The organism is Kitasatospora sp. CM 4170, from assembly GCF_032110285.1.
GTDB lineage: Bacteria > Actinomycetota > Actinomycetes > Streptomycetales > Streptomycetaceae > Kitasatospora > Kitasatospora aburaviensis.
In genome coordinates this window covers 7,412,216-7,465,000 of sequence record NZ_CP134877.1, presented here as the reverse complement: position 1 = coordinate 7,465,000, position 52,785 = coordinate 7,412,216, and the positions used below count along the sequence as shown (strand labels likewise).

General features: G+C 75.0%; 46 protein-coding genes (1 of these 46 running past the window's edge). 23 read left to right on the top strand and 23 right to left on the bottom strand.

The window, feature by feature from the left end; genetic code table 11:
• On the top strand, positions 1–1,545 hold the 3' portion of the coding sequence (ptsP, locus tag RMN57_RS31475) for a phosphoenolpyruvate--protein phosphotransferase (protein WP_313766684.1). The gene continues 126 nt to the left of window position 1, outside the view; only the last 1,545 of its 1,671 coding nucleotides appear in the window; the start codon falls outside the window, past its left edge; it ends in the stop codon at positions 1,543–1,545.
• A 101-nt stretch (positions 1,546–1,646) separates the two neighbouring features.
• Here ptsP and RMN57_RS31470 read toward each other — a convergent pair whose 3' ends face one another.
• The 3 genes from RMN57_RS31470 to RMN57_RS31460 all read right to left on the bottom strand — a co-directional run bounded on the left by RMN57_RS31470 (position 1,647) and on the right by RMN57_RS31460 (position 5,377).
• A complete protein-coding gene (locus RMN57_RS31470) occupies positions 1,647–3,674 on the bottom strand; it encodes an acetoacetate--CoA ligase (protein WP_313766683.1) in 2,028 nt (675 codons plus the stop codon).
• 153 nt (positions 3,675–3,827) lie between these two features.
• Positions 3,828–4,376, bottom strand: a complete 549-nt coding sequence (locus tag RMN57_RS31465) for an NUDIX domain-containing protein (RefSeq protein WP_313766682.1) — start codon at positions 4,374–4,376, stop codon at positions 3,828–3,830.
• Positions 4,377–4,417: 41 nt separating this feature from the next.
• Positions 4,418–5,377, bottom strand: coding sequence for an NUDIX domain-containing protein (locus RMN57_RS31460; RefSeq protein ID WP_313766681.1), 960 nt, complete (start codon positions 5,375–5,377; stop codon positions 4,418–4,420).
• Between the two features lie 152 nt (positions 5,378–5,529).
• Between RMN57_RS31460 and mmuM the strand changes: the two genes are divergently transcribed.
• The 5 genes from mmuM (at position 5,530) to RMN57_RS31435 (ending at position 11,773) form a co-directional block, all read left to right on the top strand.
• The gene (gene mmuM, locus RMN57_RS31455; protein ID WP_313766680.1) at positions 5,530–6,444 is read left to right on the top strand and encodes a homocysteine S-methyltransferase; all 915 of its coding nucleotides are present in this window, start codon (positions 5,530–5,532) and stop codon (positions 6,442–6,444) included.
• A gap of 123 nt (positions 6,445–6,567) precedes the next feature.
• Positions 6,568–7,332 (top strand): IclR family transcriptional regulator, encoded by a 765-nt coding sequence (locus RMN57_RS31450; protein WP_313766679.1) that lies wholly within the window; start codon positions 6,568–6,570, stop codon positions 7,330–7,332.
• Between the two features lie 323 nt (positions 7,333–7,655).
• Positions 7,656–8,393, top strand: coding sequence for an MIP/aquaporin family protein (locus RMN57_RS31445; RefSeq protein WP_380237897.1), 738 nt, complete (start codon positions 7,656–7,658; stop codon positions 8,391–8,393).
• 105 nt (positions 8,394–8,498) lie between these two features.
• Positions 8,499–10,025: a glycerol kinase GlpK gene (glpK, locus tag RMN57_RS31440; RefSeq protein ID WP_313766677.1), complete on the top strand. Its 1,527-nt coding sequence runs from the start codon at positions 8,499–8,501 to the stop codon at positions 10,023–10,025.
• Positions 10,026–10,177: 152 nt separating this feature from the next.
• A complete protein-coding gene (locus RMN57_RS31435) occupies positions 10,178–11,773 on the top strand; it encodes a glycerol-3-phosphate dehydrogenase/oxidase (protein WP_313766676.1) in 1,596 nt (531 codons plus the stop codon).
• 243 nt (positions 11,774–12,016) lie between these two features.
• Here the strand turns inward: RMN57_RS31435 and RMN57_RS31430 are convergent, their stop codons facing one another.
• Complete coding sequence (locus RMN57_RS31430; RefSeq protein ID WP_313766675.1) at positions 12,017–13,237, bottom strand: amidohydrolase family protein; 1,221 nt, start codon at positions 13,235–13,237, stop codon at positions 12,017–12,019.
• 107 nt (positions 13,238–13,344) lie between these two features.
• Here RMN57_RS31430 and RMN57_RS31425 point away from each other — a divergent pair, with 107 nt between their 5' ends.
• Positions 13,345–13,965, top strand: a complete 621-nt coding sequence (locus RMN57_RS31425) for a helix-turn-helix domain-containing protein (RefSeq protein ID WP_313766674.1) — start codon at positions 13,345–13,347, stop codon at positions 13,963–13,965.
• A gap of 219 nt (positions 13,966–14,184) precedes the next feature.
• Complete coding sequence (locus RMN57_RS31420; protein ID WP_313766171.1) at positions 14,185–15,138, top strand: IS481 family transposase; 954 nt, start codon at positions 14,185–14,187, stop codon at positions 15,136–15,138.
• Here RMN57_RS31420 and RMN57_RS31415 read toward each other — a convergent pair.
• The gene (locus RMN57_RS31415; RefSeq protein ID WP_313768035.1) at positions 15,135–16,520 is read right to left on the bottom strand and encodes a gluconate:H+ symporter; all 1,386 of its coding nucleotides are present in this window, start codon (positions 16,518–16,520) and stop codon (positions 15,135–15,137) included. The genes RMN57_RS31420 and RMN57_RS31415 overlap by 4 nt on opposite strands.
• 2 nt (positions 16,521–16,522) lie before the next feature.
• The gene (locus RMN57_RS31410) at positions 16,523–17,077 is read right to left on the bottom strand and encodes a gluconokinase (protein ID WP_313766673.1); all 555 of its coding nucleotides are present in this window, start codon (positions 17,075–17,077) and stop codon (positions 16,523–16,525) included.
• A gap of 158 nt (positions 17,078–17,235) precedes the next feature.
• Here RMN57_RS31410 and RMN57_RS31405 point away from each other — a divergent pair, with 158 nt between their 5' ends.
• Together RMN57_RS31405 and RMN57_RS31400 are read left to right on the top strand one after the other, a co-directional pair.
• On the top strand, positions 17,236–17,931 hold the full coding sequence (locus RMN57_RS31405) for an FCD domain-containing protein (protein ID WP_313766672.1): 696 nt from the start codon (positions 17,236–17,238) through the stop codon (positions 17,929–17,931).
• Positions 17,932–18,226: 295 nt separating this feature from the next.
• Positions 18,227–18,733 (top strand): hypothetical protein, encoded by a 507-nt coding sequence (locus RMN57_RS31400; RefSeq protein WP_313766671.1) that lies wholly within the window; start codon positions 18,227–18,229, stop codon positions 18,731–18,733.
• A 111-nt stretch (positions 18,734–18,844) separates the two neighbouring features.
• Here RMN57_RS31400 and RMN57_RS31395 read toward each other — a convergent pair whose 3' ends face one another.
• The 4 genes from RMN57_RS31395 to RMN57_RS31380 form a co-directional block, all read right to left on the bottom strand.
• Positions 18,845–23,404, bottom strand: a complete 4,560-nt coding sequence (locus tag RMN57_RS31395; RefSeq protein ID WP_313766670.1) for a hypothetical protein — start codon at positions 23,402–23,404, stop codon at positions 18,845–18,847.
• A 255-nt stretch (positions 23,405–23,659) separates the two neighbouring features.
• On the bottom strand, positions 23,660–24,535 hold the full coding sequence (locus tag RMN57_RS31390) for a hypothetical protein (protein ID WP_313766669.1): 876 nt from the start codon (positions 24,533–24,535) through the stop codon (positions 23,660–23,662).
• Positions 24,532–24,741: a hypothetical protein gene (locus RMN57_RS31385; protein WP_313766668.1), complete on the bottom strand. Its 210-nt coding sequence runs from the start codon at positions 24,739–24,741 to the stop codon at positions 24,532–24,534. The genes RMN57_RS31390 and RMN57_RS31385 overlap by 4 nt, the downstream gene beginning before the upstream one ends.
• Positions 24,738–26,282, bottom strand: a complete 1,545-nt coding sequence (locus tag RMN57_RS31380) for a hypothetical protein (protein WP_380237014.1) — start codon at positions 26,280–26,282, stop codon at positions 24,738–24,740. The genes RMN57_RS31385 and RMN57_RS31380 overlap by 4 nt, the downstream gene beginning before the upstream one ends.
• A 159-nt stretch (positions 26,283–26,441) precedes the next feature.
• On the opposite strand from RMN57_RS31380, the gene RMN57_RS31375 reads away from it, so the two are divergent.
• The 5 genes from RMN57_RS31375 to RMN57_RS31355 all read left to right on the top strand — a co-directional run bounded on the left by RMN57_RS31375 (position 26,442) and on the right by RMN57_RS31355 (position 30,943).
• Positions 26,442–27,488, top strand: a complete 1,047-nt coding sequence (locus tag RMN57_RS31375) for an IPT/TIG domain-containing protein (RefSeq protein ID WP_313766667.1) — start codon at positions 26,442–26,444, stop codon at positions 27,486–27,488.
• Between the two features lie 162 nt (positions 27,489–27,650).
• A complete protein-coding gene (locus RMN57_RS31370) occupies positions 27,651–28,352 on the top strand; it encodes a hypothetical protein (RefSeq protein WP_313766666.1) in 702 nt (233 codons plus the stop codon).
• 161 nt (positions 28,353–28,513) lie between these two features.
• Positions 28,514–29,290: a 5-oxoprolinase subunit PxpA gene (locus tag RMN57_RS31365; protein ID WP_313766665.1), complete on the top strand. Its 777-nt coding sequence runs from the start codon at positions 28,514–28,516 to the stop codon at positions 29,288–29,290.
• Positions 29,291–29,463: 173 nt separating this feature from the next.
• Positions 29,464–30,087, top strand: coding sequence for a 5-oxoprolinase subunit PxpB (gene pxpB, locus RMN57_RS31360; protein WP_313768033.1), 624 nt, complete (start codon positions 29,464–29,466; stop codon positions 30,085–30,087).
• Positions 30,074–30,943 (top strand): biotin-dependent carboxyltransferase family protein, encoded by an 870-nt coding sequence (locus RMN57_RS31355; RefSeq protein WP_313766664.1) that lies wholly within the window; start codon positions 30,074–30,076, stop codon positions 30,941–30,943. Before pxpB ends, RMN57_RS31355 begins: the two co-directional genes overlap by 14 nt.
• A gap of 141 nt (positions 30,944–31,084) precedes the next feature.
• Here RMN57_RS31355 and RMN57_RS31350 read toward each other — a convergent pair whose 3' ends face one another.
• Positions 31,085–31,864 (bottom strand): alpha/beta hydrolase, encoded by a 780-nt coding sequence (locus RMN57_RS31350; RefSeq protein WP_313766663.1) that lies wholly within the window; start codon positions 31,862–31,864, stop codon positions 31,085–31,087.
• A 147-nt stretch (positions 31,865–32,011) separates the two neighbouring features.
• Between RMN57_RS31350 and RMN57_RS31345 the strand changes: the two genes are divergently transcribed.
• Positions 32,012–32,548, top strand: coding sequence for a PadR family transcriptional regulator (locus RMN57_RS31345; protein WP_313766662.1), 537 nt, complete (start codon positions 32,012–32,014; stop codon positions 32,546–32,548).
• A gap of 175 nt (positions 32,549–32,723) precedes the next feature.
• On the opposite strand, the gene RMN57_RS31340 is transcribed toward RMN57_RS31345, so the two are convergent.
• Complete coding sequence (locus RMN57_RS31340; RefSeq protein ID WP_313766661.1) at positions 32,724–33,326, bottom strand: DUF4396 domain-containing protein; 603 nt, start codon at positions 33,324–33,326, stop codon at positions 32,724–32,726.
• 169 nt (positions 33,327–33,495) lie between these two features.
• Between RMN57_RS31340 and RMN57_RS31335 the strand changes: the two genes are divergently transcribed.
• Both RMN57_RS31335 and RMN57_RS31330 read left to right on the top strand, forming a co-directional pair.
• A complete protein-coding gene (locus RMN57_RS31335) occupies positions 33,496–34,191 on the top strand; it encodes a class I SAM-dependent methyltransferase (RefSeq protein ID WP_313766660.1) in 696 nt (231 codons plus the stop codon).
• A 299-nt stretch (positions 34,192–34,490) separates the two neighbouring features.
• Positions 34,491–35,333, top strand: coding sequence for an undecaprenyl-diphosphate phosphatase (locus RMN57_RS31330; protein WP_380237023.1), 843 nt, complete (start codon positions 34,491–34,493; stop codon positions 35,331–35,333).
• A gap of 220 nt (positions 35,334–35,553) precedes the next feature.
• Here the strand turns inward: RMN57_RS31330 and RMN57_RS31325 are convergent, their stop codons facing one another.
• Positions 35,554–37,059 (bottom strand): HEAT repeat domain-containing protein, encoded by a 1,506-nt coding sequence (locus tag RMN57_RS31325; protein ID WP_313766658.1) that lies wholly within the window; start codon positions 37,057–37,059, stop codon positions 35,554–35,556.
• A 288-nt stretch (positions 37,060–37,347) separates the two neighbouring features.
• Here RMN57_RS31325 and RMN57_RS31320 point away from each other — a divergent pair, with 288 nt between their 5' ends.
• Positions 37,348–37,857, top strand: a complete 510-nt coding sequence (locus RMN57_RS31320) for a hypothetical protein (protein ID WP_313766657.1) — start codon at positions 37,348–37,350, stop codon at positions 37,855–37,857.
• A 124-nt stretch (positions 37,858–37,981) separates the two neighbouring features.
• Here RMN57_RS31320 and RMN57_RS31315 read toward each other — a convergent pair whose 3' ends face one another.
• Positions 37,982–39,466, bottom strand: a complete 1,485-nt coding sequence (locus RMN57_RS31315; protein WP_313766656.1) for a hypothetical protein — start codon at positions 39,464–39,466, stop codon at positions 37,982–37,984.
• Between the two features lie 469 nt (positions 39,467–39,935).
• Here RMN57_RS31315 and RMN57_RS31310 point away from each other — a divergent pair, with 469 nt between their 5' ends.
• Positions 39,936–41,177 carry a phosphotransferase gene (locus RMN57_RS31310; RefSeq protein ID WP_313766655.1) on the top strand — a complete coding sequence of 414 codons (1,242 nt, stop codon included), beginning with the start codon at positions 39,936–39,938 and terminating at the stop codon, positions 41,175–41,177.
• A gap of 140 nt (positions 41,178–41,317) precedes the next feature.
• Here RMN57_RS31310 and RMN57_RS31305 read toward each other — a convergent pair whose 3' ends face one another.
• From RMN57_RS31305 to RMN57_RS31295, 3 genes are all read right to left on the bottom strand, one after another.
• Positions 41,318–42,532: an acyl-CoA dehydrogenase family protein gene (locus RMN57_RS31305; protein WP_313766654.1), complete on the bottom strand. Its 1,215-nt coding sequence runs from the start codon at positions 42,530–42,532 to the stop codon at positions 41,318–41,320.
• Between the two features lie 364 nt (positions 42,533–42,896).
• On the bottom strand, positions 42,897–43,391 hold the full coding sequence (locus RMN57_RS31300) for a hypothetical protein (RefSeq protein WP_313766653.1): 495 nt from the start codon (positions 43,389–43,391) through the stop codon (positions 42,897–42,899).
• 693 nt (positions 43,392–44,084) lie between these two features.
• Positions 44,085–44,315, bottom strand: coding sequence for a DUF397 domain-containing protein (locus tag RMN57_RS31295; RefSeq protein ID WP_313768032.1), 231 nt, complete (start codon positions 44,313–44,315; stop codon positions 44,085–44,087).
• Between the two features lie 284 nt (positions 44,316–44,599).
• Here RMN57_RS31295 and RMN57_RS31290 point away from each other — a divergent pair, with 284 nt between their 5' ends.
• Complete coding sequence (locus RMN57_RS31290) at positions 44,600–45,139, top strand: PTS fructose transporter subunit IIA (RefSeq protein ID WP_313766652.1); 540 nt, start codon at positions 44,600–44,602, stop codon at positions 45,137–45,139.
• Between the two features lie 207 nt (positions 45,140–45,346).
• Positions 45,347–46,276 carry an NAD-dependent epimerase/dehydratase family protein gene (locus tag RMN57_RS31285; RefSeq protein ID WP_313766651.1) on the top strand — a complete coding sequence of 310 codons (930 nt, stop codon included), beginning with the start codon at positions 45,347–45,349 and terminating at the stop codon, positions 46,274–46,276.
• A 26-nt stretch (positions 46,277–46,302) separates the two neighbouring features.
• Here the strand turns inward: RMN57_RS31285 and RMN57_RS31280 are convergent, their stop codons facing one another.
• From RMN57_RS31280 to RMN57_RS31255, 6 genes are all read right to left on the bottom strand, one after another.
• Positions 46,303–46,791 carry an NUDIX domain-containing protein gene (locus RMN57_RS31280; protein WP_313766650.1) on the bottom strand — a complete coding sequence of 163 codons (489 nt, stop codon included), beginning with the start codon at positions 46,789–46,791 and terminating at the stop codon, positions 46,303–46,305.
• A gap of 91 nt (positions 46,792–46,882) precedes the next feature.
• Positions 46,883–47,557 (bottom strand): NeuD/PglB/VioB family sugar acetyltransferase, encoded by a 675-nt coding sequence (locus RMN57_RS31275; RefSeq protein ID WP_313766649.1) that lies wholly within the window; start codon positions 47,555–47,557, stop codon positions 46,883–46,885.
• 26 nt (positions 47,558–47,583) lie between these two features.
• Positions 47,584–48,381: a sugar transferase gene (locus tag RMN57_RS31270; RefSeq protein ID WP_313766648.1), complete on the bottom strand. Its 798-nt coding sequence runs from the start codon at positions 48,379–48,381 to the stop codon at positions 47,584–47,586.
• 38 nt (positions 48,382–48,419) lie between these two features.
• On the bottom strand, positions 48,420–49,679 hold the full coding sequence (locus RMN57_RS31265; RefSeq protein WP_313766647.1) for a glycosyltransferase: 1,260 nt from the start codon (positions 49,677–49,679) through the stop codon (positions 48,420–48,422).
• Positions 49,672–50,523 (bottom strand): polysaccharide deacetylase family protein, encoded by an 852-nt coding sequence (locus tag RMN57_RS31260; protein WP_313766646.1) that lies wholly within the window; start codon positions 50,521–50,523, stop codon positions 49,672–49,674. Before RMN57_RS31260 ends, RMN57_RS31265 begins: the two co-directional genes overlap by 8 nt.
• A 379-nt stretch (positions 50,524–50,902) precedes the next feature.
• Entirely contained in the window at positions 50,903–51,175 is a 273-nt protein-coding gene (locus RMN57_RS31255) for a hypothetical protein (RefSeq protein WP_313766645.1), read from the bottom strand.
• A gap of 601 nt (positions 51,176–51,776) precedes the next feature.
• Here RMN57_RS31255 and RMN57_RS31250 point away from each other — a divergent pair.
• Positions 51,777–52,760: a polysaccharide deacetylase family protein gene (locus tag RMN57_RS31250; RefSeq protein ID WP_313766644.1), complete on the top strand. Its 984-nt coding sequence runs from the start codon at positions 51,777–51,779 to the stop codon at positions 52,758–52,760.
• Positions 52,761–52,785: the final 25 nt, after the last annotated feature.

Sequence of the window (52,785 nt, the reverse complement as noted above, 5' to 3'; positions counted from 1 at the left end):
CAGGCCCGCGCCGAGGCCGCCGTCGAGGCGGTCGCCGCGGACCTGACCGCGCGCGGCAACCTGGCCGGCGGCGAGGCCCAGGCGGTGCTGGAGGCCCAGGCGCTCATGGCGCAGGACCCGGAGCTGATGGCCGACGTCGCGCGGCGGATCGCCGTCGGCAGCAGCGCCGAGCGCGGGATCTACGACGCCTTCGCCGCCTACCGCGCGCTGCTCGCCTCGGCCGGGGACTACCTGGCGGGCCGGGTCGCCGACCTCGACGACGTGCGCAACCGGATCGTGGCCCGGCTGCTGGGCGTGCCGATGCCGGGTGTACCGGACAGCGACGAGCCGTACGTCCTGTTCGCCCGCGATCTCGCGCCGGCGGACACCGCGCTGCTCGACCCGACGCTGGTGCTGGGTTTCGTGACCGAGGAGGGCGGGCCGACCAGCCACAGCGCGATCCTGGCCCGGGCCATGGGCGTGCCGGCCGTGGTCGCGCTCCCGGCGGCCACCGACGTCGCCGAGGGCACGGTGGTCGCGGTGGACGGCAGCTCCGGTGACGTGCTGGTGGAGCCGTCCGCGGAGAAGCAGGACGAGCTGCGGCGGATCGCCGCCGAGCGCAGGGCCGCCCTGGCCTCCTCCTCCGGCCCGGGGCAGACCTCGGACGGGCACAGGGTTCCGCTGCTGGCCAACGTGGGCGGCCCGGCCGACCTGCCGGCCGCGCTGGAGGCCGGTGCGGAGGGCGTCGGCCTGTTCCGGACGGAGTTCCTCTTCCTGGACGACTCGGCGAAGGCGCCCGGTGAGGCGAAGCAGGTCGAGGCCTACCGGAAGGTGCTGGAGGCCTTCCCGGAGGGCCGGGTCGTGGTGCGGGTGCTGGACGCCGGCGCGGACAAGCCGCTGGACTTCCTGACCCCGGCGGACGAGCCGAACCCCGCTCTGGGCGTGCGCGGTCTGCGGACGCTGCTGGAGCACCCCGACGTCCTGCAGACCCAGCTGCGCGCACTGGCGAAGGCCGCCGAGGGGCTGCCGGTGCACCTTGAGGTGATGGCCCCGATGGTGGCCGACCGCAAGGACGCCCGGGACTTCGCGGACGCGTGCCGCGAGGCGGGCCTGGACGCCAAGTTCGGCGCCATGGTGGAGATCCCCTCCGCTGCTCTGCGGGCCCGCTCGATCCTGCAGGAGGTCGAGTTCCTCTCGCTGGGAACCAACGATCTCGCGCAGTACACCTTCGCCGCCGACCGGCAGGTGGGCGCGCTGGCCCGGCTGCAGGACCCGTGGCAGCCGGCCCTGCTGGACCTGGTCGCGAGCTCCGCCGAGGCGGCGCAGGCCGTCGGCAAGAGCTGCGGCGTCTGCGGCGAGGCGGCCTCCGACCCGCTGCTGGCCGTCGTCCTGACCGGTCTCGGTGTCACCAGCCTCTCCATGGGCGCGGCGTCGATCCCGTACGTGCGGACCACGCTGGCCAAGTACACGCTGGCGCAGTGCCGTCGGGCGGCCGAGGCGGCCCGGGCGGCGGACGGCGCGGAGGCGGCGCGGGCCGCGGCGCAGCAGGTGCTGTCGGGCGAGTAGCCCTCGATCGCAGGTGCCGAGGGGCGCCCCCACCGTCATGGGGGCGCCCCTTCGCCGTGGCCGGGGGCCGACGGGGCCCCGGAGCGGGAGCGGGAACCGGGTCAGCCCTGGGCTGCCCGGCGGTCGAGCCGGAGCTGCTCGAAGAACCGCAGGTGGTCCAGGTTGTCGACGGAGCCGGGGTTGACGGCCTGCTCCAGCGGGGTGCCGGAGAGCAGTCGCTTGACCGGCACCTCGATGCGCTTGCCGGTGAGGGTGTGCGGGAGGCCGCGGACGGCGATGACCTCGTCGGGGACGTGCCGCGGGGAGAGCTCGGTGCGCAGCGAGGTGCGGATGCGGCCGGTGAGGTCGTCGTCGAGGGCGGCGCCGGGGGCGAGGACGACGAAGAGCGGCATCCAGTAGCCGCCGTCGGGCTCCTCCAGGCCGATGACCAGCGACTCGGCGATCTCGGGGAGCCGCTCGACGACCTCGTAGATGTCGGAGGAGCCCATCCGGACGCCCTGGCGGTTGAGGGTGGAGTCGGAGCGGCCGTGGATGACGACGGTGCCCCGGGAGGTGACGGTGATCCAGTCGCCGTGGCGCCAGATGCCGGGGTACGTGTCGAAGTAGCTGTCGTGGTAGCGGGTGCCGTCGGGGTCGTTCCAGAAGCCGGTGGGCATCGACGGGATGGGCTTGGTGACGACCAGTTCGCCGACGGCGTCGGTGAGCGGGCGGCCCTGGACGTCCCAGGACTCGACGGCCGCGCCGAGGCACGGGGCCTGGATCTCGCCGAGGTACACCGGCAGGGTGGGGACGCCGCCGACGAAGCAGGAGCAGACGTCGGTGCCGCCGCTGACGGAGGCGAGCCAGACGTCTTCCTTGACCTCGTCGTAGATCCAGCGGAAGCCGTCCGGCGGGAGCGGGGAGCCGGTGGTGCCGATGCAGCGGACGGCGGAGAGGTCGAGGTCGCGGCCGGGGTGGAGGTCGGCCTTGCGGCTGGCGATCACGTACGCGGCGGAGGTGCCGAGGACGGTGGCGCGGGTGCGGGCGGCGACGGACCAGAGGGCGCCGGTGTCGGGGTGTCCGGGGCTGCCGTCGTAGGTGACGATCGTGGATCCGGTGAGCAGGCCGGCGAGGAGGAAGTTCCACATCATCCAGCCGGTGGAGGTGTACCAGAGGAAGCGGTCGGCCGGGCCGAGGTCGAGGTGGAGGCCGGCCTGCTTGAGGTGTTCGAGCAGGATGCCGCCCTGGCTTTGGACGATGGCCTTGGGCAGGCCGGTGGTGCCGGAGGAGTAGAGGACCCAGAGCGGGTGGTCGAACGGGACGGGCTCGAAGACCGGCGCGGTGTCGCCGGCGACGAGGTCGTCCCAGTGCAGGGCGCCTTCGGGGGCGGGGGCGCCGAGCAGAGGGACGTGCACGACGGTGCGCAGGGTGGGGAGTTCGCGGCGGAGCTCGGCGACCACCTCGGTGCGGTCGTGGTCCTTGCCGCCGTAGTGGTAGCCGTCGACGGCGAAGAGGACGGCGGGCTCGATCTGCTGGAGGCGGTCGAGGACGCTGCGGGCGCCGAAGTCGGGGGCGCAGCTGGTCCAGACGGCGCCGACGGCGGCGGTGGCGAGGAGGGCGACGGCGGCCTGCGGGATGTTGGGCAGGTAGGCGCTGACGCGGTCGCCGGGGCCGATGCCCCGGGCGCGCAGGGCGGCGGCGAGGGAGCCGACCTGGCGGCGGAGTTCGGACCAGGTGAGAGCGGTCGGCTGCTCGGTGGTCTCGTCGAGGTGGAGGATGGCCGGCTTGTCGGCGTTGGCCTCGTCCTCGGCGGCGCGCAGGGCGTGCTCGGCGTAGTTGAGGCGGGCGCCGGGGAACCAGCGGGCGCCGGGCATGGCCGGGTCGGCGAGGACGGCCTCCGGGGCCTGGGTGAAGCGGACGTCGAACCACTGGGTGACGGCGGTCCAGAAGCGGTTGAGGTCCTCGGTGGACCAGGCGTGCAGGTCGGCGTAGCGCCGGGCGGCCTGCTGGTCGTCGTCGACGGGGGCGAGCGGTGCGGCCGGGGCGCCGTGGTGCCGGGCCGCCCAGGCCTGGAAGGCGACGATCCCGGTGCTGGCGGCGCGGGCGGGGTGCGGGCGCCAGAGCGGCTGGTCCTGGGGTGGGGTGCTCACGGTGGTGGTCTCCCGGCCGGTGGAGGGACGGGCGCGCTTGTGGCAGGGTCCGTCCGGTTGGGGCTGTCGGTGCAGACCCTGCCACGTGATCGCCTGGTGCGCCAGGGTCTGCTCGGGGGGCGCGCCCCTGGTCAGCCCGGTGGCCGGGGGCGGTCAGCGGGGGGTGTACTCGCCGTTGAACCAGGCCTGGGAGACACGGGTGTGGAAGGCGAAGGCCAGTGGGGTCTCCGGGGTGGCGAGCTGCCAGCCGTCGGTCTCCTCGGTGGGCTTGGAGGGCGGGAGATCGGCCAGCGGGCGGGCGGGGAGCAGGCCGAAGAGGCAGAGGAAGCCGCCGCGGGTGTCGGAGTCGGTGGCGACCAGGGTGATGTCGGCGGCGTCGGCCAGGATGCCGGTCTCCTCGCGGAGTTCGCGCACGCACGCCTGCTGCCAGCTCTCGCCGTAGTCGATGTAGCCGCCGGGCATGGCGAGTTGGCCGTAGCCGGGTTCGATGGTGCGGCGGATGACGACGAGGGTGGGCTCGGCGTCCTCCTGGATGACCGGGAGGAGGGTGACGACGACGGGCAGCGGGTTGCGGTAGCTGATCTCGGAGCAGCCCGGGCAGGTGCGGGGCCAGGCCTCGGTGCCGGGCGGGTAGGGCGCGCCGCACCAGTGGCAGTGGGAGTTGGGCCGGTTGCTCGTCCTGCTCACCTCTTGAGTGGTCATGGCCGGATGGTAGTGCGCCGGTGGGCGGCCGATGGGGCCGGTCAGCGGATCTCGTCCTCGCGGGTGGGGCGCAGCAGTGCGGGGTGGAGGAGGTGGGCGTCGCCGGCGCGGTAGGTGCGGGCGCGCGGGCCGCCGCGGGCGCCGCCGCGTTCGGTGGTGGTGCCGGTGCTGTCGACGAAGCCGGGGACGGAGAGCACCTTGCGGTGGAAGTTGCCGGGGTGGAGCTTCTCGTCCCAGACGGCCTCGTAGACGGCGCGCAGCTCGGGGATGGTGAAGTCGTACTGGAGGAAGGCGGTGGCCAGCGGGCTGTACTCGATCTTGGCGCGGGCGCGGTCGAGGCCGTCGGCGAGGATGCGGGCGTGGTCGAAGGCCAGCGTGATCGGTGCGGGGCCGGCCTCCGCGGTGTGCGGGGCGGCCGCGGTGGGCTCGGAGGCGGGACCGGTGGGCTCCGTGGCGGGACCGGTGTGCCCCCCGACGCCACCCCCGTGGGTGTCGGCGGGCACACCGGTGGCTGGTGACCGGCCGCTGGGGGGCCGGAGGTCGAGGGCGGTGACGGGGTGCCAGGCGGCGGTGGCCGCGTCGGAGCCGGCCTCGGGGTCGGGCAGGTCGGGGGCGAAGGCCAGGTAGGCGACCGAGACGACGTGCATCCGCGGGTCGCGGTTCGGCTCCCCGTAGGTGCCGAGCTGTTCGAGGTGGATGCGGCTGAGGGCGGCCTCGGCGTCGGCGGCGCCGAGCAGGCCGGTCTCCTCGGCGAGCTCGCGGGCGGCGGCCTCGTCGAGGTTCTCCTCCCCCGCCCGCAGGAATCCGCCGGGCAGCGCCCAGGCGCCCTGGTGCGGCGGGGCGGCGCGCTCGACGAGCAGGACGTGCAGGCTGCCGTGGCGCAGGGTGAGGGCGACGACGTCGACGGTGACGGCGACGGGCGTGTAGGCGCGCGGGTCGTAGGCGGCGAGCCACGCGCTCTCGTCGGTGCCGGTGTCGGCGGGGGGCTGCTCCGCGGCCATGGCCGGCTCCTCTCCGTGCGGTGGTCGTCGTTCTCGGACTGAGCACAACGTAGCGATCCCCGGGGGCCGCGGCAAATGATTTTGGAGGGGCCGGCGCCGGGGCGGTCCTAGGCTGTCGGAGCAGGGGGTTTCGGTTCGGGAAGGGGTCTGCGATGGCCTGGGGCGACTTCGCCGCGGCGCTGGCCGCCGGTCCGCTGGTGCTGGACGGCGGGATGTCCAACCAGTTGGCGGCGGCCGGGCACGACCTGTCCGACGCGCTCTGGTCGGCGCGGCTGCTGGCGGACGATCCGGCGGCGGTCGTGGCCGTGCACCGGGCGTACTTCGACGCCGGGGCGGAGGTGGCGATCACCGCGAGCTACCAGGCGAGCTTCGAGGGGTTCGCCCGGCACGGGGTGGGCCGGGCGGAGGCGGCGCGGCTGCTGGCGAGCGCGGTGGAGCTGGCGCGGGAGGCGGCCGGGCGGCCGGCGGCGGGCCGGCGGCTCTGGGTGGCCGCGTCGGTGGGGCCGTACGGCGCGGTGCGGGCCGACGGGTCGGAGTACCGGGGGCGGTACGGGCTGACGGTGGCCGAGCTGGAGGCGTTCCACCGGCCGCGGCTGGAGGTGCTGGCGGCGGCCGGGCCGGACGTGCTGGCGCTGGAGACGGTGCCGGACGCGGACGAGGCGCGGGCGCTGCTGCGGGCGGTGCGCGGGCTGGGGGTCCCGGCGTGGCTGTCCTACAGCGTCGACGGCGGGCGGACCCGGGCGGGCCAGCCGCTGGCGGAGGCGTTCGCGCTCGCGGCGGAGGCCGAGGAGGTGGTGGCGGTCGGGGTGAACTGCTGCACGCCGGCGGACGCGGACCGGGCGGTGGCGCTGGCGACGCGGGTTACGGGCAAGCCGGTGGTGGTGTACCCCAACAGCGGGGAGGCCTGGGACGCCGTGGCGCGGGACTGGCGCGGTGCGCCGACCTTCCGCCCGGGGCAGGTGGCCGGGTGGCTGGGCGACGGCGCCCGACTGGTGGGCGGCTGCTGCCGGGTGGGGCCGCGGGAGATCGCCGCGGTGGCCGCCGAGGTGGCGCGCGACCGGCGCTGAGGTGAACGCCGGGCGGGCGATTTACCGAGGGGGAAGGTGCACGGACGGGGGGCGGCCTGGCAGACTCGTCCCGTTACCAATGCGGTCGACAATGTCGACCGCCTGTCAGCCCGGAGGTATCGAATGCCCGGCCCGATCCAGTCGCTCTCCCGGGCCGCCGCGATCATGCGCCTGTTGGCCGGCGGTGAGCGCCGCCTGGGCCTGTCCGAGGTCGCGACGGCGCTGGACCTCGCCAAGGGCACGGCGCACGGCATCCTGCGCACCCTCCAGCAGGAGGGGTTCGTCGAGCAGGACCCGGAGAGCGGCAAGTACCAGTTGGGCGCAGAGCTGCTGCGGCTCGGCCAGAGCTACCTGGACGTGCACGAGCTGCGCGCCCGGGCGCTGGTCTGGGCGGACGACCTGGCCCGGGCGGCCGGCGAGACCGTCTACCTCGGGGTACTGCACCAGCAGGGCGTGCTGATCGTGCATCACGTGTTCCGGCCGGACGACACCCGGCAGGTGCTGGAGGTCGGCTCGATGCAGCCGCTGCACTCCACCGCACTGGGCAAGGTGCTGCTGGCCTACGACCCGGTGGCCCGGGGCGAGCTCGGCGAGGGCCCGTTCGAGCAGTACACCGCGCGGACGCTGATCGAGGCCGCGGACGTGGACGCGGAGGCGGCGCTGACCCGCGAGCGCGGCTGGACGGACTCGATCGAGGAGACCTGGGAGGGCGTGGCCTCGATCGGCGCGCTGATCCAGGACCGGCGGCGCAACCCGGTGGGCGCGGTCTGCATCAGCGGCCCGGTCGAGCGGGTCTGCGAGGACGGCTTCGTCAAGCCGTCGCTGGTCGCCTCGGTGCGCAGCGCCGCGCGGGCGATCTCCCGCGACCTCGGGGCCGGGCGGTTCTGAGCCCCCACCCCTCCGGCCGGCCCGCCGGCCGGCCCCCGGGCGCGCGGACGCGCCGGTAACCCCGTGTTCACACTGAGGCGCGGACGGGCGTGACGCCTGTCCGCGCCTTGGCGTTTTGTCCGCATTCGGCCATATCCGCTCGGTAACTTCGAGTGAAGGGTCACAGCTGCGTAACCCGGCCTTGACGCGAAGGTGGCGCGGGGAGGAAGCTTCCGCATGACGGTCGACATTGTCGAACGATGGCCGAGCAGACCACTCCCACAAAGCGCTCACCCGCACAGCGGTCGCTCGGCCACCTGCCCCCACCCGCACCTCCGGGCCAAATGGACAAGGGAGTCTTTGTGTCCGCGTTCTCCAACGGCGACATCTTCGTCGGCGAAACCCTCGGCACCGCCGCCCTCATACTCCTCGGCGGCGGCGTGTGCGCCGCTGTGACCCTCAAGAAGTCGAAGGCCATCAACGCCGGCTGGCTGGCGATCACCTTCGGCTGGGGCTTCGCGGTGATGATCGCCGCCTACATGTCGGCCTCCAAGTCCGGCGCCCACCTCAACCCGGCCGTCACCCTCGCCCTCGCCGTCAAGAGCGGCGAATGGGGCGACGTTCCGCTCTACCTCGGCTCGCAGATGCTCGGCGCGATGATCGGCGCCGTCCTCGTCTGGGCCACCTACCTCGGCCAGTTCCAGGAGAACAAGGAGCCGACCCTGGGCATCTTCTCGACCGGTCCCGAGATCCGGAACCCGATCCAGAACATGCTCACCGAGATCATCGGCACCTTCGTGCTCTGCTTCGCGATCCTCACCCAGGCGGGCAACGAGGGCCTCGGCAAGTCCGGCCTCGGCATCCTGATCGTGGCGTTCACCGTCGTCGGCATCGGCCTCTCGCTCGGCGGCCCGACCGGCTACGCCATCAACCCGGTCCGCGACCTGGGCCCGCGCATCGTCCACTCGCTGCTGCCGATCCCGAACAAGGGCGGCTCCGACTGGTCCTACGCCTGGATCCCGGTGGCCGGCCCGCTCGTCGGCGGACTGCTGGCCGGTGGCCTCTACAACGTCATCTTCTAAAGCCGGCCATCTTTCCGGAACAGGCTTCACCCAGCCCGAGCACGGGGACTGACCCGACAGTCAGACCCACCCACCCCCGAACCCCCGACTGAGCCGAGGACCCTCATGACCTCCACTGGCACCGGCAACTACATCGCCGCGATCGACCAGGGCACCACCTCCAGCCGCTGCATCATCTTCGGCGCGGACGGCCGGATCGTCGCGGTCGACCAGCAGGAGCACCGCCAGATCTTCCCCCAGCCCGGCTACGTCGAGCACGACGCCGCCGAGATCTGGACCCGGGTGCAGTCCGTCATCCGCGGCGCCCTGGAGAAGGCCGGCCTGACCAGGGACGACATCCGCGCGATCGGTATCACCAACCAGCGCGAGACCACCGTCCTGTGGGACCGGAACACCGGTGAGCCGGTGCACAACGCCCTGGTGTGGCAGGACACCCGCACCGAGGGCCTCTGCCGCGAGCTGGGCCGCAACGTCGGCCAGGACCGCTTCCGCCGCGAGACCGGCCTCCCGCTGGCCAGCTACTTCGCCGGCCCGAAGATCCGCTGGCTGCTGGACAACGTCGAGGGCCTGCGGGAGCGCGCCGAGGCCGGCGACATCCTGTTCGGCACCATGGACACCTGGGTGATCTGGAACCTCACCGGCGGTGTGAACGGCGGCAAGCACGTCACCGACGTGACCAACGCCAGCCGCACCATGCTGATGAACCTCAAGACCCTGGCCTGGGACGAGAGCATCGCCGAGTCGATGGGCGTGCCGATGGCCGTCCTGCCGGAGATCCGCTCCTCCGCCGAGGTGTACGGCGAGGCCGTCGGCGACCTGGCCGGCGTCCCGGTCGCCTCCGCGCTCGGCGACCAGCAGGCCGCGCTGTTCGGCCAGACCTGCTTCAACGAGGGCGAGGCCAAGTCCACCTACGGCACCGGCACCTTCCTGCTGCTCAACACCGGCGAGAAGATCGTCAACTCGTACCACGGCCTGCTGACCACCGTCGGCTACCGGATCGGCGACCAGGCCCCGGTGTACGCCCTGGAAGGCTCGATCGCCGTCACCGGCTCGCTGGTCCAGTGGCTGCGCGACCAGCTCGGCATCATCTCCACCGCCGCCGAGATCGAGACCCTCGCCAACACCGTCGAGGACAACGGCGGCGCCTACTTCGTCCCGGCCTTCTCCGGCCTGTTCGCCCCGTACTGGCGCTCCGACGCCCGCGGCGTGATCGCCGGCCTCACCCGGTACGTCACCAAGGGCCACCTGGCCCGGGCCGTGCTGGAGGCCACCGCCTGGCAGACCCGCGAGGTCGTCGACGCCATGCAGAAGGACTCCGGCGTCGAGCTCACCGCGCTCAAGGTCGACGGCGGCATGACCAGCAACAACCTGCTCATGCAGAACATCGCCGACGTCCTGGACGCCCCGGTCGAGCGCCCGTACGTGGCCGAGACCACCGCGCTGGGCGCCGCCTACGCGGCCGGCCTGGCCGTCGGCTTCTGGAACGACCTCGACACCCTGCGGGCCAACTGGCACCGCGCCGCCGAGTGGACCCCGCGCATGGACGAGGCCACCCGGGAGCGCGAGTACAAGAAGTGGCTCAAGGCCGTGGAGCGCACCATGGGCTGGGTGGAGGAGGACGAGCAGAACTGACCGCAGAGCCGGTCGGGGCCCGCGGGCCCCGACCGGCTCGCCCCCGTTTCACCGGCCCGCCGCACCGGGCCGACCGGCCTCTCAGCAGGGGCCGCACCGCACACCGAGAGGAGTAACGGCGCCGCCCGACCCGCGTCGCCGTAACACACACCATGGCAACCATCCCGACCCTGGGCGCCGAGCGCACCGCCGGCCGCACCGCCTCCCGCGCCGAGACCCGCGAGCTGCTGGGCAAGGCCACCTACGACCTGCTGGTGATCGGGGGCGGCATCCTCGGCACGGCCGTCGCCTGGACCGCCTCCCAGGCCGGCCTCAAGGTCGCCATGGTGGACGCCGGCGACTTCGCTGGAGCCACCTCCAGCGCCTCCTCCAAGCTCGTCCACGGCGGCCTGCGCTACCTGCAGACCGGTGCGGTCAAGCTCGTCGCCGAGAACCACAAGGAGCGCCGCGCGCTCTCCACCGACGTCGCCCCGCACCTGGTCAACCCGCTGACCTTCTTCGTGCCGGTCTACAAGGGCGGCCCGCACAGCGCCCCCAAGCTCGGCGCCGGCGTCTTCCTCTACTCCGCGCTCTCCGCCTTCCGCGACGGCATGGGCCGCGTCTCCACCGCCGCGCACGCCGCCCAGCAGGTGCCCGCGCTGCGCACCGAGGGCCTGCGCTCGGTGGCCGTCTACGGCGACCACCAGATGAACGACTCGCGCGTCGCCGTGATGACCGTGCGCGCCGCCGTCGACGCCGGCGCCGTGGTGCTCAACCACGCCGAGGTCACCGGCCTGCGCTTCACCGGCGGCCGGGTCACCGGCGCCGAGCTGAAGGACCGTCTGGACGGCACCGAGTTCGGCGTCGACGCCCGCCTGGTCCTCAACGCCACCGGCCCCTGGGTCGACCACCTGCGCCGGATGGAGGACGCGGGCGCCGCGCCGTCGATCCGCCTCTCCAAGGGTGCGCACGTGGTGGTCAAGCGCCGCGCCCCGTGGCGCGCCGCCCTCACCATCCCGATCGACAAGTACCGCGTCTCCTTCGCCATCCCGTGGGAGGACCACGTCCTGCTCGGCACCACCGACGAGGAGTACACCGGCGACCCGCAGGACGTCCGGGCCACCGAGGCCGACATCGACCAGATCATGGGCGAGGCCGCGCACGCCATCCGCGACGAGCACCTCGACCGCGACCTGATCACCTACTCCTTCGCCGGCCTGCGCGTCCTCCCCGGCGGCCCCGGCGACACCGCCGCCGCCAAGCGCGAGACCGTCGTGACCGAGGGCAAGGGCGGCATGCTGTCGGTCGCCGGCGGCAAGTGGACCACCTACCGGCACATCGGCCGGACCGTGCTGGAGAAGCTGGCCCACGTGCCCGGCACCAGCCTCGGCGAGGACATGTCCCCGATCGCCCCGACCGTCCCGCTGCCCGGCGTCGGTGCCCCGAACGCCGTCGCGCACCGGCTGCTGATCGACCGCGAGCCGGGCTCCCGCATGGAGCCGCTGGTCGCCAAGCACCTGGCCAGCCACTACGGCACGCTCTCCTTCGAGATCGCCCGCCTGATCGACGAGAACCCGGAGCTGGGCCGGCCGATCCACGAGGACGGTCCGGACGTCTGGGCGCAGGTCGCCTACGCCGCCGACAACGAGTGGGCGTACACCACGGACGACGTGCTGCGCCGCCGCACCACGATGACCGTGCGCGGCCTGGACACGCCGGAGATCCGCGCGGAGGTCGACACCTTCCTCGCGAAGCGCGGAAGCAAGTAAGCACAGCCTCGCGAAGCGCGGAAGCAAGTAAGCACAGCCCCGCGAAGCGCGGAAGCAAGTAAGCACAGCCTCGCGAAGCGCGGAAGCAAGTAAGCACAGCCCCGCGAAGCGCGGGACCAAATAAGCACGACCTCGCGCAGCGCACCGGTGCTCATCGGTGTGGAACGGGCGGGCGTCCGGGTGTTCCGGGCGCCCGCCCGTTCGTGTTGTGGCCGTCGTCGCGCCGTCACACCGGGCGCGCCGTCACACCGGCACGCCGGCCTTGATCACCTGGCGCAGGTGGCGCTCCGGCCGGGTGAGCACGGCGACGTCCGCCAGCGGGTCGCCGTCGACCACCAGCAGGTCCGCGTGGGCGCCCGGGGCGAGGGTCCCGATCTCCCCCGCCATGCCGAGCAGCCGCGCCGCCGTCACGGTGGCCGAGCGGATCACGTCCGCGGCCGGCTGCACCTCGGCGCGGAGCCGGAACTCCTCCAGCTGGGCCGGGTGCAGCGGGCCGAGCAGGTCGCTGCCGTAGACCAGGTTGACGCCCGCCCGGTGGGCCCGCTCCAGCGCGGCCAGCCCCTGGTCGCGGACCTCGGCGAGCTTGCCGAGCGCGGCGGGCGGCAGGCCCGAGGCGGCGCCGAGCTTCGCGGTCTGCTCGTAGGCGACCAGGGTGGGGACCAGGAAGGCGTCCCGCTCGCGCAGCAGCGCGGCGCTGGCGTCGTCCAGCAGGTTGCCGTGCTCGACGCAGCGCACCCCGGCCCGCAGCGCCCGGTCGATGGCGCGCGGGTGGTAGGCGTGAACGGTGACGTAGCGGTTGTGGTTCTCCGCCTCCTCGACGGCCGCGCGGATCTCCTCCTCGCTGTACTGGACGGCCGCGATCTCGTCGTTCGGCGAGGCGACGCCACCGGAGAGCAGCACCTTGAGGTGCGCGGCGCCCTTGCGGAACTCGTCCCGGGCGGCGGCCCGGACGGCGTCGACGCCGTCGGCGATCCGGCCGAAGTGCGGGCGGGCCTCGCAGCAGGGCAGCGCGTCGTCGCCGAGGGGGCGCAGGTCGCCGTGTCCGCCGGTCTGGGAGAGCGCCTTGCCCCCGTGGACGAGCCGGGGGCCGGGCGCGAGGCCCTCGGCCAGGGCGCGGGCCATGCCGTGGTCGGCCCCCCCGACGTCCCGGACGGTGGTGAAGCCCCGGCGCAGCATGCGCCCGGCTTCGGCGAGGGCGCGGACGGTCGCGTAGCCGGGGGTCCAGTCGGCGACGTCCCGCAGATCGAGGCTGGTGACCAGCAGGTGGACGTGCGCGTCGATCAGGCCGGGCAGCACGGTGGCGCCGCGGGCGTCGATCACCCGCACGTCCTCGCCGGCCGCGGGCGGGCGCCCGGTGCCGGTGGCGGCGATCCGGCCGTCGGCGGCCTCCAGCCAGGCGGGCTCGGTGCGGGTGCCGTCCTCGGGGTGCAGCAGGTGGGCGTGGGTGATCAGCAGTCGGCTCATGGCGCGGTCCCCTCCGGTTCGACGCGACCCGTGCTCGGCACGGCCCGCGTTCAGTACGGCTCGTATTCAATACGACCTGTATTGAATACACCATGTATCGTTCTCGTGTGAACCCTCCCCCCGCCCGACCCGCCGGTCCCCGACCGCCGCGCCGGCGCACCCACACCAGGGCCCGGCTGCTCGCCGCGGCGAGCGAGCTCTTCCTCACCGTCGGCTTCGCCCGGACGAGCATCGAGGACGTCTGCGCCGCCGCCGGGTACACCCGCGGCGCCTTCTACTCGAACTTCGGCAGCAAGGAGGACCTGCTGCTGGCGCTCTTCGACGAGCAGGCCGCGGGCCGGATGGCCGAGTTGGAGCGGCTGGCCGCCGCCTGCGAGGCGCTCGCGCCGCAGGAGCGGGCCCGCCGTCTGGTCGAGGCGCTGCTGCGGGTCGAACCGGAGGAGGCCGGCTGGATCCTGCTCTTCCTGGAGTTCCGGCTGCTCGCCGCCCGCACCGCAGGGCTGGCCGACCGGGTCGCCGCGCACGACCGCACGGTGTCCGGGGCACTCGCCGCGGTGCTGGAGCGGGCACTGCCGGAACTGGTGCCGCCGGGCGCCTCGGCGGCGCAGGCCGCCGCGGTGATCCTGGCCGCGCGGGAGGGGCTGCTGGCCCGGACCGCGGCCGGCGGCGAGGTGGCGGAGGAGTTGCTGGCCGCGACCGCCGCCGTCCTGGGCGGAATGCTCGGCTGAGCACCCGGGAAGGCGCCGAGGGGCGGCACCCGGTCGATCCGGGTGCCGCCCCTCGGGGGTGACGTGCGATGTGGTGCGGTGCAGGCCCTGACGAGAGGACTAGATGTACTGACCACGGAGGTTGGTGACAGGGCTCACGGCGTGGTGATCTTGAAATGAGTGAGGGCCTTCTGGCTCGGTGTGGATTGCGACATCTGCACCTCAGCCAGAAAGGCCCTCATGCCACACCGTAACGCACCGCTGACCGAGACCGGACGCCTGCGCCTGGCCCGCTGCGTGGTCGACGACGGCTGGCCGTTGCGGCGGGCCGCCGAGCGCTTCCAGGTCTCGCCCACCACGGCCAAGCGCTGGGCGGACCGCTACCGGGCGCTGGGCGAGGCCGGTATGAGCGACCTCTCCAGCCGCCCGCACCGCAGCCCCCGGCGGACCCCGTCGCGCACCGAGCGGCGGATCATCAAGGTCCGCGTCCTGCGCCGCTGGGGCCCGGCCCGCATCGCCTACCTGCTGCGGCTCAACCCAGCGACCGTGCACCGCGTGCTGACCCGCTACCGGCTCGCCCGCCTGGCCCACCTGGACCGCGCGACCGCTCGCCCGGTGCGGCGCTACGAACGCGCCGCACCGGGCGAGTTGGTCCACGTCGACATCAAGAAGCTCGGCAACATCCCCGACGGCGGCGGCCACAAGATCCTGGGCCGTGAGGCCGGCCGCAAGACCCGTTCCGGCGCGGGCTACAGCTACCTCCACAACGCCGTGGACGACCACTCCCGCCTGGCCTACAGCGAGATCCTGCCCGACGAGCGCAAGGAGACCGCCACCGCCTTCTGGGCCCGGGCAAGCGAGTTCTTCGCCCGGGCCGGGATCGCCGTCCAGCGCGTGCTGACCGACAACGGCTCCTGCTATCGCTCCCGGACCTGGCGCGATGCCCTCGCGGCCGAAGGCATCACGCACAAGCGAACCCGGCCCTACCGGCCCCAGACCAACGGCAAGGTCGAACGCTTCAACCGCACCCTGCTCGACGAATGGGCCTACGCCAGGCCCTACCGCACCGAACAGGAACGCCGCGACGCCTACCCCGCCTGGCTCCACACCTACAATCACCACCGCGGACACACAGCACTCGCAGGCAAGCCACCCGCCAGCCGCGTCCCCAACCTCACGAGTCAGAACAACTAGATGACCAGGCTGAGCGGCAGGATGAGGGCGATCGCGACGACGGATATCACCGTCTCCATCACCGACCAGGACTTCAGCGTCTGACCGACGCTCATCCCGAAGTACTCCTTCACCAGCCAGAAGCCCGCGTCGTTCACGTGCGAGAAGAAGAGCGATCCGGCACCGATCGCCAGCACCAGCAGGGCCGCGTGGGTGGAGGACATGCCGGCCGCGAGCGGCGCCACGATGCCGGCCGCGGTGATGGTGGCGACCGTGGCCGAGCCGGTGGCCAGCCGGATCAGGACGGCGATCAGCCAGCCGAGCAGCAGCGCCGAGATGTGCCACTTGCTCGACCACGTGCTGACCGCGTTGCCCACGCCGACGTCGATCAGCGTCTGCTTGAAGCCGCCGCCCGCGCCGACGATGAAGACGATGCCCGCGATCGGGCCGAGCGACGAGCCGACGGTGGCGGAGATCCGCTCCTTGGAGAACCCGGCCGCCCGGCCGAGCGTCACCATGCCGAGCAGGGTCGCGGCGAGCAGCGCGATCAGCGGCGAGCCGATGAAGTCGAACACGCGCTGGACCATGGCGTTCGGGTCGTCGACGACCACGTCGGCGAGCGCCTTGCCGAGCATCAGGACCACCGGCAGCAGGATGGTCGCGAGCACCGCGCCGAAGGACGGGGTGCGCTCGTGCTTCACGGTCTCCACCGGGGTGGTGGTCGGGATCTCCAGCGGGCCCACCCAGCGCTCGGCCAGGCGGGCGAACAGCGGGCCGGCGACGATCAGCGTCGGGACGGCGATGAGCAGGCCGAGGGCCAGGGTGATGCCGAGGTCGGCCTTGAGCGCGTCGACGGCGACCAGCGGGCCCGGGTGCGGCGGGACGAGTCCGTGCAGCACCGAGAGTCCGGCCAGGGCGGGGACGCCGATCCGCATCAGCGGGACGCCGCCCCGGCGGGCGACCAGCAGCACGATCGGGATCAGCAGCACCACGCCGACCTCGAAGAACAGCGGCAGGCCCAGCACGGCCGCGATCAGCGCCATCGCCCAGGGCAGTGCGCGGGTGCCGGAGCGCGCCAGCACGGTGTCCGCGATGATGTTGGCCCCGCCGGAGTCGGCGAGCAGCTTGCCGAGCATGGCGCCGAGCCCGATCAGCAGGCCGACGCCCGCGACGGTGGCGCCGAAGCCGGTGGAGAAGCTCGCGAGCAGCTTGTCGAACGGGGCGCCGGCGACGACGGCCAGCAGCCCGGAGCCGAGCGTGAGAGCGAGGAACGGGTGCAGCTTCAGCTTGGTGATCAGCACGACGATCGCGCCGATGCTGAGCAGCACCGCGACCAGCAGGCGGGTGTCGCTGCTGGTGTGCGGCAGGGCCGGTGGGGCGGCCGCCAGCAAGGTGAGGGGCAGGCTCACGCGAGGTCTCCATTGACGGGCCGCAGCAGCGCCACGGCCAGCTCGACGAGTTCTTCGGGGGACGGGCCGACGTCCAGGACGGCGCCGTGCTCGTCCGCCCCGAGGGGTTCCAGGGCGGCGTACTGCGAGGCGAGCAGCGACGGCGGCATGAAGTGGCCGGTGCGGTGGGCGAGCCGGTCCTCGACCAGCTCGGTACCGCCGCTGAGGTGCAGGAAGAAGGCGCCCGGGCAGGCCGCGCGCAGGGTGTCGCGGTAGCGGTGCTTCAGCGCCGAGCAGGTGACCACCCCGCCGGTGCCGGCCTCCGTCCGCTCCCGCAGCCAGCCGCCGAGGGCGCGCAGCCAGGGGGCGCGGTCCTCGTCGTCGAGCGGGATGCCGGCCGACATCCTGGCGATGTTGGCCGGCGGGTGGAAGTCGTCCGCCTCGGCGTAGGGGAGGTCGAGGCGGTCGGCCAGGAGGCGGGCCACGGTGGTCTTGCCGACACCGGAGACGCCCATCACCACGACGGTGAGGGGCGTTTCGGGGGTGCCGTGGTTCTCGACGCTGAGAGCCATAGAGGGTGCTCCTTCGTTGCTGGCCGCCACTATCGCTCCAAAGGTATGACGTATTCAAGCCCCGGAAACCAAATCGTCATACTTTTGGGGCGTCATCGGCGGGCGGGCGGGGCGAACCCGCGGGGAGCGGACCGGGACGGGGCGTCTAGGCTGGGCGGATGGAGATCCAGGGGCTGCCCGGCCGACTGCTTGCGGAGCTCGGGCCGGCGATCGCGTCCGGGGAGATTCCCGAGGGCGCGGTGCTCCGCGGCGAGGAGCTGGAGGAGCGGTTCGGGGTGTCGCGGACGGTGGTCCGCGAGGCGGTGCGAATCCTGGAGGGGATGCGCATGGTGGCCCCCCGCCGACGGGTCGGCATCACCGTGCAGCCGAAGTCCGACTGGGACGTCTTCGACCCGCTGGTGATCCGCTGGCGCCTGGCCGGCGCCGACCGCCCGGCCCAGCTGCGGTCGCTCGGCTCGCTGCGGGTCGCCGTGGAGCCGGCCGCCGCCGCGCTCGCCGCCCGGCACGCCAGCGACGACGAGCGGCGTGAACTCAGCGCACTGGCGGTGGAATTGACGATGACTGCGCGGGCCGCCGACCTGGAGACCTTCCTCCGGCACGACATCGCCTTCCACGCCACCGTACTGAAGGCCTCCGGCAACGAGATGTTCGCCCACCTCGGTGACACCGTCGGGGCGGTGCTCACGGGCCGCACCGAGTACCATCTGATGCCCCATCAGCCGGAGCCGTACGCGATCCGGTTGCACCGCGAGGTGGCGGAGGCGATCTGCGCGGGGGACGCCGAGCACGCGGAGCAGGCGATGCGCACGATCGTGGTGGGCGCCCTGGAGGAGCTCAACCAGCAGCTCGGCTGAGGCCGGCCGCGCCGGCCGGCCCGCGGGTGTCGGCCCGACGGTCGGCCCGGCGGCGGCGCTGTGGCCGACCGCCGGCCCGCGGGTGTCGGCCCGACGGTCGGCCCGGCGGCGGCGCTGTGGCCGCGCCGCGACGGCCGGCCGGCGGGGCTTTCCGGTGCAGATCACACGATTTGACGGAAGTTCGGCCGATTGGCGCGCATAGTCCGGTTGGTGCCGGGCAGAGTGGTGCGCAGGGGCGCGTTCCGTGCTCCCGTGCCACCCGTCCTGCCACCGTGACCGCGCTGGGGGTCGCCCGATGTCCGTCGCACGCCGTCGCCGCCGTCTGCCCGACGAGGTACGGGTCGCCGTCGTCCGGGCGGTGCTCTGCCTGGCGTTCACCCTGGTCGGCCTGCTGGTCGCGGCACTGGCCTCGTACGCGGACAGCTGGCTGCTGACGCCCGCGCTGATGGCGATGGGGCTCGGGGTCTTCGGCACGATGTGGTGCCTGCTGGAGATCCTGATCTCGCGCCAGGTGGCGGCCCAGCGGGTGCGCGGGCCGAACCCGGCCTCGCCGATGGCGGGCAGCCGGGCGGCGGCACCCGCACCGCAACCGCGTCCGGTCCCCCGCCCCCAGCCGCACCCGCACCCGCACCCGCACCCGCACCCGCACCCGGCGACGCCGCCCGCGCGTCAGCCCCAGGAGCGGCAGCAGGGACGGCAGATCCAGGGGTGGCAGCCGCAGGAGCGACCGTCGCCGGGGTGGCAGCCCCGGCAGAACCGGCCGCCGCAGGGCGGTCGGCAGTCGCGCGTGCCGATGCCGTAGCCACTGCGGGTGCCATGGCCGTTCCGGTACCCGCAACGGCTGCGCCCCGGCCCCGGCCGGGACACGGGCGCCCCGCTCCCCGGCGGAGGAGCGGGGCGTCCGGCGCGCGCGTCAGGAGGCCGGGGCGTCCGCGGGGCGCTTGAACATCCGGGTGGCGGTGATCTCGCCGTGGATGGTCGGGCCGTCCGGGTCCGGTGCGGCCGGCAGGCCGGGCCGCAGGTGCTCCTCCACCGAGATGTACTTCAGCCCGGCCCGCAGGTCGGCGTCGTTGCGCAGCCGGATGACCAGCGGGAACTCGGCGAGCGCGGTGGTGTCGAACAGGCCGGTGGTGTAGATCAGCTGGACGCCGAGCGCGTCCGCGACCGCCCGCTGGAGCTCCAGCAGGTAGGTGGCGTTGGCCCGGCCGATCGGGTTGTCCAGGAAGAGCGTGCCGGCGTGCCGCAGCTGGGACTGACCGCGGTCGTTGGCGCGCAGCGCGGCCATGGTGCAGTAGAGCGCGATGGCCGCGGTGAGCAGCTGGCCGCCGGAGAAGACGTCGGACATCTGGCCGACGCCCACCCGCTCGGCGCGCAGCACCGCGTCGGGCTTGAGGATCTCGACGCTCACGCCGCGCGGGCCGATCGCGGCCGCGACGCCGCGCAGCAGCAGGGACATGCCGTCGCGGCGGAGGTCGCTGTTCTTCTTGACGGCGGCCCGGGTCGCCTCGTCGATGACCTCGCCGAGCCGCTCGACCAGGGTGGCGTGGTCCGGGTCCTCGAAGCGGATCCGCAGGAACTCCTGGCCGGACCACTCCCCCAGGCCCTCGGGCAGGCGGGAGAGCCGCTGCGCCGCGCGCAGGGTGGCGAGCGAGGACTCGACCAGGCCGCGCAGCCGGTCGACGATCGAGCCGCGGTTCCTCTCCAGCTGGGCGAGCTCGTCGGTGAGCACGCGCAGTCGGGGGGCGAAGGCGGTGGCCCAGGCGGCCGCGTGGTCCGGCAGCGCGGAGGCGGGCAGTTCGCGGATCTGCTGACGGGCGGGGGTCCGGACGGCCTCGTAGCGGGCCGCGTTGGCGTGCCGGACGAGGGCGTCGGAGGCGTCGCGGACGGCGAGCTCGGCCGAGGAGAGCTCGCCGGCCGCGGTGCGCAGGGCCCGGCGGGCCTCGGCGGCGGCGGTGCGGGCGTCGGTGAGCGAGCCGAGGTACGGCTCGACCGGCTGGCCCTCGTCGTCCTGGTGCTCGCGCAGGCCGTCGCGGAGCTGACCGGCGTGCTCGTCGAAGTCCGCGGCCGCGGCCTGGGCGGCGTCGAAGGTGCGCTGCAGGTCGGCGTAGGCGAGGCGGGCGGCGTCGACCGTCTCGCGGCGCTCGGCCAGCCGGCTGGTGGCGGTGCGCAGCAGGACCTGGGCGTGCTCGGGGTCGGTGGGGACGAGGTCCTCGGGCAGCTCCGTGTGGGCGTCGCCGTCCGCCGGGGCGGAGCGCTCGGCCTCGCCGCGCAGGCGGCCGAGCTGCTCGCTGGCGGCGGCCGCACGGGCCTCGATGGTGGCGACCAGCTCCTCGGCGCGGGCGGCGGCGGCCTGGCGGGCCGGGCCGTCGGCGCCGTCGGGGCTGCCCAGCAGCTCCTCGGCGCGGGTGCGGACCTTGTTGGTGAGGCGGTCGAGCTCGGCCGCGGCGGTGGCCTCGTCGCCCTCGGCGCGGGCCTGCTCGGCGCGCAGGTCGGCGCCGACGCCGACCTTCTCGTAGAGCTGGGAGGCGGCCCGGTAGGCCTCGCGCAGGGCGGGCAGCGCGGCGGGCGCGGTGGTGTCGGGCTCGTCGGACTGCTCGCCGGCCGGGATCTCGGCGCGCTCGGCGCGCAGGGTGCGGGCGGTGCGGCGGGCGTCGTCGGCGGCGCGCTGGGCGGCTCGGCGGTCCTCGTCGCAGGTGCGGGCGCGCTCGGCGCACACCGTCTGGCGGCGGTCGCACTCGGCGGCGTCCTCGGCGAGTTCGCGCTGGCGGCGCGTCCAGCCCGCGCGCTCGCGCAGGCGGAAGGCGAGGCCGGAGAGCGCGTCGGCGCGACGGCGGGCCCGCTGGGCGCTCTCGCGGTGCTCCTCGTGGGTGACGGCGGCGGCGGCGTGGTCGGTCTCGGCCTCGTCGTGGTCCGCGCGCAGGGTGCCGAGCGCGGCGGTGGCCTGCTCGGCGTGCTCGCGGGCGGCCTCGGCCGCGGCGGCCAGCTCGGCGAGGGTGCCGGGCGGGCAGCTGGCGTGCCAGGAGGCGAGGCGCGCGGCGAGGGCGCGGTCGCCGCCTAGGCGGGCGGCCAGCTCGCGGATGTGCTCCTCGCGGGCGGTGGCGCGGGCGCGCAGCTCGCGGCGCTCGCCGTCGGCCGCGGACTCGTCGTGCATGGCCGGGTTCGGCGGGACGAGGAAGAACGCCGGTTCGTCGGTGATCGGGGCGATCAGCGATGCGGCGGCGCCGACGGCGACGGTGGAGCGCGGCAGCAGGGCGGCGGCCTGCAGCGCCTCGCGGGCGCGCTCCAGCGAGTTGGGGTCGGTGATGACCACGCCGTCGACCAGTTCGGGCCGGGCGGCGAGGATCGCCTCGTGGTCGGCCGGGTCGACGGACTGGGCCAGGTAGCGCCAGCCGGGCAGCGCCGGGATGCCGTGCTCGGCCAGGTACTCGACGGTGGCGAGGACGTCCGGGCCGGGCGGCAGCAGGCCGCCGTCGCCGAGGGCGGCCAGGATGCGGGCGTCGTCGGCGGCGGCGGTGCGCAGGTCGAACAGGGTGCGCTCGGCGGTGGCGATGGCCTCGTCGAGCAGCTCGCGCAGGTACTCGGCGGAGCGGTCGAGGACGGCGGGGGTGAGGAAGCCGGCGTCCTCCTCGGCGCTGTCCTGGTAGGGCGTCAGGGAGAGCAGGTCGGCCAGGCGCGGCTCGGTGGCGAGCAGGGCGGCGGTGCGCTGCTCGGCGGCGAGGGCCTGGGCGGCGGCCTTGCGGGCGTCGTTGGCGCGTGCGGCGGCGAGCTCGGCGCGGCCGGTGGCGGCGGCGGCCTCGCGGAGCCGGGTGGCGGCCGACTCGGCGGCGGTGCGGGCCTGGGCCAGGGCGGCGCTGGCGCTCTTCTCGACGTCGGCGGCGTGCAGCGCGGCGCGGGCCGGGTCGACGTCCCCGTCGGCGTCGATGAATCCGGCCTCGACGGCGGCCGCGGTCTCCTGCTCGACCTCGGCGAGGCGCTGACGCAGGTGTTCGGCCTCGCTGCGCGCCTTCTGGGCGGCGGTGGCGGCCTCGGTGGCGTCCGACTGGGCCTTGGCGCCGTCGGCCTGCAGCTCGCCGGCGCGCTCCTCCTCGGTGTCGGCGCGGGACTCGGCGGCCGCGGCGGCGGCTTCGAGGGCGCGGGCGAGGGCGGTGGCGGCCCGGGCGCGGGCGGCCAGGGCCGGCGCGGCGTCGAGCTCGGCCTCGCGGATGGCGGCGCCGACCCGGGCCACCCGGTCGGCGGCGGCGCGGTGGCGCAGCACCGCCTCGGCGGCCTGCCAGGCGGAGTGCAGGGTGCGGGCGTCGGTGAGCTCCCGGCGCAGGGCGGCGGCCTCGGTGGTGGCGGCGGCCAGGCCGAGGGTGGCGTGCCGGTGGGTGAGCTCGGCGGTGATCAGGGTGTGCCGGGTGCGGTCGGCCTCGGCGGCGGTGACGGCGCTCGCCGCGGCGGCGACCTCGATGGCGAGGTCCTGGCCGCGGTCGCGCTCGGCGGCGGCACGGGAGGCCAGGGCGTGGGCGAGGCGGCGGGTGCGGCGCTCGGCGGTGCGGTGTGCCTCGCGCACGGTCTCGCGGGCGGTGGTCGCCTCGGCGATCCGCTCCAGCAGGTCGAGCGAGCCGGCGGTGAAGTCGCGTTCGGCGGTGAGTTCGGCGCGGCGGCCGAGCTTGGCGGCGAAGCCGTGGACGAGGTCGGCCAGACCGTCGGTGTCGCGGGTGTCGGTGACGGCGCGCAGCAGCAGGTCGGTGAAGTCGCTGTCGTGCTTGACCGCGAAGAGACCGGCCGCCTCGCCCTCGTCGGCGTTCATCTCGCGCTGGTAGCGGAAGAGCTCGGGGTCGAGGCCGAGGTCGCCGAGGTGCTCGGTCCAGCGGTCGTGGCCGTCCTCGAAGACCAGGTCGAGGTGGGGGTGCGCCTTGCCGGCCTCGGTGAGGGCGTCGCGGAAGCCCTTCATGGTGCGGCGGCGGCCGCGGGCCTTCTGGTCGCCGGCCAGGCTGACCCGCTCGGCGACCGGGAGGGAGTCCAGGGTCAGTCCCGGGCCGGGGCGGAAGGAGTACCAGGTCTCGGCGAACTTGCGCGGGTCGGAGGAGACCTGGCGGCCGCGCCACTCGCTGACCTTGCCGACCACGATCAGCTCACCGGTGACGGTGTGCTGCCACTCCAGGGCGACGTGGCCGCAGTCGTCGGCGAGCAGGAACTTTCGCAGCACGCCGGAGCTGGCGCCGCCGAGGGTGTTGCGGTGGCCGGGGAGCATGACCGAGAAGATCAGCTTGAGCAGGACGGACTTGCCGCCGCCGTTCTCCAGGAAGAGCACGCCGGCCGGGGCGGGGCGGCGGACCGGGCCGTCGGTGTCCTCGCCGAACAGGCCGATCTGCTGGGGCGCCGGATCGGCGACCGGCTCGCCGACGCCGCGCAGGTCGAGCACCGTGTCGGCGTAGCGGGCGCCGGCCGGTCCGATCGAGTACAGGCGGACCCGGTTGAGCTCGTACATGTGCGGCGGTTCTCCAGGAAGCGGGTGGGGTGGTCGGACGGTCGGGGGGTGGTGGCGCCTCGGGGCCGGTGCCCGGTGCCGGCGCCGTTGGGGGCGGCGCGGTGGCGGGTGCTGCGGCGGGTACGGCGGCGGGGCGGGCACCGTGGGCGGGTGCGCGGTCCGGGTGCCGAGGCTCCGGGTGCCGAGGCTCCGGGCGGCGCCGTTGCGGGGGCCGCCGTCGCCGGCGGTCCTACGGCGGTGCCGCCGCGCGGAGCGTCAGAGCGAGTGGAACGGCAGGCCGGCGTCGGCGACCAGCTCGTCACCGGTGTCCGGCGGCAGCAGGCTGGCGCTGCCGTCGGAGACCGGGACGACACCGAGGTCGAGCAGCTCGGCCATCGCCGCGCTCCCGGCCAGGTCGCGGACCTGGAGCTGGTAGCGGGCGGTGGTGCGGTAGGTGCCGCCGGCGTCGTCCGCGACCTTCTGGAGGAACCCGGAATCGACCAGGAACATCACCGCCTTGGCCACGATGCCGATGGTGGAGCCCGAGAGCCGGCGGGCGTCCTTGGTGGCGCCGGTGGCGGTCCGCCGGGCCCAGACCCGCCAGGCGGCCTCCAGACCGGGGGCGTCGCTCTGCGGGTCGGTGTTGGTGCCCGCGGCGTCGGCCTGCTCCTCCAGCCGGCGGCAGGCCTGACGGACGAAGGCGTCGACGCCGTTGACGGTGATCCGGCCGAGGTAGCCGTCGTCGGCGAGGTCCTCGGGGCGCGGGAAGGCCATCGCGGCGACGGCGAGGTGGGCCAGGCCGTGCAGGAAGCGGTCGGTGGACTCGGAGGCGGCGCGGCGCGAGTAGTCGCCCATCCGGACGGCGAAGACGGAGTCCTCGGCGGCGGCGACGGCCATGCCGGCGCGCGGCGAGACCTCCAGGACGACCAGGCCCATGCCGGTGGCGACGGCGTCCGCGAGCCGGGCGAACGGGGGGTCCTCGCGGTGGCGGCGGACCAGCTCCGCGTACTCGGCGTCGCGGGCGGGGAGCAGCTTGGCCTGGAGGCCGAACGAGACCAGCCGGGCGGCGTCCGCGACGTCGGCCGGGGTGATCGCGGCGGGGGCGGCGGGCTCGGTCTCGGGCGCCCAAGACGTGTCGTGGTGGGTCGTCACGGGCGGTGCTCCTCGCGGGTGTTGCTACTGGTACGGGTGGTCCGGGCGGCGCCGGGGACGGCGGTGGTTCTGCGGGCGGCGGCGGTTCTGGGAGTGGCGGCGGTACTGCGGGTGGCGGTGGTACTGCGGGTGGCGGTGGCGCGGGACGCCCCGGTGGTCCGGCCCGGTGCGGACGGCCGGCGGTGCGTCGGCGGCCCGGCCGTCAACTGGCGTCCTTGCGGTCGGCGGCCATACCGGCCGCGTCCAGCAGGGCACTGCCCACGATGAGGTCGGCGCCGCCGAACTCCATGTCGCGCAGCGGGGTGCCGTCGTCCACCGCGAAGAGCAGCCGCTCCTCGCCCTGGCGGTAGGCGGTGCCGACCGGCGGGCTCGCCGCGTGCACGGCCAGCAGGGCGACCAGGTACGGAAGCTCCGGGTCCTGCTTGCGGGCGTCGGCGAGCAGGCCGGAGAGCCGGCGGGGGGCGTCGGCGGGCAGGTCGAGCAGCTCCAGCGCGGCCTCCAGCTGCGCCTCGGAGAACCGGCTGTCGTCCGGGGTGGCGACGAGGTCCGGGTCGGGCAGTTCGGCGCCCAGGTGCTCGCGCTCCACCGGCGGGGTGAGCAGCAGGTCCACCAGGTCGGCGACCCGGACGGAGACCGGCGTGCGCAGACCGGTGCCCCGGGCGAAGAACGCTCCGGTGGGCCGGACGGCCTGCTCCACCGGCAGCCGCAGCACGGGCGCGAGCAGCTGGCCGTAGAGGTCCATGCCGCTCCGGGCACCCGGCGTGGCGAAGGCCTGCCGGTCCTGCTCGGCACGGAACAGCGGACCGGCCTCCAGCAGGCGGGTCTGCAGCTGGGTGTGGCGGCGGATGCAGTCCTTGACGATGTCGACCAGCTCGGCGGCGCGGCGCTTGTGCTCGGGCTCCTCGGCCTCGTCGCGGGCCTTGCGGATGTTGGTGAGAATCGCATTCTCGTGCCGGTAGCGGTCGGCGATGTGGTCGAGCGCCTCGTCGATGAGATCGGGGATCGCCTGCATCCAGTCCACGGCGCGGACGTTGCGCCGGGTGGCGTCGAGGGCGCGGCGCAGCGTCTCCGCGTACTGGACGGTCCGGTAGCGGGCCTGCTCGGCGGCGAGCTGGGCGTCGGCCAGGCGGCCGCGGCGGATCAGCACCTCCAGCTTGACCTCGGCGGCGATCTGGGCCGAGGTGACGTCGGTGTCGAGCGCGCCGACCAGGACGTTGACCGCCTCGTCGGTGGTGCGCAGGTAGACGCCGCCGTCGGGGCCGGGCACCTCCTCGATCAGCTTGAAGTCGTAGTCGCGGCGGACGTACTCGCCGTCCGGGCCGAAGGTGCCGTAGACGGCGCGGAAGCCGCGGTCGACGCTGCCGACGTTGATCAGCGACTCCAGCACCCAGCGGGCCACCCGCTCGTGCTCGGCGGTGGGACGGCCGGTGGCCTGGGCGGCGACCCGCGGCAGCAGGCGGGCCAGCACCGCCTCCCGGTCCGCCCCGGTGTCGAAGTCCATGTTCAGGGTGACCAGGTCGATCGCGGCCAGGCCGACCTCGGCCATGGCGTAGCCGCCGTACTCGCCGGCCAGCATGACCTTGCGGCTGTCCAGGTCGTGCAGCGGGGCGGTGCAGGCCAGCGCCTTGAGCCGACGGGCGAGGCCCTCGTCGGCGGCGGGGCCGGGCGCGGGCCGCACGGCGGCGGAGGCGGGCCCGGCGGGCGGCCGGAGCCCGTGCCCGGTGGGCTGGTCAGCGATGGCGGTCACGGTGGACAAGGTTAGAGGTAGATACCGACATCGACCGAAACGGACCTTACGGGTGGGCCGGACACGGACGGTCGGGCCCGGCCGGCCCGACCCCGCCGATAGAACTGGATTTCGACGAAACCCGGCGGCGAGGCGCCCGGCCCGGCCATCATGCGTCCTATGATCACCAGACTGGTACGCGGCGGCCTCGCCGCCGCACTGGCCGCAACCGCCCTCGCCGCGGGCGCCGTCACCTCCGCCACCGCCTCCGCCGCGACGCCCGCCCGGGCCGCGGCGGCCGGCCCCAACGTCAGCGTCACGCAGGCGGGCAACTACCCGATCTTCCCGGTCGACAACACCAACTTCGCGGTGACCTGGACGTCCAACGGCACCGCCGACCTGACCGGGCCGACCCGGCTCACGGTCGACCTGCCGCCGGGGCTGACCACCAGCGGCGCCGCCTTCACGGCCGTGCCCGCCGACTACACCTTCACCCAGACCGTGTCCGCCGACGGGAGGCGGCTGGAAGCGGTCTTCACGGGTACCCGCGCGCCGGGGCGCAGCGACTTCATGAAGGTGTACGTCGCCTCGCACGGCACCAGGCCGGCCGGCGCGATCACCGTCACGGTGGCCAACGCGGGCGACGCCGACCCCTCCGACAACGTCTCCACCTACCTGCTCGGCAGCGGCCTGCAGCCGCGGACCACCGCGCCCGCACCCGCCGTCACCGGCCTCGGCACCACCACCGGTCCGGGCGCCGGCGGCACCGCCGTCACGGTGGCGGGCACCCACCTGACCAACGGCTTCGTGCTGTTCGGCGGCGTCCCGGCGAGCGGCACCTGCACCGACACCGCCTGCACGGTGACCACTCCGGGCGGCTCCGGCAGCGTCCCGGTCACCGTGGTGACCCCGGGCGGCCCGGCCGCGGCGCCGACCGCCTTCGACTACACCGGTGCGCCGCCCGCGCCGCCGGCGGCTCCGGTCGTCACCAACCTGACCACGAAGAGCGGCCCGGCCGCGGGCGGCACCCAGCTGTACGTCCAGGGTTCGAACCTGACCTACGGCACGGTCGCCTTCGGCGGCGTCCCCGCCGCGCACGTCTCCTGCGGCCCGACCTTCTGCTCGGCCACCGCGCCGGCCGGGACGGGCACGGTGGACGTGACGGTCACGACGGCGGGCGGGACCAGCGCGCCCGGTGCCGCCGACCGGTTCACGTACGCCGCGTAGCGACACCGCTTCCAGACCGGTGGCCGGGCCCGTTCCGGGTCCGGCCACCGGCGTCTCCGGGCAGCAGGGGCCGAGTTGAACGCGTTCAATTCCCCGGTCTAGAGTCGGTGCCGCACGGGTGGGACCAGTCCCCACCCGGACTTCGGCATGGAGGTTTGCGCTGTGACCACCGATGCTTCGCACACAGGCGGTTCGAGCGGCAGTGGACGTACGGGCGCCGACGGAGGCCCCGGCGGGAGGGGCGCCCACCGCTCCGGCGCCGACGCGTCGGGCGCCGACACCGGGGCGGTCCTGCGGCGGGTGCGCCGCTGGCTCTGGCTGTTCGTCGTCTGCCTGGTCCTGAGCGGACTGACCGCCTTCCCGCTGGAGACCGAGACCAGGTGGGTGACCGAGCTCGTCACCGGCCCGGCCGCCCCGCTGGCCGATCACGTCCCGGCCCTGGTCCGGTGGCTCGAACACGCCCGCGACGCCATCGCCGACACCAACGCGCGCTACCCCTTCCTCGCCTACGGGACGGACTGGCTGGCCTTCGCCCACCTGGTCATCGCCGCCGCGTTCTGGAGGCCGGTCAAGGACCCGCTGCGCAACATCTGGGTGATCCGGTGGGCCGTGCTCGCCTGCGCCGGCGTCATCCCCCTGGCCCTGGTCTGCGGCCCGCTCCGGGGCATCCCGCTCTACTGGCGATTCATCGACATGTCGTTCGGCATCGTCGGCGTCGTCCCGCTGCTGATCGTGCTGCGCGCCCTGCGGCCGCTGGAACGGCACGCCGCCGCGGGTGGCGCGGGTGGGGTCGGGGCCGGCCCGGGAAGCGGTGGCGCGAACCCGGGCCGGGATGGTGCGGGCACCCTCCGAGCGGCCGGCTGAACCGGTCGCCGAACCGCCCGCGGACCACGGGCTGATCCGTCCGGGGGAACGGCCTGGTGCCGGGTGCGGCGGTGCGCACGGGCCCGGCATGGACGGGCGGCAACGGCGGTGACACGCAGGCCCTACCATCTGGCTCAAGAGCTGCTGGGAGGCGGACGGGCGTGGCCGATGCGGTGATCGATCTCAATGCGGACCTGGGCGAGGGGTTCGGGCGCTGGACGCTGACCGACGACGAGGCGCTGCTGTCCGTGGTGACCAGCGCCAACGTCGCCTGCGGCTTCCACGCCGGCGATCCCTCGACGATGCGCCGGGTCTGCGCGCTGGCCGCCGAGCGCGGCGTACGGATCGGCGCCCAGGTCTCCTACCGCGACCTGGCCGGCTTCGGGCGGCGGGCGATGGACGTCCCGCCCGAGGAGCTGGCCGACGAGATCGCCTACCAGATCGGCGCCCTCCAGGTCTTCGCCCGCGCTGCCGGATCCCGGGTCTCCTACGTCAAACCGCACGGCGCCCTCTACAACCGGGTGGTGGGCGACTCCGAGCAGGCCGAGGCGGTGGTCGCGGGCGTCCTGCGGGCGGGGGCGGTCTGCGACGGCCCGCTGCCGGTGCTCGGCCTCCCCGGCTCCCGGCTGCTCGCCGTCGCCGAGGGCGTCGGGCTCCCGGTGGTCACCGAGGCCTTCGCGGACCGGGCGTACACCTGGGCCGGCACCCTCGTCCCGCGCCGCGAGCCGAACGCCGTCGTGCACGACCCCGAGACGGTGATCACCCGCGCGGTCGGGATGGCCCGGGACGGTCTGGTGGAGGCCGTCGGCGGCGAGCCGATCGCGGTGCAGGCGCGCTCGCTCTGCGTCCACGGGGACACGCCCGGCGCCGCGCAGCTCGCCTGGCGGATCCGCGGGGCGCTCGCCTCGGCCGGGGTGCGGGTGGAGGCCTTCGCGTGACGCCCGCAGGGCGGGGCGCAGGGCAGGACGGGGGACGGACGCCGGGCGGCGGGTCCACCGGTGCGGGCAGCCCGGCGGAGGGAGCGGGCAGCCCGGCGGAGCGTTCGGGCGGCGCAGGCGCGGGTACCGCCGCCGGCCGGGCCGGCACGCCGGACGATGCCGGCCGCGCGCCGGTGATCCGGACCGTCGGGGAGAACGCCCTCCTGGTCGAGCCGGCCGACCCGGCCGAGGTCGGCGCCCTCTACCGCTGGCTGCGCGAGCGGCAGGCGGAGGGCGGGCTGCCCGCCGTCGAGGAGATCGTCCCCGCGGCCCGGACCGTCCTGCTGGACGGCGCCGCCGATCTCCCGGCGCTCACCGCCCTGCTGCGCTCCGCCCGGCCGACCGCCGCGGACACCGCACCCGGACCGCTGCTCGACGTCCCGACCGTCTACGACGGCGCCGACCTCGCCGAGGTGGCCGCGCTCTGGGACGTCTCCCCCGAGGCCGCGGTGCGGATCCACAGCGAGCCCGAGTACGTCGTCGCCTTCTGCGGCTTCGCGCCCGGCTTCGGCTACCTCACCGGCCTGCCGCAGCGCTACGAGGTCCCGCGCCGCGCCACCCCGCGCGGTTCCGTCCCGGCCGGGTCGGTCGCCCTGGCCGGCCCCTACACCGGCGTCTACCCGCGCTCCTCCCCCGGCGGCTGGCAACTGCTCGGCCGCACCGGTCTGGTGCTCTGGGACGCCGACCGGGAACCGGCTGCGCTGCTCGCGCCGGGCGTACGGGTCCGGTTCACCGCGGTGCGGGGTGACCGTGGCTGAGCTCCAGGTCGTCCGGCCCGGCCCGCTGACCACCGTCCAGGACCTCGGGCGGCGGGGCGTCGCCCATCTCGGCGTGCCGCGGGCCGGCGCGCTGGACGAGCCCGCGCTGCGGGCGGCGAACCGGCTGGTCGGCAACGAGCCGGACGCGGCCGGACTGGAGACCACGCTCGGCGGTTGCGCGGTACGCGCCCTCGGCCCGGTGGTCGTCGCCGTGACCGGCGCGCCGTCGGCCGTGCGGGTGGACGACCGGACCGCCGCGTGGGGCGCGCCCGTGACCGTGCCGGACGGCGCGGTGATCGAGGTCGGCGCCGCCACCCACGGCGTCCGCGGCTACCTGGCGGTGGCGGGCGGGATCGCCGTTCCGCCGGTGCTCGGCAGCCGCTCGGCCGATCTGCTCTCGGGGCTCGGACCGGCCCCGCTGGCCGCCGGGGACCGGCTGCCGGTCGGTGTGCCGAAGCCCGGCCGGCCGCTGCCCGATCTGGTGCCGCTGCCCGCACCGCCGACCGAACTGGTGCTGCGACTGCGGCTCGGGCCGCACGCGGACTGGTTCGAACCGCAGTCGGTCGCCTGGCTGGCCCGCGACCACTACACGGTGGCCTCGGCCGGCAACCGGATCGCGCTGCGGACCGAGGGGCCGGCGGTCACCCGCGCGCGCCACGTCGAGCTGGCGAGCGAGGGCATGGTGCTGGGCGCCGTCCAGATCCCGCCGGACGGCCGGCCGGTGGTCTTCCTGGCCGACCACCCCACCACGGGCGGCTACCCGGTGGTCGGCGTCGTGCCGCGCGCCGACCTCGCCGCAGCCGCCCAGGCCCGCCCGGGGACACCCCTGCGATTCGTCCTCCTCCGGGGGCGGTGACCAGCGCGTTCGGTCCGCCGCAGCGCACCGTGGCCGTGGCGCGCCGTGCCCGTGGCGCGCGGTGCCCCCGTGGCACGGCGAGCTGCTCAGGCACGGCGCGCCGCCGCGTCGGGGCGGTCGACGCGGTCGGCCGTCGGCACGTCACGCGGCCGTGGCGCGGCGGGCCAGTGCGCGGGCCGTGGACCGGGCGAAGTCCTCGGGGTTGTCGAACATGATGTTGTGACCGGAGTCCGGGACGGCCACCAGCTCCGCGCCCGACTCCCGCAGCCGGTCCGCGCCGTCCGGCTCGCCGTCGGCCTCCGGGTAGAGGAGCGTGCGCGGGATCTCCAGGTCGAGCAGCATCTCGCGCATGGTGGGGACGGTGCCCCGCATGCGGTGGACGACGCTGCGGTAGAGGGCCTCGGGGCCGGCCAGCCGCATCGTGGACCACCAGAACCGGCCGACCCACTCCTCCACCTGGGCCCTCCCGCCGGCCAGGAACTCCTCCTCCGTGAAGGTCGCGATGCCGCTGCCGCCCGGGGTGCGGGTGGGCTCGACCGGGTCCAGCGTGGCGTCGACCAGGACCAGGTCGGTGACCAGCTCCGGGTGCCGGTGGGCCAGCACGATCGCCACTCCGCCACCCATGCTGTGCCCGATCACCTCGACCCGCTCCAGCCCGGCCGCCCGGACCGCCGCCGCCACCGCGTCGGCGTGGGACTCCAGCGTGTACGGGAAGTCCACCGGACGGTCGCTGATGCCGAAGCCCAGCAGGTCCATCAGCAGCGAGCGCCGCCCGGCGAGCAACGGGTGGGCCGCGGCCGCGGCGAAGTAGACCGGCGACGTGGCGCCGAGGCCGTGGAGGTAGAGCCGGGCGGGCTCGGCGCCGGGCAGCTCCACCCAGCGGATCAGGTCGCCGTTCGGGGTGACCGGGGCGTGACGCATGTGCGAACTCCTCCTCGGGGCAGGGGCGACGGATCCGGCCCGCGGGCATCGCGGCCGGGGCGTCCGCCGCAGCACCAAGAACATACCTCGAACCCGAGGTATAGCGATAGCGAGATAGGTGGATCCGATCTCTGAGAGAGTGGCCCTATGCTGAAGCTCGCGATCCTCGGGTTCCTCCACGACCGCCCCCTGCACGGCTACGAGCTGCGCCGCCATCTCGCCGCGCTCACCGGGCACGTCCGGCCGATCAGCGACGGCACGCTCTACCCCGCGATCAAGCGCCTGGAGACCGACGGCCTGCTGGTGCGCGAGACGGAGCCCGGCACGACGGCCGCCCCCCGCCACACCCTCCACCTCACCGAGGCCGGGCGGGCCGCCCTGCTCGGCCGGCTCCGCGAGCCCGAGCAACTGGACATCAGCGACGAGAACCGCTGGTTCACCGTGCTCGCCTTCCTCCGGCACCTGGACGCCGAGCCCGCCGCCCAGGCCGCCGTGCTCCGCCGCCGGCTGGACTTCCTCAGCGAGCCGGCCAGCTTCTTCTACGACGGCACGCGCCCGATCGGCGCCGAAGAGGTCGGCGACCCGTTCCGCCGAGGCCTCCTGCTGATCGCCCGCGCGACCTCCGAGGCGGAGCTGACCTGGCTGCGCGGGACGCTGGCCGAACTGGAGCGCACCGCCCCCTGAGGCCGCGGCGGCCACGCGCCGCCACCCCCGGCCACCCCACCCCCGCAGCGCGAACGCCCGCGGCCCGCATCGACCGTTCGACGGTCGGTGCGGGCCGCTGCGGTGTCCGGTGCACCCCGGGGCGCTCGGCGCCGGAAGCGGCGCCGCGGTGCCGGTCGACCGGGGGCCGGGGGCGTCAGTGCTGGTGGTGGGCGTGGACGACCGCGTGGCCGCGGCCGCGACCGATCATCCACTTGTTCACCGGCACGGTCAGCGCGAAGGCGAGGACGAGCGAGCCCGCCAGCGCGAACCAGAACAGCAGGTCACCGAGGCCGGCGTCCATCGCCCCCGGGACGGTCATCATCACGCTGTTGTCGATCAGCTCCATGACCAGGATCGACACGGTGTCGGCGGCCAGCGCGACCTTGACGGCGGCGCCCACGTCCAGGCCGGCCTTCTGCACGCCGCGCATGGTGAGCGCGTAGCCGAAGACGAAGGCGAGCAGCACCGAGAGCACCACGGTCGCTCCGTTGTGCAGCCCGAACGCGGTACCCAGCACCATGCCGAGGACCTCGCCGATGGCGCAGCCGGTCAGGCAGTGCAGGGTCGCCTGTGCGGCGGTCCGCCAGCTCGCCCCGCCGACGCCGTGGGCAGCCCCGTGACCGGCGTGCCCGGCGCGGCTGTGGCCGTGGTGACCGGCATGCCCGGCGTGCTCGTGACCGCCGTGACCCGCGTGGTGCTCGTGGCCCTCGTGACCGGTGTGCTGCTGGTGCTGCTCGTGCTGAGCCGGGTGTGCCATGTCGTCCTCCGCGTGTTCCGCCGCTGCGCCCGCCGGCGCCGCGCCCCTCGTTCCGACGCCATGAAACATATACCCCTAGGGGGTATGCCGCAACCCTGTCGCGCCCCTGCCGCAGCCCTCCCGTCGACGCGCCCTTCCCCACCCCGCCCCCGCGTGGTCCGATGGGTCCATGGCCGACGAACGACGCAAGGGATACGACGGAACCGGACCGGGCGCGATCACCCCCGACGGCTGCGCCGTCGAGATGTACGCACGACTGCCCCTGCACGGCGAGCCGGAGGTGATCGCACAGGCACTGCCCGCGGGCGCGCGCATCCTCGAACTCGGCTGCGGCGTGGGCCGGATGACGCACCCGTTGATCGAGCACGGCTTCACGGTCACGGCCGTCGACGAGTCCGCCGAGATGCTGGCCCGGGTGCGCGGCGCCCGCACGGTCCGCAGCCCGATCGAACACCTCGACCTCGGCGAGCGCTTCGACGCCGTCCTGCTGGCGTCCTTCCTGGTCCACGCCGGCGACCCGGCCGTCCGACGCGGCCTGCTGGAGGCCTGCCGACGGCACGTGGCGGACGACGGCTGCGTGCTGCTGCAGCGCGAGGGCGAGGACTGGCAGGACAACGTGCCGCGCGAGCGGCCGCTGGGGCCGGACGGGCTGGTCCGGATCGCCTCGGCCACGCCGGTTGGGGACGGGGTCAACTCGGTGTTCGTCGAGTACGAGTTCCCCGACGCCCGCTGGACCCAGACCTTCCTGTCCCGGCCGCTCACCACCGCCGAGTTCGAGCGGGCACTAGCCGACGCCAGACTGACCGTGGACACCTACCTCACGGACGACCGGGTCTGGGTGCGGGCCCGGCCGACCTCCGCCTGAGCGGACCGGGCGGCCCCGCCCGGTCGGGGCCGCCCGGTCGGCATCCGTCGTACACCGAGCACCCTTTCCGTAGCGGGCGAACCGGTCCGGAACGGGGGCGCGCGAATACCCGTCATCTCCACCGCGTAGCATCAGGCGCGCGCCGGGCCTGCGCACGGCCCGAGCGTCGGGCGGGACCGGCCCTTCGCATGCCGTCGGCATGTGCCCCGCGCATGCCGCTGAGCATGCTCCCGCACCGACCACCAACAAGGACCGCTGATGCGCATCGAGCGACGGATACCCCGGGCGGGTGTCCGGTGATCGAATGGTTCCACGGGGCCGTCCTCGGCCTGATCCAGGGGCTCACCGAGTTCCTGCCGATCTCCTCCAGCGCCCACCTGCGGGTCTTCCCGGCCCTGCTGGGTTGGAAGGACCCGGGCGCGGCGTTCACCGCCGTGACCCAGCTCGGCACCGAGACCGCGGTGCTGATCTACTTCCGGCGCGACATCGCCTCGATCGTGAAGACCTGGACGCTCTCGCTGTTCCGGCCCGCACTGCGCTCGCACCAGGACGCCCGGATGGGCTGGTTCGTGATCATGGGCACCCTGCCGATCGGCATCCTGGGCAAGCTGTTCCAGGACACCATCGAGACCAACCTCCGCGACCTGCGGATCATCGGGTCCACGCTGATCGTCTTCGGCGTGATCCTGGCCGTGGCCGACCGCACCCGCGCCGTCCGGTACGCCCGGCCGATCACCGACCTCACCCTGCCGCACGCCGCCTGCTACGGCATGGCCCAGGCGCTGGCGCTCATCCCGGGCGTCTCCCGCTCCGGCGGCACCATCAGCGCCGGCCTGCTGCTCGGCTACAGCCGCGAGGCGGCGGCCCGCTACTCGTTCCTGCTGGCGATCCCCGCGGTGCTCGCCTCCGGCGTGCTGGAGCTGTTCAAGATCGGCGAGGGACCGGCGCCCGCGTGGGGCCCGACCGTCCTGGCCACGCTGATCGCCTTCGCGGTCGGCTACGCGGCCATCTCCTGGTTCCTGAAGTACATCTCGAACAACAGCTTCATGCCGTTCGTGATCTACCGGGTGGCGCTCGGCATCCTGATCATCACCCTCGTGAGCATCGGCACCCTCGCGCCCGACGCCGGCGTCGTCAAGTAGCGTCGGGCAGGACCCGAACCGGGGCGCGAAAGTAGAACCCGGTTCCACCACAGCGGGCCGCCGGGACCACGGCAGGACCCTGAAAGCCGCAGCGGGCCGGGCACCTCTCCCAGGTGCCCGGCCCGCTTCGTCGTACCCACGTCGTCGCACCGGATCCGCCGGCGCCGTTCGTCGTACCGGATCCGTCGTACCGCATCCGTCGTGCCGAATCGGCTGCCGGCTACCGGCTCCGCTCCCGGGCGGCGGTCAGCCGGCCGCGCACGGCGGCGTGCACCTCGGCCTCCTCGGCCGGGTCTGCGGCGAGCCGGCGCAGGCGCTCCAGCACGCGGGCGTCGCCGGTGGTGGCGACGTGTCTCGCGGCGAGCTCCCGGGTGGACTCCTCGCAGTCCCAGAGGCACTCGACGGCCGGCCCCTCGGGGAAGTGCACGTCGGTCACGGCCAGCGCCCGGGCGGCGCGTCCGCGCAGTTCGGAGGAGGCGGCCTCGCCGTAGACGTGGCGCAGGACCGGGACGGCTTCGGCGGCGGCCAGCCGCCCCGCACCGTCGACCAGTGCCCCGAGCCCGGTGCCGGTCACGCCGCGCACCGAGATCCAGCGGCGCAGCCCGGCGACCACCAGCGGCGCGTCACAGGGCTCACCCGCGTCGGCGAGCAGCTGGACGGCGGCCTCGCCGAGGGCGCTGTCGGCGCCGCCGGTGTCCGGGGCGGCCCAGCGGCGGGCGTGGGCCAGGGCCTCGGGGCCGCGCATCCGGCCGAGGAGTTCCAGGGCCGCCCGGACGATCCGGTCGTCGACGTCCGCGGCCGCGGCCTCGATCAGGCCGGCGGCGGCGGGGTCGCGCCGGTCGACGAGGTAGCGCAGGGCGGCTCGGCGGGCACCGGGCAGGCCGTTGCGGGCCGCCTCCAGCACCTCGGGCCGGTCCTCGGGCCGGACCACGGCGGCCAGGCAGCGGGCGGCGGCGGCCGCTCTGCGGTCCACGGCGTCCGGGGCGTCCGGATCGGCGTCGCGGCCGGGCTCGGGCCGGTCGGGGCGGCCGGTGAAGGCGCCGACCCCGGCGCCGCCGAGTTCGCCCTGGTCGGCCCAGGCCAGCACGTCGGCGGTGGACCAGCCCGGGGTGACGCCGCTGCGGTTCAGCTGGCGCTGCCAGACGTCGAAGGGGGACTGCTCGCTGGCCGCCGCGACCCGCGGGTGGTAGGCCGCCCAGAGCCGCCAGGGCCGGGGTTCGTAGGCGCCGCGGATGAACTCGCGCAGCTCGGCGTCGCCCTCGGGGCCCGGCGCGAACCGGTCCAGCACGGCGGTGCCGAGCAGGAGCAGGCCGCGGTCGTCGTCCCGCAGGGCGAGCTCGTCCAGCGCCCAGGCCCAGTTGGTGCCGGTCGCGGCGTACTCGCGGAGCATCAGCAGCGCGTCGCGGCGGCCGTAGGCGGCGAGGTGGCCCAGCACGGAGAGCGCGAGGCCGGTGCGGGTCTCGTCGTCGTCGAGCAGGTCCTCCGAGGAGTGGAGGTGGTCCTCGATGCCGTCGAGCGGAGCCTCCAGCTCCATGTAGAGGCGTGCGTAGTAGAGGGAGCGGTTCTCGACCTGCCAGTCGGCTCGCGGATCCCTGGTGACGCACTCCTCCAGTGCGGCGATGGCCTCGGTGCGGTCGGCGGCCAGCGCATGGAGCTGCCCGTCACCGCGACCTCGCTGAAGGAGGCCGAGGAGGCTGGCACTGGGTGCTATCACTGGCTCGAACATGAGGTCAGCATCCGTTGCGGCGGTCGTAGTGGCAACGGGATTTCCGTCGCCGGGGTCTCTGGTCGGTACTGCGGTGGGCGCCCGGGCGCCGGAATCACCGAAGGTTACCGCCTCGGGCACCCCGCCGCACACAGGGCAACCGACCGTTCTTCCGCAGTGGCATATGCCGGAGGAATTTTGCCAAGGATCTGCCCCAAATCCCCCACAGGGGTGACTGCGCTGTGCGACAGTCTTCTCACCCACCCGGCAGGCCCTCACCGCCCGCCACAGCCGAGCGATGGAAGCGTCATGATCATGCCGAATGCCGCCGCCCGCCCCGCGGGCACCGCTCCGGCGGCCGGACGTGCCGACGGGCGGACGGGCGGCGCCACCGGCGGTTCCGGGGCCGGCCGGGACGGCGCCGGGGCGGGCGACACTGCGGGGGACGGCAGAGTGGACGGCACGGCGCAGGCGCCGTCCGGCCCCGGGGTCGGCTCGGCCGAGTGGGACCTGCTCACCGACGACATCCGGTGGTCCGCCGAGACCTTCCGGCTGCTCGGCTGCGACCCCGGGCACGGCCCGCTCAGCCTGGACCGCCTGCCCGACCGCCTCGACGAGTGCGACCGGCCGCAGCTGCGCCGGATGATGACCGACGCCCTCGTGCACGGACGCCACGCCGGCGGGACGCTCCTCGTCCGCCGGCCCGACGGCGGGCACGACACGATCGAGTACGCGGGCGAGCCCGTCCTCGGCAACGACGGGACCGTCACCGCCCTGCGGATGCGGCTGCGCGCCGCCGCCCCGGCCGACCCGCTCTGACGGCACCCGCGCCGCCGGCCCTCCACGGCACCCGCCCACGGCACCCGTCCGCGGCCGCCCCGGACCGCACACCGACGGCCCGGCCGCCGCGGCCCCGACCGCCACCCACCACCGGCCGCCCCGCTCAGGCGAGCCTGGGCCGGTTCTTCTCGTCCACCCGCCGCAGCTCCCGCCCCATCTCCGCACGGAGCTCGTCGACCTCCGGCACGCCGCGGTACTGGGCGGTCAGCCGGTACATCTCGCGCAGCCGGTCCCAGGTGCGGTGCGAGGAGTTCTGGCCGATCAGGTTCATCACCATCTTGGCCTGGAACTCCGCCGCGTCCGGTTCTCCGGTGAGCCAGTGCAGCGAGGCCAGCGTGATCCGGTCGAACAGCGCCGACCGCAGCTGCCCGGTGCCCTCGCGCAGGCCGATCACCCGCTCGGCGTGCCGGCGGGCCTGCGGGGCCGCGCCCGGGTCGTGCTCGGCCAGGGTGCGCAGCACCAGCGCCTGCATCCCGCGCAGCTCGGCCTCGTCGAACACCTGCATCCAGGACGGCGGCGGCTCCGGCGCGTCCTCGGCGAACAGGTCCTCCGCCTCGCCGAGCAGGCGCCAGGTGTCCTGGGAGTGCCCGATCGAGGCGTGCGCCCAGGCCTCCACGGTGTTGAACATCGCTCTGGTCCTGGGCAGCAGCCGGCCGCCGTTCGCCTTCGCGGCCGCCATCAGGTCGAGCGCGTCGTCCGCCCGGCCGAGGTGGACCATCTGCCGGGCGGCCCGCGAGATCGCCTCGCCGGCCCGCGGGCGGTCGCCCGCCTCCTTGGCCGCCTGGGCGGCGATCACGAAGTACTTCTGCGCCGTCGGCTCCAGGCCGACGTCGTGCGACATCCAGCCCGCCAGCACCGCCAGGTTGGCCGCGACCAGCCACAACCGCTGCTCCACCACGGGGTTGTGGCGACTCGTCAGCAGACCGCCCACCTCGTTGAGTTGGCCGACCACCGCCTTGCGCTGCAGTCCGCCGCCGCGCGCCGCGTCCCACGCCCGGAACACCTGCACCGAGCGCTCCAGCGCCTCCACCTCGTCGAGCCCGACCGGGCCCGCGTCGTACACGTCCACCACCGGCCGGGCTCCACCCTGGCCGGTGACCACCGGTCGGGGGCCGGGTGCCGAGGCCGCGTAGGCGACGGCGTCCCCGCCCAACCAGCCCCTGAGCGAGTCGGCGACGACCGCCCCGGCCGTGAGCGCGGCTCCCGCGCCCACCAATCCACGTCGGTTCAGCATGAGGTCCATTCCCGTGAACTCGGTGAGGACCGCGGCCGTACGATCCGGCTCCCATGGATGTGCTGCGGGCTCCGCCGCTCCGGTCCTGGTGGGCCGGTGTCGCTCCAGACCGAGGTCCTCAGTGGTGACGACACGGCCGAGCCGCTCCGTGAACACGGCAGCCAGTACCCTGGGCACCGGATCGCGCGGGATCTCACCCTGCTCGATCCACCGCCTCACCCGCGAGGTGTCCGTGGACAGTTGCTGCTGTCCCATCGACGCACCACGCCGGTTGACCAGCCGCGCGAGCTCGCCCTTCGACCATCCGGTCATGACGAACAGGTCGGCGAGTCGGGTGTTGGGTCCCCTGCTCAAGTGAAGCCCCCAGGTTCCTCGGCTGGTTCGAGGCTAGAGGCTCCGTCATGTGCCAGGCGAGCATTCGCCAGGCTTCGCCAGGGTCCGCCACATTACGAACCAGTGCCGTCCGGGTGTGATGTAGAGGTGCGCCACCTCGCCCCTCGGTTCGGGCGGCGCCCCAGGCCGGCGGCGGGTTCACCCCCGCCCGGGTCACGGGGCGTCCCCGGTCCTCACCCGAGGGGGTGGCGCGGCCGGGTGGCGCGGGGGCGCCGGGCACGGCCGCGGCAGTCCGGCCGACCGCATTCCCCAGGGTGCGGACGGCCGGTCCACCGCGCCAGGGGCTCCGGCCCCGTCCGTGCCCGGCGCCCGCGCTCCACCCACTGCACCGAACCAGGGCCGCCGTCACGCCAGGAAGCACACGGCACCGGCCCTCCCCCGCACCGCGGGGCTCACCCGCCGACGGACAGGAAGGGACCACCCTCACCCCATGTACTCCTCAGCGACCTCCCCCACGCCGACCGCGACCCGCACCGCGCTGCGCCCCCCCACCGCAGCCACCGGCCGTCCCGGCCCGAAGCTGGTCCCGCCGCCGGGACGCCCCGCCCCGCAGCGGGGCACCGACGGCCGGTCCGCGGACGCGCGGGGCCAGGCCGCCCGGACGGCGCTGGGGCTGCGCGCCCCCGAGGCCGGGCAGTCGGCGGCCCGGATCCCGGCCGCCCGCATTCCCGCCACCCGCGTCCCGGCCACCCGCCCCGGTGACGGCCGGCCGCTGCGGGCACCGCTGCGCCCCGGCCAGTCCGGCGCACCCGAGCGGATCGACCCGTCGGCGCTGCAGACGCCGGCGGTACGGGCCGCGCTGGCCGGTGTCGCGCGGATATGCCCCGCCTTCACCCCGCGGCAGGTGCTGCGCGAGGGGAGCCGCCACATCCTGGTGGCGGGCACCATCGGGCGGGCCCCGGTGGTCGCCAAGTGCCTGGCGCCGCAGGCGGTGCGGAGCGAGTACTTCGAGCAGCTGGTGGCCGACTTCCACCACGAGGTCGCGGTCTACCGGGCGTTCGTCCGGCACCGTCCGCCGGTGCGGCTGCCCCGGTTGGTGGCGGCCGACCACGACCGCTGCGTGCTCGTCATGGAGCGCGTTCCCGGCCGCCCGGCCGCCCGGGAGCGCCACCCGGTCAACGCGCCCACCCCGGGCGAGGTGCGGGCGCTGCTCACCGCCGTCCGCACGCTCAACCTCTGGCGGCCGCCGACCGACGTGTTCCAGCCACGGCTGGACTACCAGCTGGAGATCGCCCGGTACCACTCGGTGGGCCAGCTCACCGACCGGGACGCGGGCGACCTGCGCGGCCTGCTGCACGGCCTGAGCCACACCCCGCTGCAGCTCTGCCACGGCGACGCCCTGCTCAGCAACATGCTGCTGGCGCCGTCCGGTCCGGTGCTGGTCGACTGGGAGCAGGCCGGCTGGTACCTGCCCGGCTACGACCTGGCGGTGCTGTGGAGCGTGCTCTCCGGGGACACGGCGGCGCGCCGGCAGATCAGCCAGCTCGCCCAGAGCGGCGGGACCATGGCCCGGGACGCGTTCCTGGTCAACCTGGTGCTGGTGCTGATGCGGGAGATCCGGCTGTACGACGTGCCGGGCGCGGGCGAGGAGCAGCGGATCATGATCCGCCGGCTGTACGACGACGCCGCGCTGGCCCGCCGGGCCGTCCGCGCCGCCGTCGGAACGCGCTGAGCCGGCGCCAGGGTGCGTTCCGTCCGGGCGGAACACGCCCGTACGGAACACGCCCGTACGGAACGCACCCTGGCGGTGTGCACCCGGTCGGCACCGCGCGTCCGGCGCGTAGTCCTCGGCCCGATCGCGGGGCCCGGTCCTCAGGGCCGGGCCCCGCGGGCCAGGGCGGCCCGGCCGGCCGCGTCCAGGACGGCCTCGTCCGGGGTGAAGTGCACCCGGCTGCTGAGGACGTCGCGCAGGTAGCGCTCCAGTGGGTGACGCCGGCTCAGCCCCGGGTTGCCGGTGAGCGTCACGGCCTGCTGGACGGCGGACACCGCGGCGCGGGTGGCCAGCAGGTGGGCGGGGCCGGTCCGGGCGACGGCCTCCGGTTCGGCCCGGTCGACCCGCGGGGCCAGCCCGTTGACCAGTTCCTCCGCGCCGACCAGCTGGGCCTCGATCTCGCCCAGCGCGCACCGGTACCGGGGCAGGCCGCCGAGCGGCCCGGTGAGGTCGGCCGGGGTGCCCCGGTGCAGGAACCGGACCAGCCAGTCCGCCGCGGAGCGGGCCACCCCGAGGACGACCGCGGCGAGGGCGAGATCGCGCCAGGCGCGGGTGAGTTCGGCCGCCGGGACGCCCCCCTCGGCCCGGTCCCCGGCCGAACCGGTGCCGCCGGCGGACGGGTCCTTCACGACCGTCAGCCCGAGGGCGAGCTCGGCCGGCACGCGGACCGCGTCCAGCACCACGTCGTGGCCGGCACTGGCCCGCAGGCCGAGCTGGTCCCAGGTCGGGTCGACCTCGACGCCCTCGCTCTCGCCCCGGACCAGGAAGGTGCCGATCCGCGGCTCCGGCTCGTCGGTCCGCGCCGTGACGGCCATCCAGGCCAGCGCCTCGGCGCCGGCGCAGTACGTCTTCCGGCCGGTGAGCCGCCACCCGCCCGTGTCGTCCCGCCGGGCGAGGGTCGCCGGGAGCTCCCCCGGCCGGCCGCCGGGCTCCGCGTGCAGGGTGCTGACCAGCACCGGTCCGCGCCGGGACTCGGTGAGCAGCCTCCGGTAGCCCGCGGCCGGCCAGGCCGCCACCCGGGCCTGTTCGGCGTGCCGGAGCAGGGTGAACGCGGTGACCAGGGCCACCGAGGCGTCCCCGCGACCGAGTTGGGCGAGCACCCGGACGGTGTCCGCGAGCGTGCCGCCCGGGCCGCCGTACCGCCGGCCGACGGTGAGGGTGAGCAGTCCGGCCTCGTGCACCGCCTCGATGCCCTGGTAGGGGAAGGTGGCGTCGCGGTCGTGCTCCTCGGCACGGGCCGCCAGCAGGTCGACGACCCGTGGCAGTCCGGCCAGGGCGGCGGCGACGGGCGACTGGTCGGCAGGGGTCGTGGTCATGGTGCTGGTGCCTCCGGGCGGCAGCATGGGCGGGCCGATCCGGCGGACGGACCCTGGGGCGACTGCGGACGGCGCACGCCGAACGGGCGCGCGGTGCCGGTGGACGGCCCCGGAGGTCGGTGGACATGTGCCCCCGGTATCGGCGCCGGCCCTTCCGGCCGGTCGCCCGCCGCCTCGGGGACGGATCCCCTCAGTGGCCCGGACACACCGCGCTGGCCGTACGCCGCAGGTCCAGATAGCTGCGACGGGTCAGCAGCGGGAGACGGCACGACATGCTCGCGACTGTACGAAGCGATGATCGAAACCGTCAAGCAGTGCCCGGAACGCGCCGACCGCCCGGCCGTTCCACGGCCGGGCGGTCCGGTCAGCCCTGCTGGAACATCTCCGCCGGGAGCGGCTTCAGGAGCTGGTAGAGGTCGTCCGAAATCGGTCGGTCCCAGGAGGCGATGGTGACCTGGACGCCGTCGCTGCGCCCGAACTGGGAGCAGAACACCCGCCCCTCGCTGACCTTGACCTTCTTCACGATCAGCAGGTCGTCCCCGAGCATCACCGGGAAGTCCTCGGCCGAGACGAACTCGACCGGTTCGTCGTTCTCCAGCGCCGCGAGCAGCTGCCGGACCTCGAAGGGCACGTCGTCCCCGGTGTCGCGGGCGGGCGAGCCCTCGGGGAGGTTGCCGATGAACATCGCCGGGCCTCTGCCGCCGAACAGGTCGTAGCGCAGGAAAATCCCCTGGCAGGAGCCGTCCGAGCCGGTCATCATGGCCGCACCGAAGTCGCCGGGCCAGTCGCCCGGGTCCATCGCGAGCACGTCGAAGTCCGGGCCGGCGGGCTGTCCGGAGCGACGGCGGAGAAAAGACATGGGAACATCGTACGTGCCCGGCACACCGCGCTCGCGGGGTGGGTCGGGCACCGGCCGGAGATCCACGCTCAGAGACCAATGTTGACTCTGAGCAACCGTCCGGGCTACGTTCGGTTCAGCACGACAGCCGTTCTGGGTTTCACCCTCCGGGGGGACGGCACGTCGCAACGCGGCCCTACACGCGTATCCCTCACTGTGCACATATGTCGTGCCGAACCGCCGAGCACCCAGCTTCGTCGTCGCACACAGCACACACACAAGCCAACAGTTCGATACCACACAAGCAAGGTCCGCGGGGCCCCGGCCCGTCGCTCCCGCGGATCTGCTCGGGACGCCGCCGCGTGGGGGCGTGCGGGTCCCGAGCACCCGGTACCGGGTCCGAGTCGCTCTCGGAGCCGGTGCCAGCCTCCCGGCGACTGCCGACCCTTCACGGGTCGGGACCGGCCAACGCACCCCCGGTGCGCAGGGGATGACTGGGAGGCAGGCCTGGCAGCGCTGCCGGGCTGCACAGCAGGCGCCGTGTCTGGCCGCGTGGGGGCGGTGGGCACGGCGTCTGCCTGTGCTCATACTCTGAGCTGCGTTTGTCTAACAGTCAACAGAAAATATGACGGGGTACGCTCAAAAGAGATCAGACCGATGCGCGTCCGATGCAGAGGTGGACGGACCCCCGCTCGGGGCCCGTCCACCGGTGGCTCAGGTGAGGTCGAACTCGCCGTCCCGCGCACCGAGCACGAAGGCCCGCCACTCGCCCGGGGTGAAGACCAGGATCGGCCCGTCCTTCTGGCGGCCGTCCCGCATCCCGATGTAGCCGTCCACGAACGCGATCTGGACATCGCCGACGCCCTGGCTGGAGCACTGCCAGGTGGCGCCCGTGAAGTCGACCCTCGGCTTCCCGTTGGGTGCGAGCTCCGGCACCAGGTCCACCGGCTCGGCGGCCGATTCCACGTCAGTTCCGATGTTGGCTGGCACTGCTGCTCTCCTCCCGACGGCTTCCCGGTCAGCCTAGCCACCCTCACCGCCCCGGTCAGCGAGTTGCCGAGGTCTCCCCCGCACCGGGGCGACGGCCGGCACACCGCCCCGCGACCGGGTGCGGTGTGATACGGCGTGAGGCGGCCCGGAAGCCGCCCTGAGCGTGTCCCGGCGGGGCGGGCGGCGGGCGAGCTGCCAGAGTGTGGGAAGCCCCCACCGAACGCCCCGAGGAGCCGCCGATGAGCCGCCGGGACGGCACCCGCGCCGATGTCATCCCCATCTCCGAGGCCCCGTCGGCCCACCCCCCGGCGCCCCGCACCCCGCCCTCGCGCACCCCGCTGCCCCGGCCGACCCCGGGCCGGCCGCCCGCCCACGGCCGGGTCGGGATCGTGCTGGTCTCGCACAGCCAGGAGTTGGCCGACGCCGTCCGGGCCCTCGCGCTCGCGCTGGTGCCCTCCGACTCCCCCGCCCCGGTCGCCGGCACCGGGGGCGACCCGCACTCCGGGCCCGGGATCAGCGCCGTCCTGGTCGCCGCGGCCACCCGCCGGGTCGACCAGGGGCACGGCGTGGTGGTGCTCGCCGACCTCGGGAGCGCGGTGTCCACCGTCCGCGCACTGCTCTCGCAGGCGGACGAGCACGGCCTGCCGTTCCCGGTCCGCTTCGCCGACGCGCCGTTCGTCGAGGGGGCGGTCGCCGCCGTCGCCACCGCGACCGCGGGCGGGGACCTCGCAGCGGTGCTCGACGCGGCCGAGGAGGCCTACCGCCAGCACAAGGACTGACCCGGGCCGGGGACGGGGAGGGACCCAGGTGTGGCCCGCGGATACCAGGGCACCCGGCCTTCGGCCAGGGTTCACCGAATGTTCCGCCGGCCCGGCCCGCCGCCCGTCCGGTTCTCGCCGTTCCACCCCACGCGTGGTGACCGCCCGGCTACCATCGGCGCAGGACCGGCCGAGCGGGCCGGGTGGTCGGAGGGGGGAACCTCAGCCATGCGCGTGGTCGTCACCGGCGGGGCCGGATTCATCGGAGCCAATCTGGTCCGGGCCCTGCTGGCCCGCCCCGAGGTCGACCAGGTGCGGGTGGTGGACAACTTCTCCACCGGCTCCAAGGCCAACCTGGCCGGCGTCGACGCCGTGCTCCACGAGGGCAGCATCCTCGACCCGGCACTGCTGGACGAGGCCTTCACGGGCGCCGACGCGGTGGTCCACCTGGCCGCGCTGCCCTCGGTCCCGCGCTCGGTCGCGGACCCGCTGGCCAGTCACCACGCCAACGCGACCGGCACGCTGGAGGTGCTCCAGGCCGCCCGCCGCGCCGGCGGGCTGTACGTCGCCGCGGCCTCGTCGTCCTCGGTCTACGGCGCCAACCGCGAACTGCCCAAGCGCGAGACCATGCGCACCGCGCCGATGAGCCCGTACGCCGTCTCCAAGCTGGCCACCGAGGCCTACCTGGCCGCCTACCACCACTGCTACGGCCTCGGCGTCCTGCCGCTGCGCTTCTTCAACGTCTTCGGCCCGCTGCAGCCGGCCGGGCACGCGTACGCCGCGGTGGTGCCGGCCTTCCTCGACGCCGCGCTGGCCGGACGGCCGCTGACCGTCCACGGGGACGGCGGCCAGAGCCGGGACTTCACCTACGTCGGCACGGTGACCCAGGTGATCACCGAGGCGGTGGTGCGCCGGGTGGTGCACGCCGACCCGGTGAACCTGGCCTTCGGCACCCGCACCTCGCTGCTGGAGCTGGTCGGCGAGCTGGAGCAGGTGCTCGGCCGCCCCGTCGAGGTCGCCCACACCGAGCCGCGGCCGGGCGACGTCCGGGACTCACAGGCCGACAACTCCCGGCTGCGCGAGCTGTTCCCGGACGTCCGGCCGGTGCCCCTGCGGGAGGGGCTGGAGCGCACGGCGGAGTGGTTCCGGACGCTGTAGGCCGATGAGGGCGCGCCCGGCCGCGGTCAGGGGCGCTGGACGCCCTCCCAGGCGAAGAAGGCGGCACCCTGCGACTCTCGCGCCTGGCGCAGCCACTCGTGCTCCTGCTCGATCATCGGCGGCAGCTCGTCCAGGCCGTACCAGCCGACCGCGAGCGACTCGTCGTCGTTGACCCGGGCCTCCCCGCCGACCGCGCGGCAGCGGAAGACGGTGATCAGGTACTGGGTCACGTCGCCGTTGGGGTAGGTGACTTCGGGCGAGACGCTGACGGCGGCCAGCAGCTCGGGGACGACCGCCACGCCGGTCTCCTCCAGGCACTCGCGCACCGCGCCGTCGGCGGGCTGCTCCCCGGGTTCGAGGATCCCCCCGGGGAGCGCCCAGCGGCCGTCGTCGGCGCGCTGGAGCAGCAGCACCCGGTCCCGGTCGTCCAGGACGACGGTGACGGCGGCGCTCAGCCAGAGCTTGCGGGTGCCCACGACGGAGCGGAGTTCGGCGAGGAATGCGGGAATGGCCATGGCCCCGAGCCTACGGCCCGCGCGGGCGCCCCCGGGGCCCCGGCCACAGCCGCCCCCGCCCGGGCCGCCGGGCCCTGGGCCCTGTCCGGCCCTAGCGGCGGAGCGGTCTGGCCGGGGAGCCCACCACCACCTCGCCGGGCGGGACGTCCCTGGTCACGACGGCGGCCGCGCCGACGAACGCGCCCGCGCCGATCTTGCGGCCCTGCAGCACCACGGCGTTGCTGCCGACGGTGGCGCCGTCCGCGAGGTGCACCGCACCGGAGACGTTGCCGCCCGGGTAGACCGTCACCCGCTCGCCGAGCACGGTGTCGTGGCCCACGGTCGCGTTGTAGTGGACCTGGCTGTGCGCGCCGAGGCGCACGCTGCTGGACACGTACGCCCCGCCCATCACCAGGCAGCCGGGGCCGAGCACGGTGTCGGGGGCGATCAGGGCCCTGGGGTGGACGAGGACGGCGGGCACCGCGCCCCGGCCGTCCAGCAGGGCGGCGAGCCGCTGCCGGACCGCCGGGTCGGCGATGCCGACCAGGTAGCGGGCGCCGGACGGGACGTCCGCGGGCCGCCGGACGGGCAGGCCGCGGACGGTGGCGCCGTGCTGACGGTCGTCGAGGAAGCCCGCGACCGGGACGCCGGCCGCGAGCGCCGTGTCCAGCGCCTCCCGGCCGACGCCGCCGGCGCCGGCGATCCAGAGCTCCCGGTGGTCGGGCCGGTCGGCCGGTGACGGTCGGGTGGCCGGGCTGTCGGTGGTGGACGTGGCGGTGGTGGGCATGGCGGTCATCCTGCCCGGTTCCGGGTTCAGGACGCCTCCTCGACGGCGGCGCGGACGGGCTGCGCCAGCCGGGTCCCGGTGGCCTGCCTGGGCAGGCTGATGGTCGGGAACGGGACGACCGGCGCGGGCCCGGCGGCGGTCCCGACGTGGTCGGGCACGGGGTGGTCGGGCGCAGGGTGGTCGGGTACCGGCTGGGCCGGCACCGGCCGGGCGGGTGCGGTGTGGCCGGCCGGGGTCTCGGCCGCTTCGGTGGGCGCCGGGAAGCCGGGGTTGACGCCGCCGGCCGCCGTGATGCCGCTCGGCCGCAGCAGCACCCCGACGGTGCGGACGAGGATGCGCAGGTCCAGCAGGAGCGAACGGTGCTCGACGTACCAGAGGTCGAGCTCGATCCGCTCGGGCCAGCCGATGGAGTTGCGGCCCTGGACCTGTGCCCAGCCGGTGAGGCCCGGGCGGACGTCGAGCCGGCCGCGCTGGCGGCGCGAGTAGTGGACGACCTGCTCGGGCAGGGTGGGCCGGGGCCCGACCACGCCCATCTCGCCGCGGGCGACGTTCCAGAGCTGCGGCAGCTCGTCCAGGCTGGTCTTGCGGAGCAGGTCGCCGAGCCGGGTGATGCGGGGGGCATCCGGCTCGTCGGCATGGCGTTTGTCCCGCATGGTGCGGAACTTGAGGATCTCGAACTCCTTGCCGTGCCGACCTGTCCTGGTCTGGCGGAAGAGCACCGGTCCGCCCATGGTGCAGCGGATCAGCAGGGCGATCACCAGGCCGAGCGGAATCGCGACGATCCCGGCCAGGACGGTGACCGCGAGGTCCCCCCCTCGCTTCATGACGGTCCTTCCCCCTGAGTCTGATGTGGTGGGTGGGCTCAGCCGACCGTCCAGGGCAGGGCCTTGGCGCGGGCGACGGCCGCGTAGGTCTCCAGTGAGACCCCGGCGACGGCGCGCTGGTCGAAGTGGGCCGAGGCGCGGCGCCGTGCTGCGGCGCCGAGCCGGTCGCGCAGGGCGGGCTCGGTGAGAAGCCGGTCCAACGCGCTGATGAGGGCCCGGGCGTCGCCGGGCGGGGTGAGAAGCAGGTGCTCGTCGTGGGTGCCGATCTCGCGACAGCCGCGGATGTCACTGAGCACCATCGGCAGACCGCCGGCGGCGGCCTCCATGGCGGAACGGGAGAACCCCTCCCGGTAGGAGGGGAGCACGAAGACGTCGAGGGCCGCGTACACCGCGGGCATGTCGCTGCGCGGGCCGAGGAACTCCACGCCGGACTCGGCCCCGTGGGCGTCGGGCTTGTCGGGGTCGTCCGGGCCGATCCAGACGAACCGGGCCTTGCCGGCCAGCGCCCGGGCCGCCTCGGCGTACTCGCGGATGCCCTTCTCGGCGACCCGCCGCCCGACCCCGCCGACCAGCAGCTCCCCCGGCCCGACGCCGAGTTCGGCGCGGATCCGGGCACGCCGCCGGTCACGCTCGCCGGGGTCGGTGACGAACCGGGTGAGGTCGACGCCGTTGCCGACCACCCGCGAGCGGCGGGACGGGACGGCACGGGCCAGCGTCCGGCGGTCCTCGCCGTTCTGGTAGAGCTCGGCGTGCGAGAAGCGCGCCGCCAGGGCCTCCGCGCCGAGCACGAACGCCCGCTTGGCGAACGGGTCGTGGGCCTGCGCCCAGAGGCCGTGGCAGGTGTTGACCACCACCGGCACCCGGGCCAGCCGGCCGAGGATCCGGCCGAGCACGCCGGTCTTGGGGTTGTGGGTGTGCAGCACGTCCGGACGGATCCGGTCGAGGACGGCCAGCAGTTCGCGGGCGGCGGCCGCGTCGGCCCGGGGCTGCCAGGCGCGGGTGAGCGCGGAGAGCGGCTCGTGGCGGACGCCGATCGCCTCGATCGCGGGGACGTACGGGCCGGGCGCGCTGATGCCGTAGGTCTCGAAGCCGGCCTCCACGTCCACCTTGAGCTCGGTGGCCAGGAGGAGGTGGAGGCTCATGTCGACGGTGGTGAGGTGGGCGACGCGCAGCGGTCGGCCGCCCGGGCCGCGCAGCCGGGTCGCCGGGGCAGGGGGCTCGTGCCTCGCAAGCGGCTCGTGCACGGCGGCCGGACCGGGCGCGGTGGGCCCGGGTATGTCCGGGGTGGGCTCAGGCACGGGCGCCCACCGCCTTGGCGGTGGCGACGATCCGGGCGTAGGCGCGCTCGGGGATCAGCCGGCCGTACAGCTTGGCGCGGAAGAAGTCGATCGGGTCGGTGCGGCGTACCGGCACGCGGCGCAGCCGGACGGGGTCCGTCCCGGGGGTGTTGCGCCCGACCTCTCCGGTGGCCGCGGTCCGGAACCGGGCCCGCAGCGCCGGCTCCATGTGGGGCACGGGCACGCCCCAGGTGTAGGCGTAGTGCCGGGGCCGGACGCCGAGGTGCTGCTCGACGTCGTCGTTGCAGGCGTCCAGCTCGGCGGTGCTGAGCAGCTCCGGGCGGGCGTGGCTGCGGGTGTGGTTGGCGACGGTGCAGAGACCGGAGGCGGTCATCTCGCGCAGCTGCTCCCAGCTGAGCGCGGGTGCGCCGGCGGTCTTCGCGGTGGAGCCCTCCCAGCGCATCTCACCACCGACGTGGCCGCTGGCGAGGTAGATCGTGAACGGGAGGCCGCGCTCACTCAGCAGGGGCCAGGCGTGGTCGTAGACGTCGGCGAAGCCGTCGTCGAAGGTGAGCACGATGCCGGGGGTGCGGCGGCCGGCCTCGATCCGGTCGACGGCCTCGTCCAGTGCGACCACCCGGCCGGGCGGCAGCTCGGCGAGCAGGTCGGCCTGGGCGGTGAAGTCCGCGGTGGTGACGTCCAGCTCGTCGGGGCTGCCGCCGCCCACGCGGTGGTAGATCAGGACGGTGGCGCCCTCGCCGGGCCTGGTCCCGACGCGCCGGGCCAGCCCGCGCTTGACCTGGGCGCGAATGCCCCCACCCGTTCCTGCCGCCTCGGCTGCCCCGGACGCGGCGTTGCCGCTCATCGCTCCCCCCTCTGCGGCACCCTCCCCGGTGCCGTCAAGTGGCCGTTCATCCGGCGCAGTTGGCTGCCCTGGGCCGGCCGGACGAAATCACAGTAGGGGGAGATGTGGGGCTGCTGCCCCGGATTTGTGAAAGAAGCGAGAAGGAGTTGGCAGATGGGCTGAAAACCGGCCGATCGGACCGGCCGGAATCGATCGGGAGTTCAGCCACCGTGCGGACATACCGGACACTCCGACGGCGCAGGAGCCACAGGAGCCGCGGGCGCCCCGGGAGTCGCGGCAGTTGCGGGCGGTTCGGGACGCGCGGCGGATCCGGGCGCGGCGGGCGCACCCGGGGTTGGCGGGCGCACCCGGGGCTCGACGGGCGCGGGGGCCGCAGGGGTCAGAGCGTCGCGCCGCGCCGGTAGCGCACGATGGCGAACGCGATCCGGCCGAGCAGCAGCACGCCTGCCGCCAGCGAACCGGCCACGGCCATGGCCCAGGCCGGACCGTCACTCTCCGGAACCGCCACGGCCACCACGATGCCCACCGCCAGGCAGGCCAGGCCGACCACGGCGAGCGGGATCTGGTGGGTGACCAGCGCGCCACCGCGCCACAGGTGCTGCATCCGGGTCGCACCGTGCGGGCGGGGGTGATCACGTTCCGCGTCTGCCATGAGCCCAAGGTACCGCGAGGAGCCCGCACCGGCAGCCCGCGGGAAGTGACCTCCCGGGCACGCTCGGCGACGGAACGGGCCGTTTCGGCGCTCCGGCGCACGCCCCGCGGGCATATGTTCCGGGCTCGCGAAAAATCCTCGACTGTCCGGTACAACCATCTACGCGTAGTAGCTGTCTCCACTACATTGAGCGATCCAGGAGCCGTCCGCGGTGCGGGTTGGGAGTCCCCGCCGAGGACCGGAATTACCCAGGGGGCGGAGCCGCCGTGCCCTGGTGTCGGAGGCAGGGCTCCGTCCTCCGGCGGTACCGCCACGCCGCACAGGCGACCGAGGGGGAACCGTGCCGCATTCCCAGTCCACCACGTCGACCTCCAGGGCCAGGTCCAGGTCCGTGGTCCACACCCTGCCGAGCGTGACCGTGCGCTCGCTGCCGCAGGCGGCTGTCGGGCAGCCGGCCGCCCTGCAGCAGTCCGCCGTCCGCCCGCAACCCATTCGCTCCCAACCCGTTCTCCGGCCGACGAAGCCGGTCCCCGTGGCCTACTCCGGCGCGCCGGCGGTGCCTGCCGCTCCGGCAGTGCCGGCCGCTCCGGCCGCTCCGGCATTGCCGGCGAGCCCGGCGGGGGGTCACCAGCCGGCCGCCGACCGGCAGACCCCGGCGGCCGACCCCTGCCGACCGGACGGGCGGGGTGAGTGGCTGCGCTTCGCCCCCGTCCAACCGCTGTTCCGGGCCCGGGCCGCGCAGCGGCTCGCCGTGCTCGCCTACCACGGCGTGACCGACCCGCGGTCCTTCGGCGCCCAGCTGGACCGGTTGCGAAGACTCGCCACCCCCGTCTCCCTGGACGCCGTCCAGCAGGCCGTCACCGAGCGCCGGCCGCTGCCTCCGCGCAGCGTCCTGGTGACCTTCGACGACGCCGACCGCAGTGTCCTCACCCACGCCCTGCCCGCCCTCAACGACCGCGGGATCCCGGCCGCCGCGTTCGTGATCTCCGAACTGATCGGGACCGAACGGCCGTTCTGGTGGCACGAGGCCGACTTCCTGGCCCGGCACGGCGGGCGGGCCCGTTCGCTGGACTGCGGACACCCCTCGCAGCTGCTCCGGCGGCTCAAGGCGATGCCCGACCCGGACCGGCGGCGCAGCCTGCACGAGCTCCGGGTCAGCGCGGACCGGCGTCCGCCCCGGCAGGAGCAGCTCACCCCGGCCGATCTGCTCGCCCTGCGCGAGGGCGGCGTCGCCATCGGCAACCACACCCAGGGGCACCCGTGCCTGGGGCGCTGCGACGACGTCACCGTCCGGGCCGAGATCACCGGTGCGCACGAGGCGCTCACCCGCTGGCTGGGCGAGCCGCCGGCCGCCTTCGCCTACCCCGACGGCGGCCACGACCCGCGCGCGGAGGCCGTCCTGCAGGAGCTCGGCTACCGCCTGGGATTCCTCTCGGACCACCGGCTGGGCCCGCGCCTGCCGCACCACCCGCTGCAGATCAGCCGGCTCCAGGTCGACTCCACCACCAGCACCCGCCGGTTCGACACCATCCTCTCCGGTCTCGAACCGGCCTACCGCCGCTGGCGCGGCCACGCCGTCGCCTGACCCCCGCGCGTGGGAAGTCGGCCCA

Coding starts and splice junctions, on each gene's coding strand:
- RMN57_RS31465 (WP_313766682.1), bottom strand. CDS start 4,376: ATGACCACTCAAGAGGTGAGCAGGACGAGCAACCGGCCCAACTCCCAC.
- RMN57_RS31460 (WP_313766681.1), bottom strand. CDS start 5,377: ATGGCCGCGGAGCAGCCCCCCGCCGACACCGGCACCGACGAGAGCGCG.
- mmuM (WP_313766680.1), top strand. CDS start 5,530: ATGGCCTGGGGCGACTTCGCCGCGGCGCTGGCCGCCGGTCCGCTGGTG.
- RMN57_RS31450 (WP_313766679.1), top strand. CDS start 6,568: ATGCCCGGCCCGATCCAGTCGCTCTCCCGGGCCGCCGCGATCATGCGC.
- RMN57_RS31445 (WP_380237897.1), top strand. CDS start 7,656: ATGGACAAGGGAGTCTTTGTGTCCGCGTTCTCCAACGGCGACATCTTC.
- glpK (WP_313766677.1), top strand. CDS start 8,499: ATGACCTCCACTGGCACCGGCAACTACATCGCCGCGATCGACCAGGGC.
- RMN57_RS31435 (WP_313766676.1), top strand. CDS start 10,178: ATGGCAACCATCCCGACCCTGGGCGCCGAGCGCACCGCCGGCCGCACC.
- RMN57_RS31430 (WP_313766675.1), bottom strand. CDS start 13,237: ATGAGCCGACTGCTGATCACCCACGCCCACCTGCTGCACCCCGAGGAC.
- RMN57_RS31420 (WP_313766171.1), top strand. CDS start 14,185: ATGCCACACCGTAACGCACCGCTGACCGAGACCGGACGCCTGCGCCTG.
- RMN57_RS31410 (WP_313766673.1), bottom strand. CDS start 17,077: ATGGCTCTCAGCGTCGAGAACCACGGCACCCCCGAAACGCCCCTCACC.
- RMN57_RS31405 (WP_313766672.1), top strand. CDS start 17,236: ATGGAGATCCAGGGGCTGCCCGGCCGACTGCTTGCGGAGCTCGGGCCG.
- RMN57_RS31400 (WP_313766671.1), top strand. CDS start 18,227: ATGTCCGTCGCACGCCGTCGCCGCCGTCTGCCCGACGAGGTACGGGTC.
- RMN57_RS31395 (WP_313766670.1), bottom strand. CDS start 23,404: ATGTACGAGCTCAACCGGGTCCGCCTGTACTCGATCGGACCGGCCGGC.
- RMN57_RS31375 (WP_313766667.1), top strand. CDS start 26,442: ATGATCACCAGACTGGTACGCGGCGGCCTCGCCGCCGCACTGGCCGCA.
- RMN57_RS31350 (WP_313766663.1), bottom strand. CDS start 31,864: ATGCGTCACGCCCCGGTCACCCCGAACGGCGACCTGATCCGCTGGGTG.
- RMN57_RS31345 (WP_313766662.1), top strand. CDS start 32,012: ATGCTGAAGCTCGCGATCCTCGGGTTCCTCCACGACCGCCCCCTGCAC.
- RMN57_RS31340 (WP_313766661.1), bottom strand. CDS start 33,326: ATGGCACACCCGGCTCAGCACGAGCAGCACCAGCAGCACACCGGTCAC.
- RMN57_RS31335 (WP_313766660.1), top strand. CDS start 33,496: ATGGCCGACGAACGACGCAAGGGATACGACGGAACCGGACCGGGCGCG.
- RMN57_RS31325 (WP_313766658.1), bottom strand. CDS start 37,059: ATGTTCGAGCCAGTGATAGCACCCAGTGCCAGCCTCCTCGGCCTCCTT.
- RMN57_RS31320 (WP_313766657.1), top strand. CDS start 37,348: ATGATCATGCCGAATGCCGCCGCCCGCCCCGCGGGCACCGCTCCGGCG.
- RMN57_RS31310 (WP_313766655.1), top strand. CDS start 39,936: ATGTACTCCTCAGCGACCTCCCCCACGCCGACCGCGACCCGCACCGCG.
- RMN57_RS31305 (WP_313766654.1), bottom strand. CDS start 42,532: ATGACCACGACCCCTGCCGACCAGTCGCCCGTCGCCGCCGCCCTGGCC.
- RMN57_RS31300 (WP_313766653.1), bottom strand. CDS start 43,391: ATGTCTTTTCTCCGCCGTCGCTCCGGACAGCCCGCCGGCCCGGACTTC.
- RMN57_RS31290 (WP_313766652.1), top strand. CDS start 44,600: ATGAGCCGCCGGGACGGCACCCGCGCCGATGTCATCCCCATCTCCGAG.
- RMN57_RS31285 (WP_313766651.1), top strand. CDS start 45,347: ATGCGCGTGGTCGTCACCGGCGGGGCCGGATTCATCGGAGCCAATCTG.
- RMN57_RS31280 (WP_313766650.1), bottom strand. CDS start 46,791: ATGGCCATTCCCGCATTCCTCGCCGAACTCCGCTCCGTCGTGGGCACC.
- RMN57_RS31275 (WP_313766649.1), bottom strand. CDS start 47,557: ATGCCCACCACCGCCACGTCCACCACCGACAGCCCGGCCACCCGACCG.
- RMN57_RS31270 (WP_313766648.1), bottom strand. CDS start 48,381: ATGAAGCGAGGGGGGGACCTCGCGGTCACCGTCCTGGCCGGGATCGTC.
- RMN57_RS31260 (WP_313766646.1), bottom strand. CDS start 50,523: ATGAGCGGCAACGCCGCGTCCGGGGCAGCCGAGGCGGCAGGAACGGGT.
- RMN57_RS31255 (WP_313766645.1), bottom strand. CDS start 51,175: ATGGCAGACGCGGAACGTGATCACCCCCGCCCGCACGGTGCGACCCGG.